49 protein-coding genes and 2 tRNA genes (2 of these 51 running past the window's edge) are annotated in these 57479 nt (G+C 66.4%); 22 read left to right on the top strand and 29 right to left on the bottom strand.

Translation table 11 applies throughout. The annotated features are described in order from the left end of the window. The 5 genes in view from G7Y85_RS05840 to G7Y85_RS05820 are tightly spaced (at most 59 nt apart) and all read right to left on the bottom strand, a layout consistent with a single transcriptional unit that may run on beyond the window. On the bottom strand, positions 1-1105 hold the 5' portion of the coding sequence (locus G7Y85_RS05840; protein WP_166253182.1) for an AMP-binding protein. 596 nt of this gene lie to the left of the window's left edge; the window shows 1105 of its 1701 coding nt (coding positions 1-1105); the start codon lies at positions 1103-1105; its stop codon lies beyond the left edge, outside the window. A gap of 59 nt (positions 1106-1164) precedes the next feature. Then, on the bottom strand, positions 1165-2262 hold the full coding sequence (locus G7Y85_RS05835) for a CaiB/BaiF CoA transferase family protein (protein WP_166253179.1): 1098 nt from the start codon (positions 2260-2262) through the stop codon (positions 1165-1167). A 28-nt stretch (positions 2263-2290) separates the two neighbouring features. Beyond that, positions 2291-3472, bottom strand: a complete 1182-nt coding sequence (locus G7Y85_RS05830) for a lipid-transfer protein (protein WP_166253176.1) — start codon at positions 3470-3472, stop codon at positions 2291-2293. Positions 3473-3498: 26 nt separating this feature from the next. Next, positions 3499-6093 carry a peroxisomal multifunctional enzyme type 2 gene (locus tag G7Y85_RS05825; protein ID WP_166253173.1) on the bottom strand — a complete coding sequence of 865 codons (2595 nt, stop codon included), beginning with the start codon at positions 6091-6093 and terminating at the stop codon, positions 3499-3501. A gap of 16 nt (positions 6094-6109) precedes the next feature. Continuing rightward, positions 6110-7261: an acyl-CoA dehydrogenase family protein gene (locus G7Y85_RS05820; RefSeq protein ID WP_366514918.1), complete on the bottom strand. Its 1152-nt coding sequence runs from the start codon at positions 7259-7261 to the stop codon at positions 6110-6112. A gap of 392 nt (positions 7262-7653) precedes the next feature. Here G7Y85_RS05820 and G7Y85_RS05815 point away from each other — a divergent pair, with 392 nt between their 5' ends. From G7Y85_RS05815 to G7Y85_RS05765, 11 genes are all read left to right on the top strand, one after another. Beyond that, positions 7654-10263: a TonB-dependent receptor gene (locus G7Y85_RS05815; RefSeq protein ID WP_166253167.1), complete on the top strand. Its 2610-nt coding sequence runs from the start codon at positions 7654-7656 to the stop codon at positions 10261-10263. 14 nt (positions 10264-10277) lie between these two features. After that, a complete protein-coding gene (locus G7Y85_RS05810; protein WP_166253164.1) occupies positions 10278-10859 on the top strand; it encodes an NAD(P)H-dependent oxidoreductase in 582 nt (193 codons plus the stop codon). 10 nt (positions 10860-10869) lie between these two features. After that, positions 10870-12060 (top strand): acyl-CoA dehydrogenase family protein, encoded by a 1191-nt coding sequence (locus G7Y85_RS05805; RefSeq protein WP_166253160.1) that lies wholly within the window; start codon positions 10870-10872, stop codon positions 12058-12060. Then, on the top strand, positions 12057-13052 hold the full coding sequence (locus tag G7Y85_RS05800; protein WP_166253157.1) for a phosphotransferase family protein: 996 nt from the start codon (positions 12057-12059) through the stop codon (positions 13050-13052). The genes G7Y85_RS05805 and G7Y85_RS05800 overlap by 4 nt, the downstream gene beginning before the upstream one ends. Next, positions 13049-13429: a DUF6285 domain-containing protein gene (locus G7Y85_RS05795; RefSeq protein ID WP_166253154.1), complete on the top strand. Its 381-nt coding sequence runs from the start codon at positions 13049-13051 to the stop codon at positions 13427-13429. Before G7Y85_RS05800 ends, G7Y85_RS05795 begins: the two co-directional genes overlap by 4 nt. Further along, positions 13426-14607 (top strand): alpha/beta hydrolase family protein, encoded by a 1182-nt coding sequence (locus G7Y85_RS05790; RefSeq protein ID WP_206675507.1) that lies wholly within the window; start codon positions 13426-13428, stop codon positions 14605-14607. Before G7Y85_RS05795 ends, G7Y85_RS05790 begins: the two co-directional genes overlap by 4 nt. Next, positions 14607-15236, top strand: a complete 630-nt coding sequence (locus G7Y85_RS05785; RefSeq protein WP_166253151.1) for a MarR family winged helix-turn-helix transcriptional regulator — start codon at positions 14607-14609, stop codon at positions 15234-15236. Before G7Y85_RS05790 ends, G7Y85_RS05785 begins: the two co-directional genes overlap by 1 nt. A gap of 75 nt (positions 15237-15311) precedes the next feature. After that, positions 15312-15914 (top strand): VOC family protein, encoded by a 603-nt coding sequence (locus tag G7Y85_RS05780; RefSeq protein ID WP_166253148.1) that lies wholly within the window; start codon positions 15312-15314, stop codon positions 15912-15914. A gap of 6 nt (positions 15915-15920) precedes the next feature. After that, a complete protein-coding gene (locus G7Y85_RS05775) occupies positions 15921-16463 on the top strand; it encodes a hypothetical protein (protein ID WP_166253144.1) in 543 nt (180 codons plus the stop codon). Further along, positions 16460-16747 (top strand): hypothetical protein, encoded by a 288-nt coding sequence (locus G7Y85_RS05770; protein WP_166253141.1) that lies wholly within the window; start codon positions 16460-16462, stop codon positions 16745-16747. The genes G7Y85_RS05775 and G7Y85_RS05770 overlap by 4 nt, the downstream gene beginning before the upstream one ends. Then, a complete protein-coding gene (locus tag G7Y85_RS05765; RefSeq protein WP_206675506.1) occupies positions 16744-17091 on the top strand; it encodes a c-type cytochrome in 348 nt (115 codons plus the stop codon). The genes G7Y85_RS05770 and G7Y85_RS05765 overlap by 4 nt, the downstream gene beginning before the upstream one ends. On the opposite strand, the gene G7Y85_RS05760 is transcribed toward G7Y85_RS05765, so the two are convergent. The 3 genes from G7Y85_RS05760 to G7Y85_RS05750 are packed head-to-tail and all read right to left on the bottom strand — an operon-like array spanning position 17088 to position 19971. After that, positions 17088-18518, bottom strand: coding sequence for a LutB/LldF family L-lactate oxidation iron-sulfur protein (locus G7Y85_RS05760; protein WP_166253138.1), 1431 nt, complete (start codon positions 18516-18518; stop codon positions 17088-17090). The genes G7Y85_RS05765 and G7Y85_RS05760 overlap by 4 nt on opposite strands. Beyond that, positions 18515-19213 carry a LutC/YkgG family protein gene (locus G7Y85_RS05755; RefSeq protein ID WP_166253135.1) on the bottom strand — a complete coding sequence of 233 codons (699 nt, stop codon included), beginning with the start codon at positions 19211-19213 and terminating at the stop codon, positions 18515-18517. The genes G7Y85_RS05760 and G7Y85_RS05755 overlap by 4 nt, the downstream gene beginning before the upstream one ends. Further along, a complete protein-coding gene (locus G7Y85_RS05750) occupies positions 19210-19971 on the bottom strand; it encodes a (Fe-S)-binding protein (RefSeq protein WP_166253131.1) in 762 nt (253 codons plus the stop codon). The genes G7Y85_RS05755 and G7Y85_RS05750 overlap by 4 nt, the downstream gene beginning before the upstream one ends. A 410-nt stretch (positions 19972-20381) precedes the next feature. Between G7Y85_RS05750 and G7Y85_RS05745 the strand changes: the two genes are divergently transcribed. The 8 genes from G7Y85_RS05745 to rhaT all read left to right on the top strand — a co-directional run bounded on the left by G7Y85_RS05745 (position 20382) and on the right by rhaT (position 29898). Beyond that, entirely contained in the window at positions 20382-21362 is a 981-nt protein-coding gene (locus G7Y85_RS05745; RefSeq protein WP_166253127.1) for a LysR substrate-binding domain-containing protein, read from the top strand. 1589 nt (positions 21363-22951) lie between these two features. Next, on the top strand, positions 22952-23800 hold the full coding sequence (locus G7Y85_RS05735; protein ID WP_166253124.1) for a fumarylacetoacetate hydrolase family protein: 849 nt from the start codon (positions 22952-22954) through the stop codon (positions 23798-23800). Beyond that, positions 23797-24549, top strand: coding sequence for an SDR family NAD(P)-dependent oxidoreductase (locus G7Y85_RS05730; protein WP_166253121.1), 753 nt, complete (start codon positions 23797-23799; stop codon positions 24547-24549). The genes G7Y85_RS05735 and G7Y85_RS05730 overlap by 4 nt, the downstream gene beginning before the upstream one ends. Before the next feature lie 32 nt (positions 24550-24581). Then, positions 24582-25766: an L-rhamnonate dehydratase gene (rhmD, locus tag G7Y85_RS05725; RefSeq protein WP_166253118.1), complete on the top strand. Its 1185-nt coding sequence runs from the start codon at positions 24582-24584 to the stop codon at positions 25764-25766. A 240-nt stretch (positions 25767-26006) separates the two neighbouring features. Then, on the top strand, positions 26007-26264 hold the full coding sequence (locus tag G7Y85_RS05720; RefSeq protein WP_166253115.1) for a hypothetical protein: 258 nt from the start codon (positions 26007-26009) through the stop codon (positions 26262-26264). Positions 26265-26317: 53 nt separating this feature from the next. Beyond that, positions 26318-27103 carry an L-rhamnose 1-dehydrogenase Lra1 gene (gene lra1 / locus G7Y85_RS05715; protein ID WP_166253112.1) on the top strand — a complete coding sequence of 262 codons (786 nt, stop codon included), beginning with the start codon at positions 26318-26320 and terminating at the stop codon, positions 27101-27103. A gap of 776 nt (positions 27104-27879) precedes the next feature. Further along, entirely contained in the window at positions 27880-28761 is an 882-nt protein-coding gene (locus G7Y85_RS05710; protein ID WP_166253109.1) for an amidohydrolase family protein, read from the top strand. Between the two features lie 78 nt (positions 28762-28839). Beyond that, positions 28840-29898 carry an L-rhamnose/proton symporter RhaT gene (gene rhaT / locus G7Y85_RS05705; RefSeq protein WP_166253106.1) on the top strand — a complete coding sequence of 353 codons (1059 nt, stop codon included), beginning with the start codon at positions 28840-28842 and terminating at the stop codon, positions 29896-29898. A gap of 93 nt (positions 29899-29991) precedes the next feature. Here rhaT and G7Y85_RS05700 read toward each other — a convergent pair whose 3' ends face one another. The 4 genes from G7Y85_RS05700 to G7Y85_RS05685 form a co-directional block, all read right to left on the bottom strand. Then, complete coding sequence (locus G7Y85_RS05700; protein ID WP_166253103.1) at positions 29992-31587, bottom strand: P-loop ATPase, Sll1717 family; 1596 nt, start codon at positions 31585-31587, stop codon at positions 29992-29994. A gap of 111 nt (positions 31588-31698) precedes the next feature. Beyond that, a complete protein-coding gene (locus G7Y85_RS05695; protein WP_366514917.1) occupies positions 31699-35082 on the bottom strand; it encodes a family 78 glycoside hydrolase catalytic domain in 3384 nt (1127 codons plus the stop codon). Positions 35083-35249: 167 nt separating this feature from the next. Continuing rightward, complete coding sequence (locus G7Y85_RS05690; RefSeq protein ID WP_166253100.1) at positions 35250-36155, bottom strand: alpha/beta hydrolase; 906 nt, start codon at positions 36153-36155, stop codon at positions 35250-35252. A 79-nt stretch (positions 36156-36234) separates the two neighbouring features. Further along, complete coding sequence (locus G7Y85_RS05685; protein WP_166253095.1) at positions 36235-38772, bottom strand: TonB-dependent receptor; 2538 nt, start codon at positions 38770-38772, stop codon at positions 36235-36237. Positions 38773-38970: 198 nt separating this feature from the next. Here G7Y85_RS05685 and G7Y85_RS05680 point away from each other — a divergent pair, with 198 nt between their 5' ends. Then, a complete protein-coding gene (locus G7Y85_RS05680; RefSeq protein ID WP_206675505.1) occupies positions 38971-39642 on the top strand; it encodes a TetR/AcrR family transcriptional regulator in 672 nt (223 codons plus the stop codon). Positions 39643-39654: 12 nt separating this feature from the next. Here the strand turns inward: G7Y85_RS05680 and G7Y85_RS05675 are convergent, their stop codons facing one another. Genes G7Y85_RS05675 through G7Y85_RS05665 form a run of 3 tightly spaced genes read right to left on the bottom strand, consistent with a single transcriptional unit; the run spans position 39655 to position 44663 of the window. Further along, the gene (locus G7Y85_RS05675; RefSeq protein ID WP_166253092.1) at positions 39655-41358 is read right to left on the bottom strand and encodes an AMP-binding protein; all 1704 of its coding nucleotides are present in this window, start codon (positions 41356-41358) and stop codon (positions 39655-39657) included. A 47-nt stretch (positions 41359-41405) separates the two neighbouring features. Then, a complete protein-coding gene (locus tag G7Y85_RS05670; protein ID WP_166253089.1) occupies positions 41406-43004 on the bottom strand; it encodes a tannase/feruloyl esterase family alpha/beta hydrolase in 1599 nt (532 codons plus the stop codon). A gap of 33 nt (positions 43005-43037) precedes the next feature. Next, the gene (locus tag G7Y85_RS05665; RefSeq protein WP_166253086.1) at positions 43038-44663 is read right to left on the bottom strand and encodes a carboxylesterase/lipase family protein; all 1626 of its coding nucleotides are present in this window, start codon (positions 44661-44663) and stop codon (positions 43038-43040) included. 134 nt (positions 44664-44797) lie between these two features. Here G7Y85_RS05665 and G7Y85_RS05660 point away from each other — a divergent pair, with 134 nt between their 5' ends. Next, positions 44798-45490 carry a TetR/AcrR family transcriptional regulator gene (locus G7Y85_RS05660; protein WP_166253083.1) on the top strand — a complete coding sequence of 231 codons (693 nt, stop codon included), beginning with the start codon at positions 44798-44800 and terminating at the stop codon, positions 45488-45490. Here the strand turns inward: G7Y85_RS05660 and G7Y85_RS05655 are convergent. After that, a complete protein-coding gene (locus G7Y85_RS05655) occupies positions 45487-46911 on the bottom strand; it encodes an MFS transporter (protein WP_241696013.1) in 1425 nt (474 codons plus the stop codon). The two genes, G7Y85_RS05660 and G7Y85_RS05655, sit on opposite strands and share 4 nt — an antisense overlap. A 97-nt stretch (positions 46912-47008) precedes the next feature. Between G7Y85_RS05655 and G7Y85_RS05650 the strand changes: the two genes are divergently transcribed. After that, positions 47009-48955 (top strand): glycoside hydrolase family 5 protein, encoded by a 1947-nt coding sequence (locus G7Y85_RS05650; RefSeq protein ID WP_166253078.1) that lies wholly within the window; start codon positions 47009-47011, stop codon positions 48953-48955. A gap of 30 nt (positions 48956-48985) precedes the next feature. Here G7Y85_RS05650 and G7Y85_RS05645 read toward each other — a convergent pair. The 13 genes from G7Y85_RS05645 to ruvA form a co-directional block, all read right to left on the bottom strand. Further along, positions 48986-49062: transfer RNA gene (locus tag G7Y85_RS05645), tRNA-Pro, on the bottom strand. 34 nt (positions 49063-49096) lie between these two features. Next, positions 49097-49172: transfer RNA gene (locus G7Y85_RS05640), tRNA-Lys, on the bottom strand. Between the two features lie 52 nt (positions 49173-49224). Then, positions 49225-49902 (bottom strand): 7-cyano-7-deazaguanine synthase QueC, encoded by a 678-nt coding sequence (queC, locus tag G7Y85_RS05635; protein ID WP_166253075.1) that lies wholly within the window; start codon positions 49900-49902, stop codon positions 49225-49227. A gap of 228 nt (positions 49903-50130) precedes the next feature. After that, positions 50131-50799 carry a 7-carboxy-7-deazaguanine synthase QueE gene (queE, locus tag G7Y85_RS05630; protein WP_166253072.1) on the bottom strand — a complete coding sequence of 223 codons (669 nt, stop codon included), beginning with the start codon at positions 50797-50799 and terminating at the stop codon, positions 50131-50133. A gap of 18 nt (positions 50800-50817) precedes the next feature. Beyond that, on the bottom strand, positions 50818-51738 hold the full coding sequence (gene ybgF / locus G7Y85_RS05625; RefSeq protein WP_166253069.1) for a tol-pal system protein YbgF: 921 nt from the start codon (positions 51736-51738) through the stop codon (positions 50818-50820). 40 nt (positions 51739-51778) lie between these two features. Continuing rightward, positions 51779-52297: a peptidoglycan-associated lipoprotein Pal gene (pal, locus tag G7Y85_RS05620; RefSeq protein WP_166253066.1), complete on the bottom strand. Its 519-nt coding sequence runs from the start codon at positions 52295-52297 to the stop codon at positions 51779-51781. Between the two features lie 52 nt (positions 52298-52349). Continuing rightward, on the bottom strand, positions 52350-53639 hold the full coding sequence (gene tolB, locus G7Y85_RS05615; RefSeq protein ID WP_241696012.1) for a Tol-Pal system beta propeller repeat protein TolB: 1290 nt from the start codon (positions 53637-53639) through the stop codon (positions 52350-52352). Between the two features lie 54 nt (positions 53640-53693). After that, a complete protein-coding gene (gene tolA / locus G7Y85_RS05610) occupies positions 53694-54548 on the bottom strand; it encodes a cell envelope integrity protein TolA (RefSeq protein WP_166253060.1) in 855 nt (284 codons plus the stop codon). Beyond that, the gene (locus G7Y85_RS05605; protein ID WP_166253057.1) at positions 54548-54985 is read right to left on the bottom strand and encodes an ExbD/TolR family protein; all 438 of its coding nucleotides are present in this window, start codon (positions 54983-54985) and stop codon (positions 54548-54550) included. Before G7Y85_RS05605 ends, tolA begins: the two co-directional genes overlap by 1 nt. Then, positions 54985-55665 carry a protein TolQ gene (gene tolQ, locus G7Y85_RS05600; protein WP_166253054.1) on the bottom strand — a complete coding sequence of 227 codons (681 nt, stop codon included), beginning with the start codon at positions 55663-55665 and terminating at the stop codon, positions 54985-54987. The genes G7Y85_RS05605 and tolQ overlap by 1 nt, the downstream gene beginning before the upstream one ends. Positions 55666-55758: 93 nt before the next feature. Beyond that, the gene (ybgC, locus tag G7Y85_RS05595; protein WP_166253050.1) at positions 55759-56187 is read right to left on the bottom strand and encodes a tol-pal system-associated acyl-CoA thioesterase; all 429 of its coding nucleotides are present in this window, start codon (positions 56185-56187) and stop codon (positions 55759-55761) included. Then, the gene (gene ruvB, locus G7Y85_RS05590) at positions 56184-57215 is read right to left on the bottom strand and encodes a Holliday junction branch migration DNA helicase RuvB (RefSeq protein ID WP_166253366.1); all 1032 of its coding nucleotides are present in this window, start codon (positions 57213-57215) and stop codon (positions 56184-56186) included. Before ruvB ends, ybgC begins: the two co-directional genes overlap by 4 nt. A gap of 157 nt (positions 57216-57372) precedes the next feature. Continuing rightward, positions 57373-57479, bottom strand: partial view of a Holliday junction branch migration protein RuvA gene (gene ruvA / locus G7Y85_RS05585; protein WP_166253047.1) — the final stretch only. It continues 481 nt past the right edge of the window; 107 of the gene's 588 nt are visible here — the last part of the coding sequence; its start codon lies beyond the right edge, outside the window; the stop codon is at positions 57373-57375.

Raw genomic sequence — 57479 nt, 5'->3', positions numbered from 1 at the left:
CAGCGAGACGGAAACCGGAACCCGGCAAGGGGCGACCGACCGAGCCGGGCCGCGCGGTGTCCGGCAGCTCGATCGCCGCGTACGCGCAGTTTTCGGTCATGCCGTAGCCCTGCAGCACTTTCAGGCCCAGACGCGCGAACCATTCGATCTGCGCCGGCGGCATCGGCGCCGCGCCGCTGCCGAGCGTGTCGACCCGGCGCAGGCCCATCTTGCGACGCAGCGTGCGCTTGAACCAGGTGCCGACCAGCGGCAGGCCGAGCAGGCGGTCGAGCTTGTGCTGCGGCAGCTTGCCAAGGATGCCGGCCTGGATGCGCGAATAGACCAGCGGCACGCCGGAAAAGCGCGTCGGCGACACGCGCGCCAGGGTCTCGGCCAGCGCTTCCGGCCTTTCGAGGAAATGCACTTCGGCGCCGACTGCCAGACTCATCGCCTCGCCGAAGATGCGTTCCATCAGATGCGCGAGCGGCAGGTACGAAAACAGCACCTCGTGCGGCCTGGCTTCCATCGTGTGCGCGAGGATGTTGTCGATCGCGAAGCTCAGGCTGGCGTTGCTGAGCATCACGCCCTTGGGATTGCCGGAGGTGCCGGAGGTGTAGATCAGCATCGCCATCGCGTCGTCCGCCGGCGCCACGTAGTCGCGCAACGGTTCATGGCCGGCGATGAACTCGTTCCAGCCGCGCGTGGTCGCCGGCACGCCGGGATACGGCAGGCCGATGCTGTGCATGCCGGCCGGCAGCTCGGCGACCAGTTCGTCGGCATCGCCGGCCATCAGCGACGGGCCGACGATGATGTGGTGAATGTCGGCGTGTTCGAGGATGTAGCCGAGCGTGGCCTTGCCCTGGCGCGGATACAGGCCGACGGCGACGTGGCCGGCCATGCTGATCGCCAGATCGGCGATCACCCAGTGCGCGGTATTGCGACCGGAAATCGCGATGCGGCTGCCGGGCGGCAGGCCGAGCGCGCGTATCGCCGTGGCCGCGCGCCGGACTTCGTCGGCGGCCTGCGCAAAGCTGTAACGACGCTCGACATCGTCGATCGGCTGACACAGCCAGATACGCTGCGGCTCGCGCCGCTCCCAGTCCAGCAGGCGTTCCACGAGATTCATCGGCCTGGTCTCCTCCGTCCGATCGGCGGCGCGACGTGCTGCCGCTGCCGCCGTCATGCCTATTTCAATCCGGCCAGCACCTGCGCGGTGTCGGCGCCGAGCTTCGGCGCCACGCCCCCGCAGGTCTGTGCATTCGAGAAACGCACCGGGAAATCGAACTGCGGTTTGCCGCCGGCATCGTTCGACCACAGGCCGCGCGCCTGCACCTGCGGATTGTCCAGCGCTTCTTCGAGCGTGTAGATGCCGCTCAAGCAGCAATCGGCTTCGGCGCCGAGTACTTCCCACTGCTCGCGCGTGCGCGTCCTGAACAAATCCGTCAGAGCGTCGTGCAGCGGCTGTCCGCCGGGACCGGGCACCGGCGCGATCTTCATCAGATCGCTGCGTCCGGCGGCCTGCAGGAACTTGTGGAAGAACTTCAGCTCCAGCGCACCGAAGGCGACATGCTTGCCGTCCGCGGTCTCGAACAGGCGGTAGTTCGGCAAGGCGCCGCTGAGCATGTCGCTGCCGCGCGGCAGGCTGGACTTGATCGTGCGTAAGGTGGTCGCGGCCGAGACCTGCAGCGCCAGCGAACCATCGAGCATCGCGCAGTCGACCAGCGTGCCTTCGCCGCTGCTGCGCGCACCGATGACCGCCGCGAGCACGGCCAGTGCGCAGGTCAGGCCGCCACCGGCGAGATCGGCGATCTGCACATTGGAAATCGTCGGCGGTCCGCCCGCCGCACCGGTCTGATCGAGCACGCCGGCATAGCCGAGATAGTTCATGTCATGGCCGGCGCGATCGCGGTACGGGCCGGTCTGGCCGTAGCCGGTCAGCGCCGCGTAGACCAGCCGCGGATTGAGTGCGCGCAGGGTTTCGTAACCGCAGCCGAGCCGGTCCATCACGCCGGGCCGGAACGATTCCACCAGCACGTCGGCGTCACGGACCAGCGCCTTCAGGGTCTCGACATCGTCCGGCTTCTTCAGATCGAGCACCACCGATCGCTTGCCGCGATTGACCAGCGCGAACATTTCCGCGGACAGGCCGCGCGCGTAATCGCCGGCCGGCTCCTCGACCTTGATGACCTCGGCGCCGAGTTGCGCGAGGTACTGCGTGCAGAACGGCGCCGGCAGCAGGCGCGAAAGATCGATGACGCGAAGACCGGCAAGCAGGGAATTCATGGGTTGGTCACGACTTCGGTTGTGGATTTCAGTCGCGACGATACATCGTCACGACGCAGGCGCTGCCCAGACCGAGATTGTGCTGCAGGGCCACGCGCGCGCCGTCGACCTGACGACGCTCGGCCTGACCGCGCAGATGCCAGACCAGCTCGGTGCACTGCGCCAGGCCGGTTGCGCCCAGCGGATGGCCTTTCGACAACAGGCCGCCAGACGGATTGGTGACGACCCTGCCGCCGTAGCTGTTGTCGCCGTCCCAGATGAACTGCTCGGCACCGCCTTCCGGACACAGGCCGAGGGCCTCGTAGGTCAGCAGCTCGTTGGCGGTGAAGCAGTCGTGCAGCTCGACGACATCGACCTCCGCCGGACCGATGCCGGATTTCTCGTAGACCCTGGCGGCAGCGGCCTTGCTGAGATCGTAGCCGACCATCTTGATCATGCTGCGCTCGTCGAAGGTCGACGGAAAATCGGTGGTCATCGCCTGCGCGGCGATGTAGACCGGCCTGGCAAGGCCATGCTTTTTCGCGAACGCATCCGAGCAGAGGATCGCCGCCGCCGCGCCGCAGGTCGGCGGACAGCACTGGAAGCGCGTCAACGGATCGAAGATTTCCTCGGAGGCCATGATCTGCTCGACCGTCAGCGGCTGATCGAACAGGGCATACGGATTCTGCGCCGCATGTCGGCGCGCCTTCTCCGAAATCTTCGCGAAGGTTTCACGCCGGGTGCCGTGCTGCCAGCGATACTCGCGGCCGGCGCCGCCGAACATCTGCGCCGCACCGGGCGCCTGCGTGAAGCCCTGGTTCTCCGACATCAGCGCCGCGTGGCGTTCGAGCGGATTCGGCCGGTCGTTGTATGTTGCTGCGAGCGCCCCTTTCTGCATCTGCTCGAAGCCCAGCGCCAGCACGCATTCGGCCTGCCCGCCTTCGATCGCCTGCCGCGCCAGATACAGCGCGGTCGAGCCGGTCGAGCAGTTGTTGTTGACGTTGATGACCGGGATGCCGGTCAGGCCGACCTCGTAGACCGCACGCTGGCCGCAGGTCGAATCGCCGAACACGTAGCCGACATAGGCCTGCTCGATCTCTCGATAGTCGATGCCGGCGTCGGCGAGCGCCGCGCGTGTCGCCTTGGCAGCCATCACCGGGTAATCCTCGCTGGCACCGGGCTTGGCGAACTTGACCATGCCGACGCCGACGACGTTTGCCTTGCTGTTCATGCTGCGCACCTCGTGAACCGGAGGAATCAGACGAGCTTCTCGAAGAAGGCCAGATGACGGGCGTGACGGACATCGCCGTCGACGCGCAGACGCCCGTGCTGATAGAGCTGCCGCGCGTCGACCTGCCCGCTCGCGAGTTCGGCGAGCGCCGCATCGTCGAGCGTCAGGGTCGTCGCCGCATCCCCGGCAGTGCCCGGCGTCACGGCCGGCGTGTCGCCGGACAGATCGACGGTCCATGCGCCGTCCGGCGCCAGCACCTTGAACTGCAGCTTCGCGGCGATCCCCCTGCCGAGCATGGCGTCGGCGGCAAGCCGCCGCGCGAGCGCATCGAAGATCGCCGGCGCCTGCGGCGCCCTGACCGCGGCGCTGGCCGCAGCGGCCGGCAGCGCAGGCGCACCCGAGCCCAGCCGTTGCTGCATCGCCTCGATCGGCCATTGCGGATCGAGCGTGCCGAGCCTGGCAAGCTTCTGCGACGCCATCGCGTTGCCGCCGATCTTCAGCTGCCCGCCGAAGTACAGCTTCTGCGGATCGGCCTTGCCGGTCGAGATCGCCAGATAGTCGTCGTCCGACAGGCTCATCGTCACATCGGCCTTGTCGGCGACGCCGGGCCGCACGCTGCCCTTGCCGTTTTTCAGGTCGACGATCCAGCTGCTGTCCGGATTCGTCAGCTGCCACTGGAACACCGTGCCGATCTTGTCGATCACCTCGGGGTGCGCGTCGATGTGGCGCGCCAGTGCCGCGAAGTAGTCGGCGCTGACCGGAACGTCCGCCGCCGGCGCCCTGGCTTCGGCCGGCTCGGCGCGCTTCCCGGCGCGCGGCTTCGGCAGCTCGCGATGCAGTTCGACGACACCGCCGCTGAGCGCGAGCTTGTCGCGGCCGCGAACCTTCATCTGGAACACGATGCGGGTTTCGGACTCCTTCCACATTTCCGTCACCAGCGTCTCGCCCGGAAACACGCTGTCGGCAAAACGCACCTTGATGCTCTTGAACAGGCGCGGATCGTTGCCGCAGAACGCCTTGACGACGTGGCGGCCGGCGATGCCGAAAAAGCACAGGCCGTGCAGGATCGGCTTGTCGAAACCGAAAGCCTGCGCGAATTTCGGATCGGCGTGCAGCGGATTCCAGTCGCCGGACAGGCGATACAGCAGCGCGGCATTGGCCGGCGTCGTTTCCTCGATCACCGCATCCGGCTGACGATCCGGCGGCGCTTCCTTCGAAGTCGGCGGTCCGCGATCGCCGCCCCAGCCGCCGGCGCCGCGCACGAAGATCGTGATCTCGTTGTAGGCCAGCTCCTCGCCGTGCTCGTCGGTGGTCGTCACCGATTGCACGACGACCGCGTTCCTGCCCTTGTCGTAGATGTCCTTGATGCGGAACTTGTGGCGGAGACTGGCTTTCGCCGGCAGCGGGCGCCTGATCTCGGTGTACTGCTCGCCGTGCAGCACGCGTTCGAAGCCGTAGTTCAGGCCCGGAATCGTCAGGCCGTCGCGCGCGCGCGCGAGCATCGCGTTCATCGCCGGCATCACCGCATAAGTCGGCAAGGCGCGAAAGCCGCTGCTGTCGAGTTCGTAGACCAGCGGCAGTTCGCTGGCGTCGAGCGGGTCCTGCGCGGCGCCGACGCCGAGCGCGTAGATCGCCAGATCACGCTCGTCATATTCGCTCGTCATCTCGGGAATGTCGGCCGCCAGGGCTTCGTCGACGTCGATGAATTCGTTGCCGCCGCGGCTCGGCTTCTGCACGCCTTCGAGGATCGGCGCGATCGCGCTGGCGCCGGCCGGATGCTCGGCCTGCGTGAAGTCCCCGACCTTGTCCCATTTCGCGGCGAGTTCCTCGACGCTGAACGGTCGCGCCCGGAAATGCTGACCGCGCGTGCGCTCCCAGCGCAGCCTGGCGTGATAGCCGGCGCCGACCTCGTAGATGCCGCCACTGTCCTTGCAGCGTTCGTGACAGAGCCAGGCGACCAGCGGGCTGACGTATTCGGGCTTGAGCGCGGCGATCAGTTCCGGCGGCAGGATGGTTTCCGTCAGCCGCGAGCCGGCGATCGGTGCGATCGTGTTGACGTGTATGCCCTTGCTGCGGCCCTCGATCGCGAGGCTGTTGGCCATGCCGACCAGACCGAGCTTGGCCGCCGAATAATTGGCCTGGCCGAAATTGCCGTACAGGCCGGCCGCCGAGGTCGTCATGACGATGCGGCCGTAGCCCTTGTCGCGCAGGATCGGCCAGGCCGCGTGACTGACGCGGAAGCTGCCGTTGAGATGAATGCGGACGATCAGCTCCCAGTCCTGCACGCTCATCTTCTGGAAACTGACGTCGCGCAGGATGCCGGCATTGTTGACGACGATGTCGACGGTGCCGAAGTGGTCCATCGCGGTCTGCACGATCCTGTCGCCGTCCTCGACCGAGTCGTGGTTGGCGACCGCTTCGCCGCCAAGTGCGCGGATTTCCGCGACGACCTTGTCGGCCGCCGCCGACGACCTGCCATCGCCGTGCATGCCGCCGCCGAGATCGTTGACGACGACCTTCGCACCGCGGCTGCCGAGCAGCAAGGCATGCGAACGGCCGAGACCGTTGCCGGCGCCGGTGACGATCGCGACGCGGCCGTCGAAACGCAGTTCTTCACTCATGTCGGCGACTCCGCGCTCAGAGCGTGCGCGAGATCAGTTCTTTCATGATCTCGTTGGTGCCGCCGTAGATGCGCTGCGCACGCGAATCGCAGTACGCGCGTGCAATCGGGTAATCCATCATGAAGCCGTAGCCACCGTGCAGCTGCACGCACTCGTCGACGATGCGGCCCTGCACGTCCGAGCACCAGTACTTCGCCGCGGCCGCCGCAGCCGGCGACAGCTTGTTCTCCAGCATCAGCTCGATGCAGCGATCGACATAGACCTGCGCGATCTGTCCTTCGGTCTTCATCTCGGCGAGCTTGAAGCGCGTGTTCTGGTAGCTCGCCACCGCGCGCCCGAACACCTGGCGCTGCTTGACGTAGTCGATCGTGGTCTTGAGCACGTACTCGATGCCGCAGACCGCGCCGATCGCGATCTGCAGACGTTCCCAGGCCAGCTCCTTCATCAGCATCGCGAAGCCCATGCCCGGCGCACCGAGGATGTTGGCCTTGGGTACGCGCACGTTCTCGAAGAACAGCTCGCAGGTGTCCTGGCCCTTCATGCCCATCTTCTTCAGCGGCTTGCCTTTCGAGAAGCCCGGACGATCGGCTTCGATCATCACCAGGCTGATGCTCTTGGCGCCGCCGTCGCGGTCGCCGGTCTTGCAGACGACGATCGCCATGTCGCAGTTGTAGCCGTTGGTGATGAAGATCTTCGAGCCGTTGATGATCAGGTCGTCACCGTCGTCCTGCGCCCAGGTCTTGACTGCCTGCAGGTCCGAACCGGTGCCCGGTTCGGTCATCGCGATCGCGGTGATCACCTCGCCGCGCGCCATCGGCGGCAGCCATTTCAGTTTCTGCTCGCGCGTGCCGAAGCTGTTGATGTAGTTGGCGACGATGTCCGAGTGCAGGCCCCAGCCCGGCCCCGACAGTCCGGCGCGTCCCTGCTCCTCCATCAGGATCACGCTGTAGCGCCGATCGACACCCGCGCCGCCGAACTCCTCCGGCATCGTCACGCACAAGAAGCCCAGCTCGCCGGCACGCTGCCACGCGGCCCGATCGACGAACTGCTGTTCCTCCCAGCGCTCGTTCTGCGGCACGCACTCGTCTTCGAGAAAGCGGCGGAAGCTGCTGCGGAAATCCTCGTGCTCGGACGAGAACAGGGTGCGGGGGATCATGTCGAGGCTCATGGCGATTTCACGGTTCGGTTGAAGTGAAAGCGGCGGACAAACGACGCACGACCGCCTGCGGCGAACGCGCCCCGGACCTGGGGGTCGGCACAGGCAACATGGGTTTCTCCTCCAGCTGTTCTTTGCGTTCCGGCGCCTCGGAAAAACGGCGCCGGACGGTGCAGCCCACTATTGCGGAGCGTTCGCAATCTTGTCAAGCAACTTCACATTCATCGCACCACGCGCGACAAGCCTTGTTACCGACGACCCGCTCGCAACGTCGGGTCGCGCCGGGCCATCGCGCGCATTTTGTGAAGATACTTGACAATCTTCCGGCGACTGCGGATAACTAGCGACAGCGGCGCACAGAAGCCGCACGAAGAGGAGTCGCACGCCGGCTCCGGAGGAGAAACATGGTGAAGGCTCATCAGCCCTGCGCGACGCACGCCGTTGCCGTGCCCGGCCGCGGCGCTCGCCCGGGTGTGCCGCGCGCGGCGCCGGCTTTCGGTCTGCTGCTGATCGCTGCGCTCTGGAGTGGCGCGTCGCTCGCGCAGGCGCCGGGCACGGCGGGCGGGGGTGCCGCGACACCGGTTGCCGCGCCGGACGCCGTGCCCGCCGACACCGCCACGTCGAACGACGACGGCGCAGCGCCACGGACCGCAGCAACGGCGGTCGAGGCGGCACCCTTGAAGACGATACCGGTCGGCAAGCCGGAATTGCCGCCGATCCCGCCCGACGGCACCGAGCGCCGACAGATCGCCGAGGTGATCGTCACCGCGCAGAAGACCGCGCAGCGCCTGCAGGACGTACCGATGTCGATCACCGCCGTCACCGGTGACTTCATGCGCGATGTCGGCGCCAACACCATTGCCGACGTGTCGGCCTACATCCCGAACGTCAAGTTCTCGTCGGACACCGATCCGGCGCTCGGGCAGATCAACATCCGCGGTTTCGGTACCAGCCCGCTGAACTCCGGATTCGAGAGTTCGGTCGGCTTCGTCGAGGACGATCTGTTCCTGGCACGCTCGCCGTACATCACCGACGGCATGTTCGACGTCGATCGCGTCGAGGTGCTGCGCGGTCCGCAGGGCACGCTGTTCGGCAAGAACACCACCGCCGGCGTGTTCAGTGTCTACACCAGAAATCCGACGCCGCAGTTCTCGGCCGACCTGAACAGCAGCTACGCCGATCCGCAGGAGCTGCGCGTGGAAGCCGGCGCCGGCGGCATGTTCGCCGACTGGGGCGGCCTGCGCGTGTCGCTGCTCGATGTCGATCACAAGGGCGGCGAACTGCAGAACACCTACAGCGGACACGGTTTCGACGATCTCGAACAGCTTGCCGGCCGCATCAAGCTGCTGCTCAAGCCGTTCGATGGCTTCGAGAGCACGCTGACGCTGCAACAGTCGAAGACCGACGGCGACTACTGGCCGGTGCAGTTGTCCGACCTGGCGGACAGCACGATGACCTTCCTTCGCCACTACGATCCGGATGTCGACGACAACGGCTACAACCACAAGCTGTCGAACAACTTCGACGGCTACGTGCACAAGCAATCGAAGACCGCCGGCCTGGTCAACAAATGGGACATCGGCGATCTCGGTCCTATCCATCGCCTGAACTCGACGCTGATCCTCGGCTACAGCGAGATGGGCGTCGACGCCTCGCCCGATCTCGACAACTCGCCGGCCGACATCGCGACGCTGCGCACCATCTGGAACCACCAGCAGCACAGCGCGGAATGGCGTTTCTCCGGTGACTTCGACAACGGCCTGTTCGGACTCGGCGACAGTCTCAACGTCCTGCTCGGCGGCTTCTACATGGACACCCACTTCCGGCAGAGCACGGTGGCATCGGCCGGTCACGACATCGCCGCCTATCTGGCCACCGGCGACGCCGTGCGCCAGATCAGCGGCAGCACGACGACGCTGCCGCTGCCGGGGCTCGGCGTGCTCGGCGATCTGCTGGCGGGCGTCGTCGCGCCGGTGATCGGCGACGATCACGTCACCCTGCTCTACGACACCCAGGTGCAGACGCGCGCGCTGTTCATGCAGGCGATCTGGCATCTGAGCGAACGCTGGGCGCTGACGCCCGGCGTGCGCTTCAACTGGGAAAGCAAGACCGCCGATCTCAGCGGCCAGTCGACCTGCACGGCGCCGCCGCTGTGCGTGATGAAGATCGCGCTGAGCGCCAAGGATTACGACGTGCGCGGCCTGTCACGCGATGAAACGGACATCTCGCCGAAGGTTTCGCTGCAGTATTTCTGGGGCAAGGACGTGACGCTGTACACCTCGTACGCGCGCGGCTACAAGAGCGGCGGCTTCAACGCCGCGTCGTTCGACGGCACCAATCTCATGTTCGAGCCGGAGAACGTGCAGTCCTGGGAAGCCGGCATCAAGGGCAAGTGGTTCGATCACAGTCTCAACGTCAATCTCGACGTCTTTCACAGCTACTTCGACAATCTGCAGACACTGGCGATCGACGGCGCCTTCATCAATGTCGCCAATGCCGCGACCGCGATCTCGCAGGGCGTGGAAATGGATTTCCGCTGGCTGACGCCGCTGCGCTTCCTCAACATCAGCGGCTCGCTCGGTCTGCTCGACGCGCACTACGATTCGTACCCGGACGGCCAGGCGACCGCGGACATGCCGTCCGGCAGCACGCAGGATCTCAGCGGCAAGACCCTGTCGTTCGCACCCAAGGTCACCGCGTCGCTGACGCCGACGATCACGCTGCCGCTGGGCCCGTACCTGCTGCAGACCGCAGTCGACTGGCTCTATCAGGGCGACCAGTACACCGACATCGATCTCGATCCGCATACCTTCGAGCCGGCGCATTCGACCTATGCGGCGCGCCTGTCGCTCGTCGATCCCAATCACGGCTGGACGCTGACCATCGGCGGCAGCAACCTGCTCGACAAGAACTACGCGACCCAGGTCGTCGATACCGCGTTCTTCCCGGGCGGCTACGGCGTCACGCAGGCCGCAGGCCGCAAGCTGTACGCGGCCTTCGCGCTGAGTTTCTGAGCGCCGCGACGACCGTGGGCAAGAACATCCTGCTGCTGCTCGGCCACCCGCGCGTCGACAGTTACTGCGGCGCGCTGGCCGACGCCTACGCGCAGGGCGCAAGCGCGGCCGGCCACACGGTGCGCCGCTACAACCTCGCCGAGCTGCGCTTCGATGTGGTCGCCGACGGCCGCTGGCAGCAGAACGCGCAGACCCTGGAGCCGGATCTGCTGGAACTGCAGCAGGCGATGCTCTGGGCCCAGCATCTGGTGCTGGTGTACCCGACCTGGTGGGGCGTCATGCCGGCGCTGCTGAAAGGCTTCTTCGACCGCACGCTGCTGCCGGGCTTCGCGTTCCGCTATCGCAAGGGTTCGCCGCTCTGGGATCGCCTGCTCGCCGGCCGCAGCGCACGCGCGCTGGTGACGATGGACACGCCGCCCTGGTATTTCCGCTGGTTCATCCACATGCCCGGTCATCGCCAGCTGCGCCATTCAATCCTCGGCTTCTGCGGCTTCAAGCCAGTGCAGGTGCACTCGATCGGCCCGGTGCGCGGCTCGCGGCGCGAGCAGCGCGAACGATGGCTGCAGCGCGTGCGCCGCATCGCCGCCACCGAATGAGGAGCCCTGCATGAACGCACCCGCAATGACCGTGCTGCGCGAGCGCGTCCTGCGCTTCGTCGAAGACGAGATCTACCCGGCCGAAGCCGCCCTCGACAGCGCGCCACGCGCGCAGCGCAATGTGCTGCTGCAGACGCTGATGCAGCGCGCGAAGGCGCAGGGCCTGTGGGCACTGGGGCATCCGCGCGAGCTCGGCGGCCAGGGCCTGCCGTTCATGGACTACGTGCAGATCAACGAAGTGATCGGCCGTTCGTTCTGGGCGATGCAGGCGCTCGGCACGCTGTCGCTGCAGGACTCGCTGATGGTGCATCGCCACGGCAGCGAACACTGGCATGCGCGCTATCTGCGGCCGATGATCGCCGGCGAGTTCGTGCCGAGCTTCGCGATGACCGAGCCCGGCATCTCCAGCTCCGATCCGACCCAGCTGCAGACACGCGCGCACCTCGAAGGCGGGCACTGGGTCGTCGACGGTCGCAAATGGTTCACGACCGGCGCCGCCGACGCCCGCTACACGACGGTGATGTGCCGCACCGAAGCCGACGCGCCGGCGCATGCCGCGTTCAGCCTGATCGTCGTGCCGACCGACGCACCGGGTTATCGCATCGTCCGCGAGCTGCCGGTGCTCGGCATCAATGGCGGTCACTACGAGATCGAACTCGATCGGCTGCGCGTGCCGGCCGACCATCTGCTCGGCGCGCGCGGCGCCGGTTTCGCGATCGCCCAGGAACGGCTCGGGCCCGGCCGCATCTATCACTGCATGCGCTGGCTCGGCCAGGCGCAGCGCGCCTTCGATCTGATGTGCCGGCGCCTGCAGGCGCGCAGTGCGTTCGGCAGCACGCTCGCCGACAAGCAGCTCTTGCAGGGCTACGTGTTCGACAGCGCCGCCGCGATCCGCGCCGCGCGCCTGCTGACCCTGGACGCGGCGCGCAAGCTCGACGCCGGCCTGCAGGCACGCGACGAGATCGCGATCATCAAGGTGGTCGGCGCCCGCATGCTGCACGACGTCATCGATCGCGCGATCCAGGTGCACGGCGCCGAGGGCCTGAGCGACGACACGCCGCTCGGCCTCATGTACCGCCACGCGCGCGAGGCGCGCATCTACGACGGGCCGGACGAGGTCCACATGCAGTCGGTCGCGCGACGCGTGCTCAAGCAGTATCGCGACGGTGGCGCCGGCATCGATTTCGGCGTCGACACGTGAGCGCGCACGACGAACTTGCGACCAGGCTGCAGGCCGCCTGGCAGCGCCGACACGGCGTGACGGTGCGGATCGGCGCATTGCAGGCGCTGTCGGCCGGCGCGTCGTCGAACAGCTTCGTGTTCGAACTGGAAGGACCTGGGCGCCACGAACGCTGCATCCTGCAGCAGTTCGGCGGCGGCGAATCCTTCGTCAGTGCACTCGGCAAGTCCGAGCAGGCGCGCGCGCAACAGGCCGCGTTCCTCGGCGGCGTATGCACGCCGGAAGTGCTGCTCTGCGTCGACGCGGACGATGGCCTCGTCGACGGCTTCGTGTCGCGCTTCGTCGCCGGCGAAACCCTGGGCAAGCGCATCGTCGGTGACGCACGCTACGGCGACGCGAGACGCGCGCTGCCGCGGCAATGCGCGCAGGCGCTGGCCGGCATTCATGCCCTGGATGCCGAAGCCCTCGCCTTTCTGCCGCTGCGCAACGCCGACACGCAGATCGCCGAACTGGCGGCGCGGCATCGCCACTATGGCGAACCGCTGCCGGTGTTCGAAGCCGCGTTCGCCTGGCTCGCGCAGCATCTGCCGCCGACGCGCCGCCCTGTCGTCATCCACGGCGACTTCCGCACCGGCAATCTGCTGGTCGACGAGACCGGCCTCGCCGGCGTGCTCGACTGGGAACTCGCCCATCGCGGCGATGCGATGGAAGACCTCGGCTGGCTCTGCGTGCGTTCCTGGCGTTTCGGTCGCGACGAGCTGCCGGTCGGCGGCTTCGGCCGGCGCGCCGAGCTGTACGAACACTACGAACAGGCCGCCGGCACTGTCGTCGATGCGGCCGCCGTGCGCTTCTGGGAGCTGCTCGGCACGCTCAAGTGGGGTGTGATCTGCCAGTGGTTCGCGCACCGTCGCCTGCGCGGCGAACTCACGCAGCTGGAGCCGGCCGTGATCGGTCGACGCGTCTCGGAAGTCGAACTGCAGCTGCTCGATCTGCTCGAAGGACGCGGCCCGTGAACGATTTCAGCAATCGCCCGCATCGCCCGGAACTGGCGGCCGCCCTGCGCGACGCTTTGCGCTCGCTGATCGCGCAGCTCGACGGCACGCAGCGCTACGAACTGCGCATCGCGCTCAATGCCTTCGACATCCTCGAACGCGAAGCGGCCGGCGCCGACGCAGCGACCGACGCCGAGCGCGCGCGTCTTTCCGCCCTGCTCGGCCGCCACGACACGCTCGCCGCGCTGCGCGCCGAACTGTGCGCGCGCCTGCGCGACGGTCGGCAGGCGCCGGACGATCCCGCGCTGCTGGCGACGCTGCGCGCCGGCGTGCTCGCGCGCCTGGCCTTCGATCAACCCGATTTCAAACCCCTGCCCCATTCCGGAGACCGGCCGTGAGCGGCGAGCCCTCAGAAAAGATCAGCGTCGAACGCATTCCCTATGTGGTGCTGTTCCAGGAAAAGGCGGCCTACAAGGACACCTACGGCGGTGTCGCCGGCATGGTGCTGCTCAAGGCACATCTGCTGAAGCCGTCGGTGCCGTCGAAGACGGTGATCGTCTTCATGCATCCGATCGGCGGCGGCGAATACCTGCCGATGCCGCATGCACTGGCCAAGGCCGGCCACCACGTCATCTACTGCAACAGCCGCTACCCCGGCGTGGACTACGCGCTGCAGATGGAGAAGGTCGCGATCGATCTCGGCGAATGCATACGCGACGCCAGGAACCGGCTCGGCTACGAACGGGTGGTGCTCGGCGGCTGGAGCGGCGGCGGTTCGCTGTCTGCGTTCTATCAGGCCGAGGCGGAGTCGCCGAGCGTGACCGCGACGCCGGCCGGCGAGCCGCCGGATCTGAGCAAGGCGAAGTTGATACCGGCGGATGCGCTGATGCTGATTGCCGCGCACGTCAGCCGCGCGACGACGCTGACCGAAAGTCTCGACGCCTCGATACTCGACGAGCTCGATCCCGAACGCCGCGATCGCGAACTCGATCTCTACGATCCGCAGAACCCCAACCAGCCGCCGTACAGCGCCGAGTTTCTGGAGCGCTACCGCGCCGCCCAGATCGCCCGCAACCGGCGCATCACCGCCTGGGTCAAGGACAAGCTCGCTGCGCTGCGCGCCGCCGGACGCACGCACGAGGAATTCGGTTTCGTCGTGCACGGCACGATGGCCGATCCGCGCTTCGTCGATCCGGCCGTCGATCCGAACGACCGCCCGCCGGGTCAGTGCTTCCTCGGCGATCCGCAGACCGTCAACATGAGTCCGGTCGGCCTCGCGCGCTTCTGCACGCTGCGCAGCTGGCTGTCGCAATGGAGCTACGACGACAGTCACGCCGACGGCGTGCGCGCACTGGCGCGGATCAAGGTGCCGGTGCTGGTGATCGGCAATTCCGCCGACGACATCTGCACGCCGAGCCACGCGCAAAGACTGTTCGACGCGGTCGCCCACGACGACCGCCAGGTGGCGCAAATCCAGGGTGCCACGCATTATTACCTCGGCCAGAAACAACAACTCATGGAATCCGTGGCCGTCGTCGCCGACTGGCTGCGCAGGCACGGACTCGGAAACGCCTGATGAAAGAAAAAAAGCCGGCTTCGACCTCGCGCTACTTCCTGATGAGCGGCCTGCTGCACGCGTTCTACTGGATGGACGAAGGCCTGCAGAACCACCTGCGCGCCGCCGGCATGCCGGGCCTGTCGCGCACGCAGTCGCTGATCATGACCAACGTCGCCGACGGCGTGACGCGGCCGGCCGAACTGGCGCGGCGCCTCGGCATCAGCCGCCAGGCGGTGCAGCAGCTGCTCGCCGACATGCAGCAGCGCGGCCTGCTCGACCTCGCCGATGACCCCGCCGATGCCCGCGCCAAGATCATCCGCTACAGCAGCCGCGGCGTGCAGATCGGCGAGATCACCGTACGCGCGCTCGAACATCTCGACGACGAAATCGAACGCCGCCTCGGCAGCAAGGCGCTGGGCGATCTGCGCCGCATCCTGCTCGAACGCGACTGGGGCGAACCGGTGACCGCGACGCCGGCCGACGTGCGCCTGCAGAAGCGCCGCAAGGGGCCGTCGCTCGAAGCCGTCGCCAGCCGCAGCCCGGCAGGCAGCGCGGCCAGGCCGGCGGCGAGCGCAGCGAAGCAGCGCGGCGCGAACAGGCCGGCTGCCGCAAGCAAGCGCAGCTCGCCAGCCAGGCGCACGCGTTGACAGCGCCGGACGCGCAAGGTTTAATCGAAACTAGTCCAGTTACTTGACATTATTTCGAACGGGGATGCAGATCGGATGAACAGCGAAAGCGGCACCCCGGACGGCGCTCCGACGGCGAAAGGCATACATCACGCCGCCTATCGCTGCCGTGATGCCGAACAGACCCGCTGGTTCTACGAAGACGTGCTCGGCTTCCCGCTGACGATGACGCTGGTCGCCGACGAAGTGCCGGGCCTGCGCAAGAAGATTCCGTTCATGCATCTGTTCTTCGAACTCGGCAATGGCGAGTACATCGCCTTCTTCGATCAGCCGGACACCGCGCAGCCCGAGCACTTCAGGAACGCCGACAGCTTCGACCGCCACATCGCCTTCGAAGTCGAGGACGAAACCGCGCTGCGCGCGATCCAGCGGCGCATCAACGGCAAGGGCGTGTCCTGCCTCGGGCCGATCGACCACGACTTCGTCAAGTCGGTTTACATGTACGACCCGAACGGCCTGCAGGTCGAGTTCACGACGCGCACCGCGAAGCACGATCACATCATGGCCGAGGAACGCGCCGGCGCGCACCGCGTGATCAGCGAGTGGAGCGCGCGCACGCGCGAAGGCAAGGAAGCCAAGTTCGGCGCCGAGGTGCTCGATCGTCGCAGCCGCCAGAGCGCGCCGGCCGCGAAGGGCTGAACCACGATGCCTGCGGCGATCGACGCGCTGCGCGAGTGGCTGTCGCCATGGTATCTGGAGATCAAGTTCGTGCACCTCGCCGCGGTCATGGCGTGGATCTGGAGCACGTCGGTTGCCTACGTCTACTACCTCGTCCCGGCGTTCCAGGCCTGGCGCCGCCATCCGCACGACGCCGGCGTGATCGCGCAGCGCGACTGGGTGATCGACCGCTTCGATCGCGGCGCCGTGATCGAGCACATCGCCTTTCCCGTCGTCATGATCAGCGGCCCGCTGCTGTACTGGGTCGGCGGCTGGGACAGCTCGGCAACCTGGCTGACGATCAAGCTGCTGATCGTGTTCGGGCTGTTCGTGCCGATCGAATGCTTCGACTATCACCTCTCGCACCTGGGCGGCAACAAGCGCCACGCGCTCGCCCGCGGCGGCCCGGACCATCGCGAGCGCAAGCTGCATCAGCACTGGTGGTTCCTGCTGCTGACGACGCCGCTGATCATCTACTTCACCGGCATCGTCGTGTTTCTCGCCGTCACCAAGATCGGCGTCGGCCCATGAGCGACAACGTCCCGTCTCCGGTGTTTTCCGGATCACCACGCCGATACCGGCGCCTTGCCCTGCTGCTCGGCATCGGCAGTCACGCACTGCTGTACGGCGGCATGGTGCTGATCGAATGGGTCTGGCACGGCCGCGCCTGGATCGTCGGCAGCGGACCGATCGCCTTCACCGCCGTCTCGGCGCTGCTGCTGACACTGCTCGGCTACCACAGCCTGATGTTCGTCGACGCGCAATACCCGCCTGCGGCGCGACGGTCGCGTCACGATCGCGGGCCGTCACCGTGACGCGTCCGCACGGACTGGCGAGCCGGGCGGTCGCCGCAATCCTGCTGCTGGCGCTGTGCGCCTGTCAGGCTCGGCAGGCGGACGAAGCCCCGCCGGCCAGAGCCGCGGCCTGCGGTGCCTGCCATCCGCGCCACGGCGAGATGATGGCCCCGCTGTTTCCCTTGCTCGCCGGACAGAACGCGCCCTATCTCACCGCGCAACTGCGCGCGTTCCGCGATGGCAGCCGCCGCAATCCGGTCATGAACGCGATGGCGCGGAATCTGGACGACGACGAGATCGACGCGCTCTCGCGCTACTACGCCTCGCTGGGCGACGGGGCCGGCGTCGGCCGCGGATCGCGCTAGCGCCGTCGCTGCGCGAGCAGTTCGCGCAGCGACCGCGGCGCCGGTCGCAGCGGCACGCGCCCGCGCGTCCAGCCGCCCTGCCATGCCGGCGTCAGGCGGCGCAGCCGCGTTGCCCACCAACTGAACCAGCGATACAGCCGGGCGCGCGAATACAGCAGTGCCCACGCCGTCCAGACCAGCGTCTCGGCCCGGCTTCGTGCCGCACCCTCGTCGCGCAGCGGCTTGCGCTCGGGAGCCGGCCGACGGCGCGCGGCACCCCGCAGACGCATCAACAGCTCGGGAATCGGAATGCCGACCGGGCAGACCTCGCCGCAGGCGCCGCAGAGGCTCGACGCGGTCGGCAGATCGCGCGTTGCGTCCAGCCCCAGCAGATGCGGCGAGACGATCGCGCCGATCGGGCCGGGATAGGTCGTGCCGTAGCTCAGGCCGCCGACGCGTGTGTACACCGGGCAGTGATTCATGCAGGCACCGCAGCGTATGCATTGCAATGTCGCGCGAAAGCGCTGGTCGCGCCAGGCCTGCGTGCGGCCGTTGTCGAGCAGGATCAGATGCACTTCGCGCGGGCCGTCCTTTTCGCCGGCGCGGCGCGGGCCGGTGACGATGTTGAGATAGGTCGTCACCGCCTGCCCTGTCGCCGAACGCGTCAGCAACGTGTACAGCGGCGGCAGGTGTTCGAGTCTTTCGATCACCTTCTCGATGCCGGTGATCGCGACATGAACCTCGGGCACGCTCGTGCACAGTCGGCCGTTGCCTTCGTTCTCGACCAGCACCAGCGAGCCGGTTTCGGCGACGAGGAAGTTGGCGCCGGTGACGCCGATCGGCGCATCGCGGAAGCGCTCACGCAGGGCCCGACGGCCGATCGCGATCAGTTCGTCGACATCCTCGGTGTGCGCGCTGCCGGGAATCTTCTCGGCGAAGATGCGCGAGACATCGGCCTTGGTCTTGTGGATCGCCGGCATGATGATGTGGCTCGGCCGGTCGCCATCGAGCTGCAGGATGTATTCGCCCATGTCGGTCTCGACACAGTCGATGCCATGGGCCGCCATCTCGCGGTTCAGCTCGATCTCCTCGCTGACCATCGACTTGCCCTTGACCATCGCCTGTGCGCCGTGGCGGGCGGCGATGTCGAGAAAGATGCGGTTGGCGTCGGAAGGCGTTTCCGCCCAGTGCACCTGCACGCCGAGCGCCGTCAGATTCTGCTCCAGTCGTTCCAGCAACTCCGGCAGCTTCGCAAGCGCATGCTCGCGAATCCGTGTACCGAGACTGCGCAGGCGCTCGTAGGCGCCGATGTCGGGAAACTGCGCGGCGCGCTTGTCGACGAGAAAGTCCATTGCGCTGCGAAAGCTCGCGCGCAGCGCCGGGTCGGCGAGCGCCGCGCGGCTCTGCACCTTGAAGTCCTGCGGGCGCGGCTGCCGGTCGCCGCTCATGCCGGAACCCCGGTGCCGTCGCGATCGTCGCGCACGAGCACGATGACGAGCTGTTTCGGGCCGTGCGCGCCGTACACCAGCAGGCGCTGGATGTCGGCGGTCTTCGACGGGCCGGTGACCAGCAGCGCGTTCGTCGGCAGGCCGTCGGCCCAGCGTTCGCGCACCATCATCCGGTACAGCGTCGGATGCAGCGTGCTCGCGCACAGCACGGCGATGTGCAGCGGCGGCACCAGCGACAGCGTGCGCGGCTCGCGGACGTCCGGCCACAGCACGAGGCTGCCGGTTTCGACGACGCCGCCGCGCACGGTCGTGATCCCGGCATCGATCGCGTCGAACAGGCGCGGCTTGAACGCGGCCAGCGGCTCGTCGTACCACCGCAGACGTGCACCAAGCGCTTCCGGAAGACGTGCTGCGAGCTCGGTATCGCGCCCGGCCAGCACACTGCGCAGACCGCGGGCCACGGCCAGGTCGCGCAGCACCGCCGGCCACCGCGTCGGTGTCGTCTCGATCACCTCGGCACGCCAGCCACGGGCGCACGCCGCGAAATCGGCGACCGCGGCATCGCCGGACCCCGCGCCATCGGCGGCGAGACCGGCGGCGACATCGGGCGAAGCCGGCGCCGCGACCGGCGGTGCGGCACGCAGACGCGCAAGGATGGCCGCGCGGGCGCGCATCGATTCGGTGTCCGGTGTCATCGCCGCTGCTCCGCACCGCGCGTTGCGAGCCGCGAGCGCAGGAAGCTGGCGATGTGCAGGCCGCGCAGCGTCGTCGGCCGACGTTCGAGCGCGCCGTTGAGATTGAGCAGGCAGCCGCAGTCGGCGCTGACGAACTGCGCGCAGCCGCTCGCCTGCAGCGCATCGAGCTTGTCTTCGGTCATCGCCGCCGAGATTTCCGGATGCTTGATCGCGAATGTGCCGCCGAAGCCGCAGCATTCGGCTTCGTGTTCGGGCTCGAGCAGTTCGACGCCCGGCAGTTTCGCCAGCAGGCGACGTCCGGCGAGATGGGTCGCCAGCTCTCGCCGCGCCGTGCACGAGGTATGCAGTGCAAGCCTGACCGGCGTGGTGTCGGCCACTTGCGACGCGGCCAGCCGCGTGTCGACGAAATCGCAGAACTCGACGGTCCGCGCCGCCAGCGCTTCGGCCTGCGCGAGTCGCTGCGGATCGTCGGCGAACAAACGCGGCCAGTGATGGCGCAGCATGCCGCCGCAGGAACCCGACGGCACGACGATCGGCCACGGCTGCGGAAACAGGTCGAGCTGCGCGGCGGCGACGCGGCGCGCGTCGTCGGCAAAGCCGGTCGTGTACGCCGGCTGCCCGCAGCAGGTCTGGTCACGCGGGAAGGCCACCGTGACGCCGAGCGCTTCCAGCACTTCGACGGCGTCGAGCCCCGATTGCGGACTGAACAGATCGACGACGCAGGTCGCGAACAGATAGACGTGTGTGTCTGTTTCCATCACGGCTCCGGCGGCGACAGGCGTCCCGCCATGGTTTGGAGAATCGTCGCCGTGCGGCGCGCGCCGTCACGGCGATCAGGCGACGCCGACGAATGCCGCAGCCCCTGCGGGAAGGTCTGAATGACGACCCGCATCATCATTGCGAGGTGCCGAAGGCAACGGCGCGATCCGGCGGCTCCCTGCGCGAACGGGGCATCCGGATCGCCACGGCGACTTTGCAACCTCGCGATGACAGGCTCGTTCAGAGACTCCCTCGGGCGATTCCGTCGGAGTTCGTCCGACAAAGACGACATGCGAACCGAACCACACTCCGGCAACGCCGAATGCAGCGCGACAGCGGATGACTATAATCAGGCGATCGATAACATCCCAATCAAAAAAGGCGATCGACCGATGCGGAAAAGGTATAGATGAGTACCGTCCGAACCACACAGGCGCTGGTCAATCGCCTGCGCTACAAGCACCTGTCGCTGCTGGTTGCGCTGGCCGAGACCGGCAACCTGCATCAGGCGGCGGCGGCCATCAACGTTGCCCAGCCCAGTGCCAGCCGCATGCTCGCCAGCATCGAGGAAGCGTTCGGCTTCCTGTTGTTCGAACGCCGCGCGCGCGGCCTGCACACGACGCCGCTCGGCGAAGTCACGCTGGCGTATGCGCGCCGCGCGCTGGCCGATCTCGAACGCTTCGCCGAAGGCCTCGACGCCAAGCGCAAGGGCGGCCACGGCCAGCTCACGGTCGGCGCGATCATGGGCGCCGCGCCGGATCTGCTGGCGATGGCGGTCGCCGAACTGAAAGCCGAACGGCCGCTGCTCAACGTCCGCGTGCTCGGCGAAACCAGCGACCAGATCGTCGAGCTGCTGCAACGCGGTCAGATCGATTTCGCGCTCGGCCGCTTCACGCATCCGCTGCAGCACAACGATTTCGACTTCGAGCCGATCGCCAACGAGTCGATGCGCCTGATCGTGCGCAGCGGCCATCCGGTCTGCGCGCAGGCGAGCGTCGAACTCGCCGGGCTGGTGACCTTGCCCTGGGTGCTGCAGCCGCTGAGCAGTCCCGCGCGCAAGCTGTTCGAGGAGGAGCTGGCGCAGGCGCGGCTCAGCTCGCCGGCCAACATCGTCGAATGCGGCTCGATCTTCGCGACGCTGCAGCTGGTGCAGAACAGCGATGCCGTCGCGATGCTGCCGGAACCCGTGGTCCGTGATCATGTGCGCGCCGGCCTGCTGACGGCGCTGCCGATCGAGATCGGCCGCAACCTCGAAGGCTTCGGCATTCTCAGCCGCAAGCACGAAGCGCTGGACGAAGCCGCCGAGCGCTTCATCGACCTGCTGCGCCGGCACGCGCAACTGCCGCCGCCAGCCAAGGCTGCGAAAAAGAAGGTCGCGCGAAAACGTTAAACGCCTCGTCGGGGTGCAAAAGCCCCCTCGCTGTTCGCAGAGAGGGAGGACTGGGGAAGGCGTTACCGGATCGCGCACCGCGGCGAGCGTGCGCCCCCTCACCCTGACCCTCTCCCCCATCGCTGCGCGACAAGGGAGAGGGAATTCGACTGGACAGACGCACCGCGGGTGGCGAGCGAGTGAATTCCTCTGGAGAAAAGCGCCGCGCGCGTCCAGCGAGCGAGTTCCTTTTGAAGGACCCCGGGCGCGGCGACGTCGCTGACCTTCCTGCCGGTGCTGGTGTCGACGTTGATCCCGACACCGGCATAAGCGGCGACTGCTGCGGTAGCGGTAGCGGTAGCGGTAGCGGTAGCGGTAGCGGTAGCGGTTGCGGTTGCGGTTGCGGTTGCGGTTGCGGTTGCGGTTGCGGTTGCGGTTGCGGTTGCGGTTGCGGTTGCGGTTGCGGTTGCGGTTGCGGTTGCGGTTGCGGTAGCGGTAGCGGTAGCGGTAGCGGTAGCGGTAGCGGTAGCGGTAGCGGTAGCGGTAGCGGTAGCGGTAGCGGTTGCGGTAGCGGTTGCGGTTGCGGTTGCGGTAGCGGTTGCGGTTGCGGTTGCGGTTGCGGCGGCCATCGCTCGCATGGCGAGAACCGAAGCAACCGTCGCGCAAACGCCGGCGCCGGAAGCGCACAAAAAACTCCCTCGCCCCTCGCAGAGGGGAGAGGGTTGGGGTGAGGGGTTACCGGATCGAGCGCCGCGGCGGGCGGGCGCTCCTCACCCTGACCCCCTACCCCATCGCTGCGTGACGGAGGAGAGGGAATTCGTCCGGAAAGACGCACCGCGCGTGATCAGCGAGGCAATTCATCGGGAGAAACCTGCTGCACGCGTCGCGCGAGGGGACTTCGCCTTGAAAGATGCCGAGCGCGACAACCTGGTTGAACTTCCTGTCGATCCCGGTCTTCGCGTCTGGGGCGATGCCAGCATCGGTACACACAGCAGCGACGGCAGCAGCGACAAAGGTTCTACGGAGGTTGCGGTGACAACAGCCGCCATCGCTCGCATCGGCCCGAACCGAAGCAGCCATCGCGCAAACGCCGGCGCCGGAAGCGCACAAAAAAACCCTCGCCCCTCGCAGAGGGGAGAGGGTTGGGGTGAGGGGTTGCCGGATCGAGCGCCGCGGCGGGCGGGCGCCCCTCACCCTGACCCTCTCTCCCATCACTGCGTGACGGAGGAGAGGGAATTCGTCTGGAAAGTCGCACCGCGCGTGATGAGAGAAGTCATTCATATCGAGCGATGCACCACCCGCGATGAGCGAGGCAATCCGGCTGGAGAAACGGACTGCGCGAGACGAGCGAGAACATCGGCTGGCAGAACCGCGCCACGAGCGCCGAGCGAGATGGCCGAATTCGATGAACACTCGCCAGCGGCGAGCGAGCGAACTCATGCAGACGCGCTCCGTCTGCTCATGCGGGGTCAGTCCTGCCGGCGCCGACATGGCCGATCGCATTCGGCTATCGAAACTCGCTGATTTTCGATTGGATCACGATCGATCGCTCGGCGATCATGCGGCGGCGGCCATGACAACGACCAGACGCCGCGCAGGAGATATGCATCATGAAACTCGCCCGCTACGGCGAACCCGGCCATGAACGGCCGGCGCTGATCGACGCCGAAGGCAAGCTGCGCGAGCTGTCGGCGCACATCGCGGACATTGCCTGCTCGACGCTGCTGCCGGACACACTGTCCCGGTTGCGCGCGCTCGATCCGGACAGTCTGCCGCGCGTGCCGGGCACGCCGCGTTACGGTCCCTGCGTCGGCCGGGTCGGCAAGATCGTCTGCGTCGGCCTGAACTATCGCGACCACGCCGCCGAGTCGAACATGCCGGTGCCGACCGAACCGGTGCTGTTCCTCAAGCCGTCGAGCGCGATCTGCGGGCCGGACGACGACATCGAAATTCCGCCCGGTTCGGAAAAGACCGACTGGGAAATCGAGCTTGGCGTGGTGATCGGCAAACCCGCGAAATACGTGAAACCGGAACAGGCGCTGGACCACGTCGCCGGTTACTGCGTCGTCAACGACGTGTCCGAGCGCGCCTACCAGCTCGAACGCAACGGCCAGTGGGACAAGGGCAAGGGCTGCGACACCTTCGCGCCGATCGGCCCGTGGCTGGTGACGCGCGACGAGATCGACGACGTGCAGAACCTCGACATGTTTCTCGACATCGACGGCAAGCGCTACCAGACCGGCAACACGCGGACGATGGTGTTCGACGTGCCGACGCTGGTCTCGTACATCAGCCAGTTCATGAGCCTGCAGCCGGGCGACATCATTTCGACCGGCACGCCGCCCGGCGTCGGCTTCGGCATGAAGCCGCCGCAGTATCTGAAGGCCGGCCAGACCCTGCGCCTCGGCATCGCCGGTCTCGGCGTGCAGCAGCAGCGCACCGTGCAGGTCGCGCCGTGAACCTGCTCGATCTGAAGAACCGCGTCGCCGTCATCACCGGCGGCGCGCGCGGCATCGGCTATGCCGCGGCCGAACGCATGCTCGCCTCGGGCGCGTCGGTCGCGCTCTGGGACATCGACGCCGGGCGTCTCGCGCAGGCGCAGGAAACGCTCGCCGAGCCGCAGCGCGTCTCGATTCACACCGTCGAGCTGACCGACGAGGCCTCGGTGCAGGCGGCGGCGCAGCAGACGCAGCAGCGTTTCGGAAAGATCGACATCCTCGTCAACAACGCCGGCATCACCGGCGGCAACGGCCCGACCTGGGAACTCGATCCGGCGATGTGGCGCCGCGTGCTCGACGTCAACCTGATGGGTCCGGTGCTCACCGTGCGCGCCGTCGTGCCGATGATGCTGACGCAGGGTTACGGCCGCATCGTCAACATCGCGTCGGTCGCCGGCAAGGAAGGCAATCCGAACGCCTCGCACTACAGCGCGTCGAAAGCCGGCCTGATCTGCCTGACCAAGTCGCTCGGCAAGGAACTGGCGACGAAGAACATCCTCGTCAACTGCATCACGCCGGCGACCGCCAACACCGAAATCCTCGCGCAGATGAAACCCGAGCACGTCGAGTACATGCGCTCGCGCATTCCGATGGGCCGGCTCGGCGAACCCGAGGAAACCGCGGCGATGATCTGCTGGCTGGCGAGCGACGACTGCTCGTTCACGACCGGCGGCACCTTCGACATTTCCGGCGGCCGCACCACCTACTGATCTCCGCTCCACTTTCCTGGATTCGATACTCGATGAGTGTTCCGACCATCAAGCACCTGCGCGCCTTCGTCGTCCGCGGCGGCGGCGCCGACTACCACGACCAGGGCGGCGGCCACTGGATCGACGATCACATCGCCACGCCGATGGCGCGCTATCCCGAATACCGGCAGAGCCGGCAGAGCTTCGGCATCAACGTGCTCGGCACGCTGGTCGTCGAACTCGAAGCCAGCGACGGCACGACCGGCTTCGCGGTGACGACCGGCGGCGAGCCGGCCGCGTACATCGTCGAAAAGCATCTCGCGCGCTTCGTCGAGGGCGCGAAGCTCACCGACATCGAGAAGATCTGGGACCAGATGTATTTCGCCACGCAGTACTACGGACGCAAGGGCCTGGTCGTCAACGCGCTGTCCGGCGTCGACCTCGCGCTCTGGGACCTGCTCGGCAAATGGCGCAGGGAGCCGGTCCATCATCTGCTCGGCGGCGCCGTGCGGCCGGAACTGCAGTTCTACGCGACGAGCTCGCGCCCGGACCTGTCGAAGAAGCTCGGCTTCATCGGCGGCAAGATGCCGCTGCACCACGGACCGGCCGAAGGCGAGGAAGGCCTGCAGAAGAACATCGCCGAGCTTGCCGAGATGCGTGCGCGGGTCGGCAGCGACTTCTGGCTGATGTTCGACTGCTGGATGAGCCTGGAACTGAACTACGCGATCAAGCTCGCGCAGCGCGCGCACGAGCACGGCCTGAAGTGGATCGAGGAGGCGCTGTCGCCGGACGACTACTGGGGCTACGCCGAGCTGAAGAAGCAGGCGCCGCGCGGCATGCTGGTGACGACCGGCGAGCACGAGGCGACCCGCTGGGGCTTCCGCATGCTGCTGGAGATGGACTGCTGCGACATCATCCAGCCGGACGTCGGCTGGTGCGGCGGCATGACGGAGCTGATCAAGATCTCGGCGCTCGCCGACGCGCGCGGCGCGCTGGTGATTCCGCACGGCTCGTCGGTCTACAGCTACCACTTCGTCATCACGCGGCACAATTCGCCGTTCGCCGAATTCCTGATGATGGCGCCGAAGGCCGACGAGGTCGTGCCGATGTTCAATCCGCTGCTGCTCGACGAGCCGGTGCCGGTTCAGGGCAGACTCGGGGTCGGCGCGCTCGACAAGCCCGGCTTCGGCGTGCGCCTGAACCCGGCCTGCACGCTGCATCGGCCGTATACGCACTAATGCAATGACGCAGATGGCTTGCCGCTGCGAGGCCGTTCGCCCCGAGTGCCGCACGCGCCGCGTGCGGTGTATCGAGGGGCTTGCGGCCAGCAGGCGTGGCGGTCCCTCGATACATTCCGGCTCGCGCCGGAACACTCGGGACGAACGGCACGCAGCGGTGTGCGGCGCGGGCTGCGCAGTGGAATAGCGACAGTGCAAAGGCGTGACCGACACAGAAGCGGCGCGCCGAGGAGAAGAGACGTGAAGCTGCTCGAAGGCAAGATCCTGATCGTCACCGGCGGTTCCCGCGGCATCGGCCGTATAGGCACTAGTGCAATGCCGCAGATGGCTTGCCGCTGCGAGACCGTTCGCCCCGAGTGCCGCACGCGCCGCGCGCGGTGTATCGAGGGGCTTGCGGCCAGCAGGCATGGCGGTCCCTCGATACATTCCGGCTCGCGCCGGAACACTCGGGACGAACGGCACGCAGCGGTGTGCGGCGCGGGCTGCGCAGTGGAATAGCGACAGTGCAAAGGCGTGACCGACACAGAAGCGGCGCGCCGAGGAGAAGAGACGTGAAGCTGCTAGAAGGCAAGGTCCTGATCGTCACCGGCGGTTCGCGCGGCATCGGCCGCGCGATCGCCGTCGAGGCCGCGCGTCACGGCGCCGACGTGCTGATCAACTACTACCGCGATAACGATGCCGGCTACGGCCGCAAGACGGCGATCGACGAAGTCGTCGGCGAGATCGAGGCGCTCGGCCGCCGTGTCGTCGCGCTCGAAGGCAATGTCGCCGATCCGCAGACCGGCCTGCGCCTCGTCGACGCCGCCGTGCAGGCCTTCGGCAAGGTCGACGTGCTCGCCGCCAACGCCGGCATCTGCCCGTTCCACGCCTTTCTCGACATTCCGCTCGAAGACTTCCGGCGGACGATGGAAGTGAACCTGCACGGCGCGTTCTACGTCACGCAGGCGGTCGCGCGGCAGATGAAGGCGCAGGGCCACGGCGGCGCGATCGTCGCGACCAGCTCGATCAGCGCCCTCGTCGGCGGCGGCCAGCAGGCGCACTACACGCCGACCAAGGCCGGCGTGCATTCGCTGATGCAGTCCTGCGCCGTCGCGCTCGGTCCGTACGGCATCCGCTGCAACTCGGTGATGCCCGGCACGATCGCGACCGACCTCAACGCCGAAGACCTCGCCTCGCCCGAGAAGCTCGCCTACATGAAGGGCCGCGTGCCGCTCGGCCGGCTCGGCGAGCCGGTCGACGTCGCCAACTGCGTCGTGTTCCTCGCTTCCGATCTGGCGCGCTACGTCAACGGCGCGGCGCTGCTCGTCGACGGCGGCCTGTTCGTGAACCTGCAGTGATCGTCGATACGATCAAGCAGCGACCCGCCCGCGAACCGTTCGTCCCGAGCGTTCCGCCGCAAGCCGAAATGTATCGAGGGACCGCCGCACTCGCAGGGCGTCCGCAATGATCACCGATCCGTCAAAGCAGCCACCCAGCCGCGAACCGTTCGTCCCGAGTGTTTCGGTGCAAGCCGAAATGTATCGAGGCACCGCCGCACTCGCAGGGCACCCGCAATGATCACCGATCCGTCAAAGCAGCCACCCGCCCGCGAACCGTTCGTCCCGAGTGTTTCGGCGCAAGCCGAAATGTATCGAGGGACCGCCGCACTCGCAGGGCACCCGCAATGATCACCGATACGCCGAGGCGGCTACCCAGCCGCGAACCGTTCGTCCCGAGTGTTTCGGCGCAAGCCGAAATGTATCGAGGGACCGACATGCTCGCAGGGCACCCGCGATGATCACCGATGCGCCGAAGCAGCTACCCGCCTGCGACCCGTTCGTCCCGAGCGTTCCGCCGCAAGCCGAAATGTATCGAGGGACCGCCGTACTCGCAGGGCACCCGCAATGATCCCCGATACGCCGAAGCCGCGACCCAGCCGCGAACCGTTCGTCCCGAGCGTTCCGCCGCAAGCCGAAATGTATCGAGGGACCGCCGCACTCGCAGGGCAGAGACCCCTCGATACACCTGTCCTGAGTGCTGCGAAGCAGCGTATCGAGGGGCCGTACGCTGCGCGCGCGGCACTCGGGGCGAACGGACCTATGAGTGCGGTTCATCGCAGTGAGCGGAATCACCGATGAAAGTCGTCGACCCGCACGTCCATCTCTGGGACCTCGATGCCGTCGCCCTGCCCTGGCTGATGCCGGCCGGCGAGGCGTATTCGGGCGACAACCGCAGGCTGCCGCGCCGCTTCCTGCCGGCCGACCTGATCGCGCAGGCGCGCGCCGACGACATCGAGCTGCTCAAGCTCGTCAACGTCGAGGCCAACCCGGCCGACCCGCTCGCGGAAACGCGCTGGCTGCAGACGCTGGCCGACGACGGCGGCTTTCCACAGGCGATCGTCGCGGCCATCGACTTCTCGCAGCCGGACGCCGCGGCACGGCTCGCCGCGCACGCGCAGTCCGCGAACCTGCGCGGCGTCCGCCAGATCCTCAACGTGCATGCCGATCCGCGCTACGACTACGTCGGCCGCCACTACATGACGGAAAGCGCGTGGCGCACGCAGTTCGGCACGCTCGCGCTGCTGAACTTGTCGTTCGATCTGCAGATCTATCCCTCCCAGGCGCCGCTCGCCGCGGAACTCGCCGCGAGGCATCCGCAGATCGCGTTCATCGTCAATCACGCCGGCATGTGCGTCGACCGCGACGCGCGCGGCCGGCGCGAATGGCGCGACGGCCTGCGCGCGCTCGCGGCCTGCGCCAACGTCAGCATCAAGATCAGCGGCCTGGCGATGTTCGACCACGACTGGACGGTCGACAGCCTGCGCCCCTACGTGCTCGAAACGATCGATGCGTTCGGTGCGGCGCGCTGCATGTTCGCGTCGAACTTCCCGATCGACGGCCTGCATTCGAGCTGCGGCGCGCTCTGGCACGCGTACGCCGACATCGTCGCCGGTGCATCGAGCGCCGAACGCCACGCCCTGTTCGTCGGCAATGCCGAGCGCTGCTACCGGATCTGAACCGAACCCACACGCGGCCGAGCGGGCCGCATCACCGACCGGACGCGCCACGGCGCATCACGGCAAAGCGAGTACAGCATGACCGTCCTGATTGGCGTGTTCTTCCACTTCGTCGGCGGCTTCGCGTCCGGCAGCTTCTACCTGCCGTACAAGAAGGTGCGCGGCTGGTCCTGGGAAAGCTACTGGATCGTCGGCGGCCTATTCTCGTGGCTGCTGGTGCCGTGGCTCGCCGCCGCGCTGACCGTCGATCACTTCCTGCAGATCATCGCCGCGACGCCGACGGCGACACTGTTCTGGACCTACCTGCTCGGCCTGCTGTGGGGCATCGGCGGCCTGACCTTCGGCCTGTCGATGCGCTATCTCGGCCTGTCGCTCGGCATGTCGGTCGCGCTCGGCTTCTGCTCGGCATTCGGTGCGCTGATCCCGCCGATCTACCGCGACGTGATGGGCGTGTCCGGCGAATCGCTGAGCTCGATGCTGCACAGCGCCGGCGGACTCTGGGTGCTCGCCGGCGTCGCGATCTGCCTCGCCGGCATCGCCATCTGCGGCAAGGCCGGCATGATGAAGGAAGCCTCTCAGCCGGAAGCCGACAAGAAAGCCAGCATCAGCGAATTCAACCTGCCGCTCGGCCTCGCCGTCGCAACCATCTCCGGCATCCTCAGCGCCTGCTTCAACTTCGGGCTAGAAGCCGGCCAGAGCATGGCGCAGGCCGCCGTGCGCGAGGGCAGCAACCCGCTGTTCCAGAACAACGTCGTTTTCGTCGTCGTGCTCTGGGGCGGCCTGACCACCAACCTGATCTGGTGCCTGATCCTCAACGCCCGCAACCGCAGCTTCGGCGACTACACGAAGCGCAGCACGCCGCTGCTCGCCAACTACCTGTTCTCCGCGCTCGCCGGCACCATCTGGTTCCTGCAGTTCTTCTTCTACGGCATGGGCGCCAGCAAACTCAGCAACGGCGCCAGCTCGTGGATCCTGCACATGGCGTTCATCATCCTCGTCGCCAACGCCTGGGGGCTGCTGCTGAAGGAGTGGAAAGGCGTCGACCGGCGGACGTTCACGGCGATCGCACTCGGCATCGCGACGATTTTGTTGTCGGTGCTGGTGGTGGGGTATGGGAATGCGCTGCTGGCCCGGTGAGCGCAGGCAGGCAGACGACGGCCAATCTGCAGCTACGGCTCGTAGCCGTCCGGAATTTACTTCGGCTGCTTTTCTCTTATTACACGAGCGGCACTACGCATCCGCTCGCCCTTGTACAAGGTCAAGTGCTCCCCGGTAAAGGAAAGGAACCCAGAATGTTTGGGATTCCCCGGATACTCGCCGCTCGAAAAAACCGATCTCTACAAGCCGCTTGGCTACTTCGACCGTGGTGGCTTCATCCTCACGCCAAATCTGAGACAGAGTTGTGATCGTATGCTCGCACTTCCCTCCTTGTAGGGCCTGAAGGTAGTCCTTCACATCATGGTATTCAGCTAGGAGAGTCTGTTCGTACCTGACTTTAGAAACCACAGGAAGCGCCTCCTTCAAGGAAGCCCGATCCACAAGTTGGGTCCCGTCTGGTTCATCGCCTCCACGTTCAAGCTTTTTTATTTGTATATTCTTAGCCGATTCAAGCAAGTGGATAATCTCTCTTGGCACTGGCTGACCGTTAGCATCTGTAGTGCGAGACACAATCCAATCGAAGGTATCGGGATTCTTTCCAGTATCAACTTTGTCTGGAAGCAACATATAAAAAAGTTCGCGTTGCTTCTCATAGCTCGAGCGCACCTCGTCCGGATCAATTCCGAGATAGTCAACCAATGCCGGACTGTTCAGGAGGCGCAAAACGAGAAGATTCAACAGCCCCTCTGGCGACCAGGCGATGTCAATCGCCTTAACGATGTGGCTTGCCTCGGTGAATCCCCCTTCTGTAATGCGGCTCCAAATGTCGTTACGGACAAATATCTTCAATGAAAGGTTCCTTAAGCCCTTCATGTCGTTATAGGCTCGAAACAGCGCCCTCAGTGCATTCCTCTCCAGATCAGGAGATCCAGCAAAGGCAATGTCTAAGCGATCAAATAGTATCCATAGCCGAAGTCCCGACAGCTCCAGTGCACGGTTGGCGATCTCAAAGAGTTCGTCGACTGGTATGTCTCCAAGATTTTGCGCTTCCGTTTCTTTGTTAAATTCCGTTTTCCTAGTTAGGGCAGGTATCCCCGTATTTGGGTCTACAGAAAGTCCATATTCAACAGAGGCCACGTCGCGGTTAATCCAGTTACGGAGGTAGTTGGATACAGCTCGAAAGAAAGTCGACAGTGAACCTTTCGCCGGCAACAATCCTGCCCTCTCGAGTGCATCGACTAACGCGCGACTCTCTTCCTTTGCAATTCCATATTCTCGCAGTGTCCGTCCGGCTAGGGCCAAACAATAAAGCTTCCAAAGGTATATGAACGACAGTTCAGTCGGTGGAGGATCAATTACGATTGCCCGAAATACCGTGGCGCCCATGACATTTTCAGCCGGGGCTATTAAAACGCCCTCATCAAAAAGTGCTGTTTCCTTTCTAGTCAGTAAGGTGTAAAGAGCACTTTTACCCGATCCCTTTGGACCGTACACGACGTCAATTTCGCCGGCATACATCTGTTGCCACTGATCTGTCTCTACGAAGTAGTTTTCGAGGTGATCTGCTTCATCTTCCGCAACGCGTTCCCCAATCTCAAGCTTCTTCAGCACTTCAAGTTTCTGAGACATTGTTGCTCCAGAGATGGAGAATTTCGCCTCACAAGTATGCATGACCAGGGCCTGTGACGTCTTTTGACGAGGCTCTTCATGCAACGCTGCCGAAATCATATGATCTCCTTGGCGCTTTGAAGATTTATGGTTGAAAGCGTGCCGAAAGGGGGCTCCGCAATTTGCGCCTGATCAAATCAGTCGATGCTTGCTCCCGCATAGCACGCAGATTCAGTCTACCGCTTCAAAATGGTAGTCCCCGGACGCAACCCGATAGACCGACCGATCGCCCTCGCGCCGCAGGAAGTGCGCGCTTGAAGGAACCGCCGTCGGCTTGCCCTTCGGACTCGGTACCCAGACCTCCGCCTCGGCGCCGCGCGGGATCGTTACGTTGAGCGTGAAGCGGCCGTTCTCGTGGCGCCAGCTGGAGACGACGGTGCCCTGCTCGGTTTCGAGCGTCGCGTGTACGGACTGTAGCCCCGTCGGCGGCACCGGCTTGATCGTCAGCTTCGTGTAGCCGGGCGCGGCGGGTCGGATGCCGGCGAGCGACTGGTAGAAGTACGAGCTGATCGACGCCCAGTAGTGGTGGTCCCAGGACCGTGAGCTCAGCTCCCAGCCTTCGGCCATCGTCGACAGGCCGTTCTCGATCCAGAAGCCCCAGCTCGGATAGTCGGTGCTTGTGGCGACCTTGAACGCGGTGTCGGCGTAACCGTAGTCGGACAGCAGGGTCATGACGTAGCGGCCGGCGTAGACGCCGATGGTCAGGTGGTGGTCGTGCGCGACGATGTCGTCGTTGACCTGGCGCATCACCTCGGCGGCCATGCCGTCCGGCACGATACCGAACGCGACCGGCAGCACGTTCTGCGTCTGCGCGTAGGCGCGCGGCTTGCCGTCGTAGCCGACGGAGCCGTAGCGCTTCTCGTCGGCGTTCCAGTAGCGCGCGTTGTAGGCGGCGCGGACCTTGTCGGCGAGCGCGCGGTATTTGGCGGCGTCTTCGGGTTTGCCGAGCAGCGCGGCGCTGCGCGCCTGCAGGTCGAGCATGTGGAAGTAGTAGGCGCTCGCGGTCGCATCGACCGGGCCGGCCGGCATCAGGCGGATCGCCGCCATCAGGCCGCCGGGCGGCATCGCCGAGGCGTATTCGCCGAGGAAGGGATTGTTCGGATTGGCGTACTTGTACTCGCTGCTGAAGAACGTGCCGGTGTAGTCGACGAGGCGCTTCTGTGTGTCGTACATCCGTTCGAGGATGCGACGGTCGCCGCTGCGCTCGTACAGCTCCCACGGCAGCACGAAGGTCGCCGCGTCCCACGACGGCAGCGGCCCCCAGACCATGTTCCAGCCCGGCGTGTTCTCGTAGCCGTAGTACGGCGTCGACGGCACGATCTCGGGAATCTCGCCCTTGTCCGACTGCGAGTCGCGGAAGTCGGCGAGCCACTTGGTCCAGACGCGCGCGACGTCGAAGTTCAGCGCCGACGCCAGCGACGAGGCCTGCGCATCGCCGGTCCAGCCGTTCTTCTCGTAGGTCGGCGTGTCGGTCTGGTTGCCGTGCATGTTGTTGAGGATCGTGTTGCGCGCGGCCTGCTGGATCTTGTTCAGCAGTTCGTTCGAGCTTTCGAAGCTGCCGGCGGACGCGACCGCCGAATGCACGATCTCGCCTTGCAGCGTGTCCAGCGTCGGCGTGCCGGGGAAGCCTTCGAGCTGCACATAGCGGAAGCCCTTGTAGCCGAAGCGCGGCGTCCAGCTTTCATCGCCGTCGCCGGCCAGCGTGTACTGGTCGGTCTGCAACTGCGCGTCGACGAGGCCGGAGACGATCGCCACGGTGCCGTCGTCGTTGAGCTTCTCGGTCTGCGTCATGCGCAGCGTCGTGCCGCGCGGACCGCTGACGTGCAGCCGCAGACGGCCGGCGAAGATGCGGCCGAAGTCGTAGACGAACACGCCGGGCTTGGGCTCGCTGATCGACTGCGGCGCGATTTCGCCGACCGCGGCGATCGGCTCCTGCGTCGCCGCGCGCAACGCGCCTTTCGGCCCGTCGACGAGATTCGCCGCCTGCCAGCCGCTGTCGTCGAAGCCGGCGCCGCGCCAGCCGGGCTGCGCGAGGCGCGCGTCGTAACGCTCGCCGCCGTAGACCGAATCGTGGCGGGTCGGGCCGTCTGTCGCGCGCCAGCTGTCGTCGCTGACGATGCGCTGCGTGCGGCCGTCCGCGAAGCGCAGTTCGAGCTGCGCGCGCAGCGTTGGCGCGGCGTGCCACGGCGCCATGTGCCAGTACCACTCGTTCGGCTCGGTGACGCCATACCAGCCACGGCCGAGTTCGGCGGCGATGACATTGTCGCCGGCGTGCAGCGCGTCGCCGACGTCGAAGCTGCGATACAGCACGCGCTTGTCGTAGTCGGTGTAGCCGTCCTGCAGCGAATGGCCGATGCGCTGGCCGTTGAGGCTCAGATCGGCGAAGCCGCCGACCGCGACGTAGAGGCGCGCCGACACCGGCCGCTCGGCGAGCGCGAACGCGCGGCGCAGCAAGGGCGCCGGTGCGCCGATCGGCAGCACGAGGTCCTTGTCCGGCACGCCGGCCGCGACCTGCAGGCCGCCGGCAACGAGGCTGCCGCCGGTGAACGGATTGATGCCGTCGCTGAAGTCGGTCTTGAAATCGCCGTCGGCGCTGTCGATCGACACCGCGTGGATGATCGCGGCGTTCGGTTCATTGGCGATGAAGCCGATCGTGCCGGAGGTTTCGGCGTCGTCCTCGACGCTGCCAATGCGCACGCCGTCGAGCGTCGTCGTCAGGGTCTTGCCGTGCGCGTCGATCACCAGCTGATGCGCACGCGTCGCCCAGTCCTTGCCGGTGACGATGGGCTGCGAATGCAGGGTTGCAACCGCGACGTTCGAGCTGCTGCCGCCGGGATAGCGGCGCACCTGCTGGACCAGCTGCATCGCGCCGCCGACTTTCATGATCCGCCACAGATACGCTTCGCCGTAGGTCTTGCCGACCGGCCGCGCGCGGAACAGGAAGCCGACGCTGCTGCCGGTCAGCGTGAAGTCGAAGCGGATGCGCGCGTCGTGCCAGTCGTGATCGAGCGTCGTGCGGCCGGAGATCCACTGCGCGGACCAGTCGTCGGGCTCGAGCAGACCCATCTCCCACCACGACGGCGCGCTCCAGCCGGACGCATGGCCGCGCCCGTCCCAGGTCTGTACCTGCCACCAGTAGCGCGTGCGCGATTGCAGCGCCGGCCCTTCGTAGACGATCTGCGCGGTGTCGCCGCTTTCACGACGACCGCTGTCCCACAGGCTGCCGCCTTCGAGTGTCTGCGCCGAAGTCGCGACGCGAATCCGGTACGCGCGCTGGCGACCGTCGCCGGCGCCGTCCGGCAGCCGCCACGAGAAACGCGGCTGCGGCTCGTCGAGGCCGAGCGGCTCGCGCGCGTATTCGGTCTTCAGATCGAACGGCAGCAGCGACACCGGACCGTCATGCGGCGACGCGGCGGGCGCCGAGACGGCGCAAGCGCTCAAGCCCTGCAGCGCGGCCGACGCGCCGATCAGCATGGCGAACGTGGCGACACGGAAGTGGCGCCCCCGCTCGACCGTTCGTGTCGAACCGCGGGCGGAGCCGGCGTATGGGAACACTCGCGGCCTTGTGCTGCGGCCCCTCGATACCCCGCGCTGCGCGCGGCACTCGGGGCGAACGGCTGGCGACGTGCCGAAACGCAGGAATCGCCGTACCAGCACCGCCAGCCACTTCACAGATCGCATGCCCGTCTTCCTCCGGCATCAGGTCGCGCGCGCGACGAGGGCTACTTGCCCTTCTTGAGAACACCCTGGGCATCGAGCCAGGCGGTGAACGCGCTCATCCACAGGTCGGCATCGACGCCCTGCTGCTTCATGCCGAAGCCGTGGCCGCCCTTTTCGTAGAAATGCGTTTCGACCGGATGACCGGCGTCCTTCCAGGCCTGCGCCTGCGGTTCGGCCGCGAGCGGCGTCAGCGCGTCGTCCTTGGCGGCGGCCACGAACAGCGGCGGTGCATCGGCCGGCACCTTGTCGATGGTCCACGGCCCCGGATAGATCAGACCGGCGAAGTCCGGACGATCGCTCTTGTCGTGATCGAGCAGCACGCCGAGTGTGGCGACGCCGCCGGCCGAAAAGCCGAGCAGGCCGATGCGATCCGGCGCGAGCTTCCATTCCTTCGCGCGGCTGCGCACCAGCTTCATCGCCTGACCGGCGTCGGCGATCGCCGCCGGGCCCCATTTCTTCATCTCGTCGTAGATGCCGGGGCCGAACAGCGGCCCGAGCAGCTCGCCGAGCTGCGCGGCGAAGTCGGCATCCGACGGCGGCGTCGGCATCATGCGGTAGCGCAGGATGAACGCGGCGACGCCCTTGGCGTTGAGCGCATCGGCGACCTGCGTGCCCTCGTTGTCGACGCTGACAAAGCGGAAGCCGCCGCCCGGCGCAATGATGATCGCCGCGCCGTTGGCGATTTTCGGATCGGCAAGGTGCACTTCCAGCGTCGGCCTGGTGACGTTGCGGACGATGGTTTCGTTCCACGGCGCCATCGTCTCCTGGCCGGTATTGCCGGCGTCGCCGGTGACACCGGGAATCGCGCCGGGCCAGATCGGAATCAGCTGCGGCCCGTCAGCCGCGTGCGCGGCACCGAATGCAAGGCTTGTCGCCATCAGCGGCAGTACCAGCCAGGTCTTCTTCATTTTCGTTTCCTCCTGGGTCCATCTTGCAGTGCGGTGGCGGTGATGGACAGTGTTGGGCGCGGATCGGCGCGGCGTGGGGTCAGAACTCGTAGTCGAGCGTGAGGCCGATGAAGCGGAACGACTCGGTGCTCAGGGCCTGGCCGGTGGCATCGATGCCCGGCGCGCTGGCGTTCGACAGCAGGTACGGCGCGAACTTGAATTGCGCGTAGCGCTCGTCGAACAGGTTGCGCACGAACAGCGACAGCGTCCAGCCCTGTTCCGGCTGACGCAGACCGATGCGCGCGCCGACGATGGTATGCGCACCGGAATTGGTGCGTGTGTCGCGTTGTGCCATGAAGCGGATGTTGGAACGATAGACGGCGTCCATGCCGACGAAGCCGGACATGCCCCAGAACAGCGGATGCTCGTAGTCGGTGGCCAGCGTGTACTTCCACCTCGGCGCCAGCGTCAGCTGCTGCCCCTTGATGTTCTCGACGTTGTCTTCGGTCGGCTCGGTGTTCGGGTTGTCGCCGCACTGCGGGCCGTCCTGCGTGCAGCTCACGTAGTAGTTCGGATAGACGGCCGGGTTGTAGAGGAAGCCGCCGTTGATCGTGAAGCCGGTGAACGGCTTGCCGAAGAAATCGAGCTCGACGCCCTTGGTGACGATGCTCGGAATGTTGTTCGGCGTCGCCGTGCCCTGCGCGTTGAAGACCTGCGACTGGAAGTCTTCGATCTTCGTGTAGAACAGGTTGAGGTTGGCGTAGAAGCCACCCCACAGCAGCGTCTTGAAGCCGATCTCGTAGTCCATCGGATATTCCGGCTTGACGATGGAGATCGACGCCGGCGTCGGCAGCTTGCTGTTGAGGCCGTCGATCGTCGGGATGATGCCCGGCGGGTTGAAGACGATCTGCGGTCCCTTGTAGCCGTGCGATACCGTCAGGTAGGCCATCGAGACCGGCGTGACGTCGTACTGCAGGCCGAGCTTCCACGAGAAGTTGTCGACCGTGTCGTTGCCGGTCAGCGGTGCGTTCATCGGCACCTGTATCGGCGTCGCCGAATTCAGCAGCTTGACGCCGAGATAGGAGGTCGAGGTCATCTCGACTTCGTCGCGCGTCTCGCGGGCACCGACGATGAAACGCCAGTCGTCGAAGAAGCGCATGGTCGCCTGGCCGAAGGCCGCGTAGCTGTGCAGGTCGGCGATGTAGGTGTTGGGATTCTGCAGCTGCGCGACATCGCCGTTCAGGCAGATCTGCAGCGTCGCGCACAGCGTGATCGGCACGGTGCCGGTCAGCAGCGAGGCGAGCATGTCGTCGCCGATGTTCTGCTGCAGATAGTTCGGCACATGCGCCTTCGAGGCATACAGGCCGGCCACGTATTCGAGCCAGTTGCCGGTCGGCGATGCGATGCGCAGTTCCTGCGAGTAGACGCGGTTGTCGAACTTGTTGCCGTTGTCGTAATACATGCCCGGCAGGCCGTCGACGTCGAGCGTGCCGTCCTGCAGATAGCGGCGGAACGAGCTGATCGAGGTGATGGTGTGGTCGCCGAGCGTCCAGTCGATCTGGCCGGAGAATCCCCAGGCTTCGTTGGTGTTGTTGGACGGATCGCCATTGCAGGAGATGCGCATGCTGTCGGTGGCGTAGGCGCCGCCGCAGCCGGTGATCGGTTGCGGCTCGCCGGTCTTGCTGTCGACATAGCGGCTGAACAGCAGGTACAGCTGTTCGCTGACGTACGACTTCTCGTAGTCGGCGATCAGATTGACGCGCAGATCCGGCGTCACGTCCCAGAGATAGCGCGCGCGTGCGCCCTTGATGTCGGTCTTGCTGTCCTTGTTGGTGACGTTGTTGTGGATGAAGCCGCTCTGGTAGGTCTGACCGGCGGCAATGCGCAGTGCCGAGTTGTCGCTGACCGGCACGTTGATCATGCCCTGCAGCAGGCGGTAGTCGTATTCGTCGCTGAGGTCGGCATGCAGCTTGGCCGCGAATTCGCCCGGGTCCGGTTTGTTGGTGGTGACGTTGATGACGCCGGCCGACGAGTTCTTGCCGAACAGCGTGCCCTGCGGGCCGCGCAGCACTTCGACCTGGGCGATGTCGAACAGACTCACCGAGGGCGCGCGGCCGAGCACCACGCCGTCGGCGACGAACGACACCGCCTGCTCCGAGGTGACGCTGAACGATTGCGTGGAAATGCCGCGAATGCTCAGGTGCGTGTCCGGGTTGCCGGGCTCGCCGTTGACTTCGACCGCCGGTGCCGCACGCGCGAGATCGCCCGTCGTGCTGATGTTCTGCTTCTCGAGCTGCTTCTTGCCGATCACCGTGATCGCCAGCGGCACGTCCTGCAGGCGCTCCTCGCGCTTCTGCGCGGTGACGATGACTTCGGCGATCGACGTGTCGTCCTGCTTGTCCGCCTTCGGCGGCGCCGGCGCCTTGCCGGCCGGCAGGGGGATCGTCGGCAGCGGCGCCGGCGTGTTCGAGCTGCCGTCCGCCACGGCGGCGGGCGCCGCTGCGTCGGCCGGCGTTGCAGCAGCATCCGCCGGATCGTCGGCGGTGCCCGGGTCCGCGGCATGCGCGGCGACGCCGATCAGACCGATCAGCAGGCTTGCCGCAAACCGCAGCGCTGGTATGCCCTTCAACTTCGGCATCGGTTCTCCCCCGATTGCAGTGCGCGGCGACCTGTCGTCGTCCGGCTCGTGTTTTCAGTCATGCTAGGCTTGCATAAACATACTGGCAAGCCGGTTTTTTTGTTGTTGTGATTTTTCTATCGAGGGATGTCCAAACGCATTCGACGCCGACGCGCGCCCGCGCTGGCTAGAATGCCGGTGACCCGTAAGGAGCGAGCGGTGCCCAAGTCCACACCTGTCGCGGCCGCGAAAAGCGGCAAGCCTGCCCGCCACCGCCGCCCGCGTCGCACCAATGCGGAACGCAGCTCGGAAATGCGCCGCAAGCTGTTCGACGCGTCGATTTCCTGCCTGCACGAGCACGGCTACTCGGCGACGACGACGGCCATGGTGGCCGAGCGCGCCGGCGTCAGCCGTGGCGCGATGGCGCATCACTTCTCCACCAAGACCGAGCTGATGGTGGCGGTGGTCGAGGACGTGTTCGAGCGTGACCTGCAGTTCTATCGCACGCATCTCGAACCCGAGGCGGTGCGCGACCACATGGCGAGATTGATCGATCTCGCCTGGAAAGCGATCAGCGGCGAAGGCGGCCAGGCGGTGCTGCACATCATGCTGGCGATGCAGGGCGATCCCGAACTGCGCAGCCGACTGCCGCCGGTGATCGAGCGCATGAGCACGTACGGGCGCGAGCTGATCCGCGCGATGGCCAGGGCGACCGGCCTGAAGAATCGCGCGATGATCGATGCCAGCGTGACCCTGCATCTGGCGGCGCTGCGCGGACTGGCGATCGAAGCCATCATCGGCACCGACCGGCGCAGCATCCAGGGTGCGCTCAAGCTGCTGCACACTTACCTCGCGCATCTGCAGAACATCCTGGCAGCCGGCGAGCACTGAGCGTCCGCCGCTTCAGCGGCTGCCGAGTTCGCGCTGCATGGCCTCGCGGATCAGGAATTTCTGCACCTTGCCGGTCACCGTCATCGGAAACGCGTCGACGAAGCGCCAGTAGCGCGGGATCTTGAACTTCGAGATCTGGCCGTTGCAGAACGCCAGCATCTCGGCCTCGCAGAGCGTCTCGCCCTCGCGGACGCGCACCCAGGCACACAGTTCCTCGCCGTACTTCGCGTCCGGCACGCCGACCACCTGCACGTCCTGCACCTTGGGATGGCCGTACAGGAATTCCTCGATCTCGCGCGGATACAGGTTCTCGCCGCCGCGGATCACCATGTCCTTGATGCGGCCGACGATGCGGCAGTAACCCTCGTCGTCGATCGTCGCCAGATCGCCGGTGTGCATCCAGCCGTCGGCATCGATCGCCTCGGCGGTCTTTTCCGGATCGTTCCAGTAACCGAGCATCACCGAGTAGCCGCGCGTGCACAGCTCGCCGGTTTCGCCGCGCGCGACGATGTGGCCGTCGGCATCGACGATCTTGCATTGCAGGTGCGGCTGCACGCGGCCGACCGTGGAGACGCGGCGTTCGATCGGCTCGTCGGTGGAACTCTGGAAGCTGACCGGACTGGTCTCGGTCATGCCGTAGGCGATCGTCACCTCGCTCATGTACATGCGCTCGAGCACGCGCCGCATCACCTCGGTCGGACAGGGCGCACCGGACATGATGCCGGTGCGCAGCGACGACAGGTCGAAGTGCTCGAACTGCGGATGCGCGAGCTGGGCGATGAACATGGTCGGCACGCCGTGCAGCGCCGTGCAGGCTTCGGCCTGGATGGTCTGCAGCGTTGCCAGCGGGTCGAAGATCGGCGCCGGGTAGACCATCGTCGCGCCATGCGTGACGCACGCCAGATTGCCGAGCACCATGCCGAAGCAGTGATAGAGCGGGACCGGAATGCAGAGGCGGTCGCCTTCGCGCAGGCGCATGCTGGCGCCGATGAAATAACCGTTGTTGAGGATGTTCCGGTGCGACAGCGTCGCGCCTTTCGGCAAACCGGTCGTGCCGCTGGTGAACTGGATGTTGATCGGATCGTGGCGATCGAGCGTGGCCGCCAGTGCCGCCAGCGCGCGCAGCTGCTCGGCGCCGGCCTGCCGGGCGAGCGTGTCGAAGTCGAGCCAGCCGGCTCGCGGCTGACCGCCGATCTTGATCAGCGCCCGCAGCGACGGCAGCGCCGCATTCTGCAATTGCCCCGGTTCGCTGCCGGCGAGATCCGGCAGCAGGGTTTCGACCATGCCGACGTAGTCGCTGCTGCGGAACGATTCGGCGGCGATCAGCGCCTTCACGCCGACTTTCTCCAGCGTGTAACGCAATTCCGAGAGCCGGTACGACGGATTGATGTTGACGAGCACGAGGCCGGCCTTGGCCGTCGCGAACTGGGTCAGTGTCCACTCCGCGCAATTGGTCGCCCAGATGCCGACGCGATCGCCGCGCGTCAGGCCGATCGACAGCAGGCCCGCCGCCAGCGCATCGACCCGCGCCGCGAATTCGGCGTAGCTCCAGCGCAGCTGCTGGTGCGCGACGACCAGAGCCTCGCGCTGAGGCCAGCGCCGCGCGGCACGGTCCAGCGCGACGCCTATCGTGTCCTCGATCAACGGCGGCGAGCTGGCGCCCTGTACCAGACTGAGATGCGCGTCGTGCTCGACTTGATGCTGGACTGCATTCATGTGGCCTCCCGTCGGTCCGCGCGCGGCCGCGCCGGCGCGAACTCGCGCTACTGCCTGCGGCAGATGAAGTTGTCGGCTTCGTCGGCGGAGCCGCCGCCCTTGTAATGCGCGGTCTGCGGATACGCACACAGCGGGCGCGTGCGCTGCGGCTCGCCTTTCGGCAGGCCCAGCAGATCGGCGTACTCGGTCTCGTACTTCGCGGCCACCAGACGCTCCGGCGCCTGTCCGCTGTCGACCCAGTGATCGAGCGCGTCGAGCGTGTCGAAGTCGTTCGGGCCGGGCCCGCCGAGGCAGTGCGCCATGCCGGGCACGAGGAAGAAGCGCACGGCGCTGTCGGTCCGGGCCGCACCGATCTTCTGCCGCACGGCCTCGTAGTAGTTGATCGTGGCCTGTGGCGGAATCGCCGCGTCGGCCCAGCCCTGATACAGCAGCAGGTGACCGCCGCGTTTGGCAAAGGCGGCAATGTCCGGATCATTGGAATCGAGCGCCGGGCCGGCCACCGCTCGGGCCTTGTCGACGTCGTGGTCGAAGTCCAGCGACGACAGCTGCCAGTCCGGATCGCTGAACACCATGTTGCGGTAGAAGCTGGTGGCGAACGCGCTCTGGTCGGTCGCCGGGCCCGTGATCCACTGCCCCCACTGCACGGCTTCGGAGCCGACGGCGAAGCCCGGAAACAGGGACGCGCCGGTGCGCGGGTTGATCGGCCCGCCGTAGATCTTGCGCGCGGTCTCGACCTGCGCCGCATTCAGGCAGCTGTCGCCATCGGCGCCGTTCGGGCACTCGACGCTGGCCGGATCGAACTTGCACTGGCGCGGATCTTCGAGCACGCCGTCACTCACGCCGTCGAGCAGATCGCATTGCTTGAGCGCGGCGCTCTGCAGGATCGCCAGCTTGCCGGTGGTCAGCGCGCCTTCCGGCGACTTGTGCGCGGCCAGCGTGTTCCATGCGAAGCCGGTCGCCAGACCGACCCAGTCGGCGGCCGGCGCGCCGGCGATGATGCCTTCGTAGTCGTCCGGGAAGCGCCGTGCTTCCATCAGCGCCTCGCGGCCGCCATTGGAGCAGCCCTGGAAGTAGGCGTGTTTCGGTGCGTGCCGGTAATAGGCCTGCACCAGGGCCTTGCCGGCGATCGCGGTCAGGTGCTCGGCGCGATAGCCGTAGTCCTTGATCTTCTCCGGCTGGTGCAGCGCCCAGTCGGCCGACGGCGGCTCGCCCATGCGGTTGCCGACATGCCCGGTGTCCGTGCCGGCGGCCGCATAACCCTTGGCCACGGCGCTGCGCATGAACAGGTAGGGCGACGTGAAATTGCCGGCGAAGCCGGCGTTGCCGGTACCGACGAACTTGCCGTTCCAGGCATCGGCCGGCGGCAGCCAGACTTCGATACGGATGTTCGAAGCCGGCGTCGGCGTCAGATGCGCCTGCACGCGACAGAAGCCCGCGGTGACGGGCAACGGCGGCAGGCCCTGGAAGCCGATGTCGAAGGTCGCCGGCGGCGCCAGCACCTCGACGGCATCGACCGCCCCGCCCTGCAGCTTGTAATGCTTGAGCGCCGCGCAGGCGTCATCCGCCGCCTGCGCCGCCTGCGGCAGGCAGCAGAACAGCAGGGCCGCCAGTGCCAGCGATCCGCTCGCCGTCATTCTGTTGTTCATCTGTTTCTCCTCGCTGCCGGCGTCTTGCGCGCCTCAGGAACGGGTGCCGAAATGCTGCGTGATCGCCTTGAGTCCCGGCAGGTCGGCCGATATCGGCTTCAGACCGTCGGCAGAAAATTCGTTGAGCTGATTGGCCTTCTCCGTATACGGCACCCAGGTGGTCGTGCCCGCCTTCGGCACACCGTTGCGCGCGAACGCCACCAGGTAATCGCCCCAGAGCCGCGCCTGATCGCGGTCGACATCGGCAATCGTGTCGCCGGTCGCCATCAGATTGCCGAAGCTGTACGGCACGTCCGTGGCGTGCGCCGCGCCCTGCCCCTTGTCGTTGGCCTTGGTCACGTAGGCGAAGCGCAGCAGATAGGTCGGCTGCACGCGCGAGGCGGCGGCCGCCAGAAAATGCGAAGGCTCGACGAAGGTCAGATCGCTCGCGAAATGATCCTCGAACGCATCCTTGGAACCGTAGGCCGCGATCATCGGATCGACGTCGAACTTGAACTGCTCGGCCATCTTCTTGCTCGCGATGTGCAGCATGAAACCCGGCAGGAAGCCCAGTTCGTTGCTGTTGGTGCCATTGATGTAGGGCACGCGCGCCTGCTTGCCGGCAGCGAAGCCGTCGGCGACCGCCATCGTCACCAGCGCGCCGTCGATCATCGGGCCACTGAACGAGCCGTTCTCGTTGTTGATCATGTTGACCGAACCGAGCACCTTGTCGGCCGGCAGCGCGCGCAGCGCCGCGAGATCGTCATCCTTGATCTTGAACTTGTCGGCGAACTTGCGGCCGGCGGTCTCCGCCGACGGCCGGTCCGGCAGATCATCGGCCAGCATCGGCCACGGCGTACGACCGCCGCCGGATTGCGAGTACGCCTTGGCGAACAGGCCGCGCGCCTGATCGGCGAGCATCAGGTAATTCACCGACTCGCCACCGGCCGACTCGCCGAAGATCGTCACGTTCGACGGGTCACCGCCGAATGCGGCGATATTGCGTTGCACCCACTTGAGCGCGGCGATCTGATCCATCAGCCCGTAGTTGCCGAGCAGGCCGTGGCCCGGCTCGTGACTGAGCGCCGGATGCGCGAAGAACCCGAAGCGCCCGACGCGGTAGTTGAAGCTGACCAGCACCACGCCGCGCGCGGCGAGCCTGGCGCCATCGGTGACGGGCGCGGTTGCCGAGCCGGAGACGAAGCCGCCGCCGTAGATCCAGACCATGACCGGCAGCTTGCCGCCGGCGGCCGCGCTCGCCGGCTTCCAGACGTTGAGATAAAGGCAGTCCTCGCTGACCGGCTGCGGCGAGGCCGTCTTGTCCCAGGACATGCGGTTCTGCATGCAGTCGTTGCCGTAACGCGTCGCGTCACGCACACCGGTCCAGGACGCCGGCGGCATCGGCGCGTGCCAGCGCAGGTTGCCGACCGGCGGCGCCGCGTACGGAATGTTCTTGTAGGCAACGACGTCGCCGTCGACGGCGCCCTGCAGCGCGCCACTGTCGATCTTCAACACGGCACCGGCGGTCGACGGGCTCGCCGCCACGGGCGCGGCAGGCTGTTCGGGCGGTGCCGCGCAAGCGCTGCCCAGCAGCAGGCTGGCGCAGGCGATACTGCGCAGCAGGCACGACGACACGCGCCGCATGTAGGGGTGGGCGATCCGCGCAGCGGCGACAACCATGATGTTCTCCTGCCATGTGATGCGCCTGCATGGGCCTGCCAGACCCACACGACGCTTTTGATTATGCAACTGTATAATGAATGGACCGGCAGCGAAAGCGCAGTCCGCCACCGATAGCGAATCTGAATCACGCCATGACGACATCGAGTCCCAAGCGTCCCGCCGCCCGCCACGCCGGCAAAAGTGTCCCGGCGGCGAAATCGCTCGGCGGTCCGAACCTGCGTGAGCAGCAGAAGGAGGCGACGCGCGCGGCGATTCTGCAGGCTGCGCTGCTGATCTTTTCCGAGCACGGTTACAACGGTGCGTCGACGCGCGATATCGCCGCTCAGGCCGGCGTCCACCACGCACTGATCAAGTACTACTACCAGAGCAAGGATCTGCTCTGGCGCGCCGCCGTCAGCTTCCTGTTCGAACGGCAGACGCGCGAGCTGATGCTCCAGGCACCGACCGGGCCGATGACGCGCGCAGCGCGCCGCGAGGCCGCACGCGCGGCGCTGCGCCGCTATGTCCTGTATTGCGCGCGGCACCCGGAGCACGCGCGCCTGATGGTCCAGGAAAGCGTGCGTGACAGCGCGCGCCTGCAGTGGGCGACCGAGCATTTCATCAGCCGCGCATCACACGCCGCCGAAGCCTTCGTCCGCGCACTGCAGAAGGATGGCCTGCTGCCGCCGGCTTCGTCGCCGGCGCTGGTCTACATCATCGTCGGCGCGGCGCAGTCGTTCTATACCCTGGCGCCGGAAGTACGACGCGTCTGGAATCTCGATCCGGGCGACGAGACGGTGATGAACGCACATATCGATGCCCTGCTGGCGGTATTCATCCGCTAGGTGTTGACCGGCGTGCCCAGCGCGCTGTTGAGCGTTTCCGGCGAAGCCGCCAGCCTGCGCGCGGCAATCTCCTCGACAATGCGCGCGTGCTCCTTGAGCCCCAGCGGATAGAACGCGATCAACGCCACCGACACGACCCAGCCGCCAAGCGGGAACCAGAACATCATCGCCTTGATGCCGGCGATCGTCTCCGGCGTCTGCTCGGCATTGGCGACATAGCCGACATGCGCCAGCGCGATGCCGAGGAAGCCGGCACCGAGACCGAGCGCGAACTTCTGGCCGAGCACGCCGAGCCCGAACACCAGCGATTCGGTACGCACGCCGCTCTTCCACTCGCCGTACTCGACGGTGTCCGGCAGCATCGACCAGAAGCAGACGACATAGGCCGCCGTGCCGAACGCGTAAAGGCCGAGCGCGGTGAACAGCAAAGGCAGCGAGCTTCCGTCCTGGCCGAGCCGCCACAGCAGCATGCCGATCAGGGAGGGCACCGAACCGATCAGCCAGGTCGCGCGTTTGCCACGCGTGCGGGCGATCCACGCGAACAGCGGCACCAGCACCGCCGCGCCGAGGGCCACCAGCGCCATCGCCGCGCTCGCCAGTTCCGCACGGCCGACGATGTATTTGAAGTAGTACAGCAGGTTCTTGCCGAACAACGTATTGGCGAAAGACGACACCATCACGGCGCCCAGCACGATCAACAACGCGCGGTTCGCCAGCAGCGAGCGCAGCATCGCCTGCAGGTCGCGCCTGGGCGCGGGCTGCACTTCGAAGTCGTCGTAACCGCGCGCCGCCCAGGCAACGACCAGCAGCAGCAGCGACGCGACAACGCCGAACGCGAGCCCCAATATCGTCCAGCCGAGACGCGGCGCCTCGGGCGTCGAGAACGCCTTGACGAACGGCAGCGTGCCGCCGGCGACGATCAGCGCGCCGAGAGTCGCGCAAACCATGCGGAAGCCCGCCAGCTCGGCGCGCACGCGCGCGTCCTGGGTCACGCGCGCGAACAGTGCCGAATACGGGATCGAGATCGCCGCGTAGAGCGTGCGGAAGGCGACGTGCAGTGTGGCGGTCACGGCAATCGCGAACACGCTGTCGCCGGTGGGAGCGAGAAAGCTCGCCGCGAAGATCAGGCCCAGCGGCACGCCACCGAACAGCAGATACGGCCGATAGCGACCAAGACGGCTGCGCGTGCGGTCGACCACCGAACCGATCAGCGGGTCGAGCACGGCATCCCAGATCAGCGCGAGCATGTAGATCGCACCGGCGATCGACGGCGGCAGACCGAGCACGTCGGTGTAGAAGAACAACAGATACAGCGACGCCGTCTGCCAGTACAGATTGAATCCGAAGTCGCCGGCGCCGAGTGCCAGCTTGCGGCCAAAGCCCATGGGCCTCGCGGCAGCCACCGTCCTGGTCTGCGTCATCTCCCCTCCCTGTTTTCGGCTGGTGATGCGAACACGGTTCGCATTTCATTAACCGACTGTATAATGAATGACGTCAGAATGATCGGTCACAAAAAAAATGTCAAAGCTTTGGGTGGGCATCGAGGGGACCCGCTTCGTCGATCGGCACGGCCGCCAGGCCATCCTGCGCGGCGTCAATCTCGGTGGCGACAGCAAGCTGCCGTATCCCGACGGCGGCACCGACCGGCCCGGCGACTTCGCCGACCATGCCACGCTCAGCTTTGTCGGGCGCCCGTTTCCGGCCGATGAAACCGATGAACATCTCGGCCGCATCGCCGGCTGGGGTTTCAACACCTTGCGTCTGCTCGTCACCTGGGAAGCTGTCGAGCATGCCGGCCCCGGTCAGTACGATCTGGCATTCATCGATTCCATCGCGGCAATCTGCGAACGCGCCGTGGACTTCGGAATGCTGGTGTTCATCGACTTCCATCAGGACGTATGGAGTCGCATGAGCGGCGGCAGCGGCGCACCGTGCTGGCTGTTCGACAAGCTGGGCCTCGACTATCGCCGCTTCGGCGAGGCCGACGCCGCGCACGTCATGCAGTACCGCTACGATTACGCCGATCCGCGTCGTCGTCAGGAAGATCGCTATCCGACGATGAGCTGGCCGGTGAATTACCGGATGCCGGTCAACGGCATCATGTGGACCGCGTTCTTTGCCGGCCGTGCCTATACGCCGGACTGGCTCGTCGACGGCTGCAACGTGCAGGACTTCCTGCAGTCGCATTACTTCGGGGCTGTGCGCGCCGTCGCCGAACGTGTCCGCGAACTGCCGAACGTGATCGGCTTCGACACGCTCAACGAGCCGGGCATGGGCTGGATCGGACAGCCGATGACGACACGGCGCACGGCGCCGAATGCCGACGACCGCACGCCGGTCCATCACGGCCCGGCATGGACACCGCTGGACGGCCTGATGGCGGCACGCGGCGTCAGCGTCAGCGTGCCGTACATGCGCAAGACCGAACAGCCCGGCACGGTGGCCCCGGCGCAGGAACTCGTCTTCAATCGCAATCGCGTGCCGATCTGGCGTGACGGCGTGGTCGACCCATTCGAGCAGGCAGGCGCCTGGCGCCTCGAAGACGGCGCGGCAACGGCGGTGGACGAGGATTTCTTCCGTTTGCGCAACGGTCGGCGTGTCGATGTCGAGCGTGATTTCCTGCAGCCGTTCTTCGCGAAAATGGCGGCGAGCATCCGCACCGTGCGCGAAGACTGGCTGCTGTTCGCCGAGATCAATCCGCACGTCATCGTCGGTGGCCGCAGTTTTCCGGCCGACATGCCCGCCAACAGCGTCAACGCCAGCCACTGGTATGACGTCGCGCTGCTGCTCAGCAAGCAGTTCGACAGCGGACTCGATGCAGCCGGCAAGGCGCGTCTGAAGAACCGCTACGGACTGGAGCTTGCGTACATCAAAAACATCGGCGAGCGCATGAAGATGCCGACACTGATCGGCGAATTCGGCACGCCCTACGATCTCGAAGACGGCGACTCGTTCACGCGCTGGAGTCGGGGTGAGCGCGGCGACGCCGTCTGGCGTGCGCAGGCCGACGCTCTGGAACTGATGTACGAGGCGATGGATCTGTTGCAGTTGTCATCGACACAGTGGAATTACAGCGCCGGCAATCGCAACGACCTGCGCGTCGGCGACGGCTGGAACCAGGAAGATCTGTCGATCTTTTCGCGTGACCAGCAGACCGAAGCCGGCAGCGACGGCGGGCGTGGCGTCAGCGGCTTCTGCCGGCCATACGTGCGTTATGCGCAGGGCGTGCTCAGGGCCATGCAATACGTTCGCGCCGAAGCGCACTTCACCGCGAGCATCGAGGTCGACGCCGGGATCGATGCGCCAAGCGAGATTTTCCTGCCGAAGCCGTTCGATGCTGGGCGCGCACGCATTGCCGTCACGGGGGTCGCAGCCAGCTGGGAATACCGCCGGGAACGGCAATGCCTGCTGGTCACGGCGCAGGCCAGCGGCCGCCTGCAGATCACGATCGACGGCGTGTCGTGAAACCTGCGGAAATATGGCGTCTGGCAGGAATGGTCGGGGAGACAGGATTCGAACCTGCGGCCCTCTGCTCCCAAAGCAGATGCTCTACCAAGCTGAGCTACTCCCCGACGGGAGACATGCGTGTGGAGTCGAAGGCGGGAATGGTGGGTCGTGATGGATTCGAACCATCGACCAATTGGTTAAAAGCCAACTGCTCTACCGACTGAGCTAACGACCCGTATCCGGCAGGACGGCCACGAGGCCGCGCATGATAAACGAATGCGTCGCGGCTAGCGATACGGCGTCGGATCGGCGACCCCGGCGTCGGCAAAACCGGCACGGCGCAAACGGCAGGAGTCGCAGCGACCGCAGGCGCGACCCTGTTCGTCGGCCTGGTAGCAGGACACGGTCAGCGCGTAGTCGACATCGAGGCGCACGCCTTCGCGAATGATGTCGGCCTTGGTCATCGTCAGCAACGGCGCGTGGACGCGAAAACCGCGACCTTCGACACCGGCCTTGGTTGCCACCTGGGCCAGCGCCTCGAACGCGCGGATGAATTCGGGGCGGCAATCCGGATAGCCGGAATAGTCGACGGCATTGACGCCGATGAACAGATCCTGCGCGCCCAGCACTTCGGCCCAGCCCAGCGCCAGCGACAGGAACAGGGTGTTGCGCGCCGGCACATAGGTGACGGGAATGCCGCCCGCAGCGGCTTCCGTTTCCGGCACGGCGATGTTGCGATCGGTCAGCGCCGAACCGCCGACCGCATCGAGATTGACGTGCATGGTCTGCAGGCGCGCGGCGCCGAGCGCATCGGCCACCCGCTGCGCCGCCGCCAGCTCGGCGACATGGCGCTGGCCGTAGGACACGGCGAGCGCGTAACACTCGTAGCCCTGCGACCGCGCCAGCGCCAGCACGGTCGCCGAATCGAGCCCACCGGACAGCAGGATGACGGCCTTTTTATCCATTCAATCGATCTGCGAAAGGAAACTTCGGCCAAGCGTAGCGAGCGAAGGCGGTTTGCGCGAGGACGGAGCGGAGGATGTTCGGCCCTCGAGCCGGACTGACTCCATGTCGGACCGGCTTTGGCCGAACATCAGCGTACTTCAGTACCTGGGATGAGCAGGCGCCTGCCTTGCTCGCGAGGCGAGCAGACATGCGCAAACCGCCGAGCGCAGTGCCTGGTCGGAGCTTCCTCAGCGGCCGGGCGCATTGCCCCACAGCACCTTGTGCAATTGCAGCTGGAAGCGCACCGGCACACGGTCGGCGAGTATCCAGTCGACCAGTTGCGCCGGTTCGATCTGGCCCTGGCTCGGCGAAAACAGCACCGCACAGCGATCGACCAGCCCGTGTTCGGCAAGGCAGGCACGCGCCCATTCGTAGTCGGCACGGTCGCAGAGCACGAACTTGATCTCGTCGTGCGGCTGCAGCAACTCGAGGTTCGACCAGAGGTTGCGTGACACCTCGCCCGAGGCCGGTGTCTTGATGTCGAGCACGCGCACCACGCGCGGATCGACGCCGGCGATGTCGATTGCCCCGCTGGTTTCCAGCGACACGCGGTGCCCGGCGTCGCACAGGCGCGTCAGCAGCGGCAGACAGTTCTTCTGCGCCAGCGGCTCGCCGCCGGTCACGCAAACGTGGCGAGCGCCAAGCCGCCCGACTTCGGCCACGATCTCGTCCAGTGACATCCACTGGCCGCCATGGAAGGCGTACGCCGTGTCGCAATAGTGGCAGCGCAGCGGGCAGCCGGTCAGGCGCACGAATACCGTCGGCCAGCCGACCGACGAGGATTCACCCTGGACCGACAGGAAAATTTCGGTGATTTTGAGCCGCGACGCGGTCGCAGCGGGGACACGGACTGACAACGAGACTCCGCGGTCCGCTTACTTCTTGCCGGGCTGCAAGCGCTGCTGCGCCAGATTGGCCGCGTTCGACCCCGGATAGGTCTTGATCACGCGCTGCAGGGTCGCACGACCCTCGGCGTCCTGATTGAGATCCATCTGCACCAGACCCGACTTCAGCATCGCGTCCGGGCTTTTTGCGCTGCGCGGGAAACGCTGCAGCACGGCCTGGAACGCCGCCAGGGCCGACTTGTAGTCGCCCTTGATGTAATACGCCTCGCCACTCCAGTAGAGGGCATTGTCGGCATACTGGCCTTGCGGCCACTTTTCGAGCTGGCTGCGGAAACCCTTCAGCGCCTCGTCGTTCTTGCCGTTCTTCAGCGCATCGAACGCGCTGAGATAGGCCGCTTCCTCTTCCGGCGACGCCGCACCGTTCTGCGAAAGCGTCACGCTGGCCGGCGCCGACACGGTTGGCGTCTGCGCCGGTGTGACGACCGGGATGCTGTTGTCCGCTGCCGCTGCTGCGGCAGGTGCCGCACTGTAGGTCGCCGGCGGCGCAGCCGATGTCGCCGGTGCGGCATAGGCGGCATTCGGTGCCGTGGCCGGCGCCGCGCCATAGCCCTGCGGCTGCGGCGCCGCGGCGGTGCCGCCTTCCAGACGCTGCAGGCGCGCTTCGATCGCCTGATCGCGCTGCTGCAACTGGTCGACGTCATAACGCAATTTCTCGACATCACCGCGCAGGCTGCGCATGTCATCGCGCGTGTGCTGGTTCTGTTCGTCCATGCCCGTGAGATTCACGGCATCGACACGGCGCTGCAGGACGGCGAGACGGCTTTCCACCGCCTGCAGACGCCGTTCCTCCGGAGACAGCACGTCCTTGCCCGAGATACTGCCGCCATAGTCGGACGCACAGGCCGCGAAACTGGCTGCGAATGCAACGATGACGAGACGGGTATGACGCATGAAGCTGCTCCGGAGGAACGCGGTCGGTCAGACCGCCGGTTTACTGACGGATGATCTGCGCGCGGCGGTTCTGCGACCAGGCGGCTTCGTCATGACCTTCGGCGGCCGGGCGCTCTTCGCCGTAGCTGATCACCGAGATCTGGGCGGCCGAGACGCCATCGGTCAGCAGCGCATCCTTGACCGAATTGGCGCGACGCTCGCCGAGCGCGACGTTGTACTCGCGCGAACCGCGCTCGTCGGTGTGGCCTTCGATGCGGACCTTGGCGACCGGATTGGCGACCAGGTACTTGGCGTAGGCGTCGACGATCGAGCTGTATTCCGGCTTCACGGCGCTGGAGTCGTAGTCGAAGTAGACGATGTTGTTGGTCAGTGCACGCTCGGCGGCGGCGCGCGCGTCTTCGTCACCCAGCTGCGTGCCCTGGCCAGCGGTGCTGTTGTAGGCCGAGCTGTCGTTCGACGGCGGCGGGGTGCTGGCGGTCTTGTCGCCCTTCGATGCACAGGCGCCGAGCGCGAGCATGGAAACGGCAACGAGCGACAGCAGGACTTTGTTCTTCATCATGGTGAACTCCCTTACGGAGGGCTAGCGGTTTTGGAATTGAGGGCACATCGAACTATCGCAACAAGGGGGACCAGGCAGGTTCCTGCACATCGCCACCGGCCTGCCGCATCGTCAGGCGGACACGCCCATCGACCGAAACCGTTGCGAGTTGCCGGCCTTTCGGGCCTTGCGACGAATAGATTATCACGGCGCCGCCTGGCGCAAACGCCGGACCCTCGTCAAGCGGGCCGTCGCTGAGGATGCGCATCTGGCCTGTCGCCAGGTCCTGCATGGCGATGCGCTGACCGCCGTCGGTGTTGACGAACACGATCGATTTGCCGTCCGGCGAATAGCTCGGCCGCTGGTTCTGCGAGCCCTGGAACGTCAGGCGCCTGGGTTCGCCGCCACTCGAGCTCATCTCGTAGACCTGCGGTTTGCCGCCACGATCCGAGGTGAACACGATCTTGCTGCCGTCCGGCGACCATGCCGGCTCGGTGTCGATGCCGTAGTGGTCGGTCAGACGCGTCCGCTTGCGGGTCGCCATGTCCATCACGTAGATGTCCGGGTTGGTTTCGAACGACAGCACGAAGGCCAGCTTGCTGCCATCCGGCGACCAGGCCGGCGAGCCGTTGATGCCCTTTTCGCTGATCAGCTTGGTGACCTTGCCGGTCTCGGTCGAATACAGGTAGATCGCCGAGCGGCCGTGCTCGTAGGCGACCAGCGCAATCTGCTTGCGATCCGGCGACCACGCCGGCGACATGATGGTTTCGCGCGAGTTGATCGGATACTGCGGGTTCTCGCCGTCGGAATCGGTGATCACCAGCTGGTAGGTGCGCTGGAAGCCGAGGCCCTTGCCGACCACGTAGGCGATCTTGGTGTTGAAGTAGCCCGGCACGCCGAGCAGCTGCTCGTAGATCTTGTCGGCGATCCAGTGCGCGGCGTAGCGCGACTGCGACAGATCGCGGATCGGATAGTCGTACGCGATGATCTGCTTGCCGCTCAGCGAGTCGACGAGGAAGAAGCGCGCGACGAAGCCGCCCTTGCCGTCATCCCAGACCTTGCCGATCACGACATTGTCGATGTTCTGCGCGCGCCACGGCGTCGGGTCGAAGGCCGCCATCTCGCTCGGCCGCTGCTTCATCTGATCGCGCGGCAAGGCGCGGAAGCGGCCGCTGCGAACCAGATCGTTCTCGATCACCTGGGCGATATCGGTGCTCATCGCTGAAGTCTGTGCAAACGGCACGATCGCGATCGGCAGGGCGCCGACGTCGCCGCCGGACACGGTGATTTCGAGCTGTGCCTGTGCCGGCACGGACGCCATGCCGCACAAGGCGGCCAGCACGATCAGGATTCGTTTGAGCATGGTCATGAGCACGGTAGAGGATGAGACGGCCGTATGAGCCTACGATGAATGTGTTTAGCCGGCATGCGGCGTGAAGTTGACCGTGACGTTCGGCACGAACGCCTTCGGGTCCGGCGGCAGCGGCATCGGACTGGCCTTGATGACCGCAGCCTCGACCGATCGGTCAAGCTGCGGATCGCCGCAACTGCTGACCACCTTGGCCGACTGCACCTGACCGTCCGGCATCAACTGCATTGCCACGGTGCACGAGAAGTCGTTCGGCGCGGTCGGCGAGCGGATCCAGAACTTGCGGATGCGCGCCGCCATCACCTGGCCCCAGTCGGCCTGCGCCGCCTGGATGCGGGCGGCCTGTTCGGCCGCCAGGGCCGCGTCCATCGCCGCCTTGCGGCGCGCCGCCTCGGCCGCCTCGGCCTCGCGCTTGATGCGCTCCTGCTCGGCGGCAATTTCCTTCTGGCGCTGCTCTTCCTCCTGCTTCTGGCGCAGTTCTTCCTGGCGCTTCTGCTCGGCCTCGGCCTTTCTCTGCTGTTCTTCCTGCTTCTTGCGCTCGGCGTCGGCCTTGATCTCGGCCTCCTTCTCCTTGCGCGCGGTCTCGGCCTGGCGCTTCTGCTCTTCGAGCGCCTCCTTCTTTTTCTGCTGTTCGAGCTTCTGCGCTTCGGTCGGTTCCGGCTTCGGCGGCGGCGGCACCGGCTTCGGCGGTTCCGGCGGCGTCTGCTCAACCGGCGGCTGTGGCGGCTCGGGCTGCGGCGGTGTCGGGCGCGGCGCCAGGGCGGGCCGAGAATCGGCGATCAGCACCGCTTCGATCGGCGCAGGCGCGACGATCTTGCGATGGAAGAACGCACTCGCGAACATCAGCGCGAAAATGACGACGTGCAGGCCGATGGCCGCGACGAGATAGCGACGCTCGATCATCAGCGTTTCGGCGTTTTCGCCTCGCCCGGTTCAGTGACGAAGCCGATCTTGTTGGCGCCGGCACTGTGCAGAATCGCCATGCCCTGCGCGACGAACTGGTACGGCACCTTGGCATCGCCGTTGACGAGGAACATCTGATCCGGCTTGTCGGCCACCAGTGCCTGCACCTTGGCGCCGAGCGCGGACTCGTCGACGATCTCGCCGTTGAGCTTGTAGCTGCCGTCGGCCAGAATCTGCAGCGTCGGCGGATCTTCCGGCACGGTCAGCGATTCGGCCTGCGCGTCCGGCAGGTCGACATCGACGCCCTGCGTCATCAGCGGCGCGGTGATCATGAAGATGATCAGCAGCACCAGCATCACGTCGATGTACGGCACGACGTTGATGTCGGCGTTCATCCGCCGCTTGCGACCGCGGCCGCTCTGGACCGGCGCGCCCATCAGACTTTTCCGCTGCGCAGACCGCGCTCGATGATGCCGGTCAGCTCATCGGAGAACACCTGGAAGCGCGAATCGAGCTGGTCGACGCCGCGCGTGAAGAAGTTGTAGGCGATGACCGCCGGAATGGCGGCGACCAGGCCCATCGCGGTCGCGATCAGCGCTTCGGCAATGCCCGGCGCCACGGTGGCGAGTGCGGCCTGCTTGACGTTACCGATCGAAATGAACGCGCTCATGATGCCCCAGACGGTACCGAACAGGCCGACGTAGGGGCTGGTCGAACCGACCGTCGCCAGAAACGCGAGGCCGCCTTCGAGACGTTCGGTCTCGCGTGTCTGCGACACGCGCATCTGCCGCTGCACGGCGGCGAGCACGTCATCGGGATCGGCCTTGCCGTGGGTCTGCTGGCGCACGAATTCCTCGTAGCCGGCGAGGAAGATCGCCGCGACGCCGGTCGCCTTCTCGCCGCGACGCACGTTCTCGTAGAGATCGGCAAGATTGCCGCCGCTCCAGAAGCGTTCCTCGAACTGCGCAGCTTCCTTGAAGGTCCGCGACAGCAGTGCACGCTTGCCGAAGATCACCGCCCACGACACGACCGACGCGACGACGAGCAGAAAAAGCACGATCTGCGCAAGCGCACTGGCCTGCAGGATCAGGTGGGTCAGCGAAAGATTGGCATTCATGGAAAGCGTGGGCCCCGGCAAGCAAAGACGGAAAATAGCCGATCAACCTTAACATTCCCGGTATTGTCGTTCACGCGGGAAGCTGCGCGGCCGCTAAATATTTTTCGCTTGCATTCCGCCTTGGACGGCGCTCCGCAGCGCCTCGGGCAGCGCCATCGGCCGGAACCGGTCGCTGTCGACGCACGCGACGCGCACCCGGGCCTGGGCCAGCGACGGTCCGCCCCCGCCGCTGCGCAGGAGGCGCTGCTCGAAAACCATGCTGGCGCGCTTGATCACGGGCACTTCGGTGTGCACTTCAAGCAGGTCGTCGAGCCGCGCCGGCAGCCGGTAGTCGATCTCCAGACCGGCGACCGTGAAGGCGACACCGAGCTCGCGCATCAGCTGGTCCTGGCCCAGGCCGAGGGCACGCAGCCATTCGGTGCGTGCGCGCTCGAAATAGCGCAGGTAATTGGCGTGATAGACGACACCGCTGACGTCGGTGTCCTCGTAATAGATGCGCAGCGGAAAAACCGAAACGCTCATTCGGAAAACAGGTCCGGTGTCGCCAGGCGTTCCGGGACCTTCAGTCCGTAATGTTGATAGGCGAGCCGGCCGGCGATGCGGCCGCGCGGCGTACGCATCAGATAGCCCTGCTGGATCAGATACGGTTCGAGCACGTCCTCGATGGTCTCGCGTGCCTCGCCAATGGCCGCGGCGAGATTGTCGAGACCGGCCGGCCCGCCGTCGAAACGCTCGATCAGCGCCATCAGCAGTTTGCGGTCCATCAGGTCGAAGCCGTTGCTGTCGACCGCCAGCAGCTTCATCGCCTCGGCCGCCAGCGGTGCGGAAATCCTGCCGTCGCCGCGCACTTCCGCGTAGTCGCGTGCACGTCGCAGCAGGCGGTTGGCGATGCGCGGCGTGCCGCGCGAGCGTCGCGCGATCTCCGCGGCGCCGGGCGCGTCGATCGGCGCGCCGAGGATGCTGGCCGAGCGCGTGACGATGCGGGTCAGCTCATCGACCGAATAGAACTCCAGACGCTGCACGAGGCCGAAGCGGTCACGCAGCGGCGAGGTCAGGCTGCCGGCGCGCGTCGTCGCGCCGACCAGCGTGAACGGCGGCAGGTCGAGGCGGATCGAACGTGCCGCCGGCCCTTCGCCGATGACGATGTCGAGCTGGTAGTCCTCCATCGCCGGATACAGCACTTCCTCGACGACCGGCGACAGACGATGGATTTCATCGACGAACAGCAGATCGCGCGGTTCCAGATTGGTCAGCAGCGCGGCCAGATCGCCGGGCCGTTCGAGCACCGGCCCCGAGGTCTGGCGCAGGTTGACGCCCATTTCCTCGGCGAGGATGTGCGCGAGCGTGGTCTTGCCGAGGCCGGGCGGTCCGAAGATCAGCACATGGTCGAGGGCATCGCCGCGCCGTCGCGAGGCCTCGATGGCAATGCCCATCTGCTCACGCACCGCCGCCTGGCCGACATAGTCGGCGAGACGATGCGGACGGATCGCGCGTTCGACGCGGTCCTCGTCGCCGCCGACGCTCGCGGATACGATGCGATCGTCCGTCATTGCCCGGGCCTCAAAGCGCCATTCGTCGATCGGAATGACGTGCGGGAAGCCAAACGCCACGGCGCAATCCCGACAGGCCCGACCGGTGCGGCAGGGCGACCGGACAGCGTCGTCGCCGCGCACTTCGCAATCACCGGCTGTCGGGAAACCCTGGTGTTCATTTCACCGCGCGCTTGAGCGCTTCCTGGATGATCTGCTCGGTGCTCATGCCGTCCTTATACACGGCTTCGGTGAAGCGCTGGATCTCGGCCGGCTTGTAACCCA

Origin of the sequence: Solimonas terrae (assembly GCF_011067135.1) — a bacterium.
GTDB lineage: Bacteria > Pseudomonadota > Gammaproteobacteria > Nevskiales > Nevskiaceae > Solimonas > Solimonas terrae.
Note: the sequence above shows the minus strand (reverse complement) of the source record. Positions and strands in the feature narration are given on the sequence as shown.

Bases quoted from the DNA above. Each gene is read 5' to 3' on its own strand.
- ybgF (WP_166253069.1), bottom strand. From the start codon at position 51,738: ATGCGTCATACCCGTCTCGTCATCGTTGCATTCGCAGCCAGTTTCGCG.
- G7Y85_RS05755 (WP_166253135.1), bottom strand. From the start codon at position 19,213: ATGACACCGGACACCGAATCGATGCGCGCCCGCGCGGCCATCCTTGCG.
- rhaT (WP_166253106.1), top strand. From the start codon at position 28,840: ATGACCGTCCTGATTGGCGTGTTCTTCCACTTCGTCGGCGGCTTCGCG.
- G7Y85_RS05830 (WP_166253176.1), bottom strand. From the start codon at position 3,472: ATGAACAGCAAGGCAAACGTCGTCGGCGTCGGCATGGTCAAGTTCGCC.
- G7Y85_RS05745 (WP_166253127.1), top strand. From the start codon at position 20,382: ATGAGTACCGTCCGAACCACACAGGCGCTGGTCAATCGCCTGCGCTAC.
- G7Y85_RS05825 (WP_166253173.1), bottom strand. From the start codon at position 6,093: ATGAGTGAAGAACTGCGTTTCGACGGCCGCGTCGCGATCGTCACCGGC.
- G7Y85_RS05685 (WP_166253095.1), bottom strand. From the start codon at position 38,772: ATGCCGAAGTTGAAGGGCATACCAGCGCTGCGGTTTGCGGCAAGCCTG.
- G7Y85_RS05710 (WP_166253109.1), top strand. From the start codon at position 27,880: ATGAAAGTCGTCGACCCGCACGTCCATCTCTGGGACCTCGATGCCGTC.
- G7Y85_RS05805 (WP_166253160.1), top strand. From the start codon at position 10,870: ATGAACGCACCCGCAATGACCGTGCTGCGCGAGCGCGTCCTGCGCTTC.
- pal (WP_166253066.1), bottom strand. From the start codon at position 52,297: ATGATGAAGAACAAAGTCCTGCTGTCGCTCGTTGCCGTTTCCATGCTC.
- ruvB (WP_166253366.1), bottom strand. From the start codon at position 57,215: ATGACGGACGATCGCATCGTATCCGCGAGCGTCGGCGGCGACGAGGAC.
- tolQ (WP_166253054.1), bottom strand. From the start codon at position 55,665: ATGAATGCCAATCTTTCGCTGACCCACCTGATCCTGCAGGCCAGTGCG.
- G7Y85_RS05650 (WP_166253078.1), top strand. From the start codon at position 47,009: ATGTCAAAGCTTTGGGTGGGCATCGAGGGGACCCGCTTCGTCGATCGG.
- queC (WP_166253075.1), bottom strand. From the start codon at position 49,902: ATGGATAAAAAGGCCGTCATCCTGCTGTCCGGTGGGCTCGATTCGGCG.
- G7Y85_RS05735 (WP_166253124.1), top strand. From the start codon at position 22,952: ATGAAACTCGCCCGCTACGGCGAACCCGGCCATGAACGGCCGGCGCTG.
- G7Y85_RS05785 (WP_166253151.1), top strand. From the start codon at position 14,607: ATGAAAGAAAAAAAGCCGGCTTCGACCTCGCGCTACTTCCTGATGAGC.
- G7Y85_RS05815 (WP_166253167.1), top strand. From the start codon at position 7,654: ATGGTGAAGGCTCATCAGCCCTGCGCGACGCACGCCGTTGCCGTGCCC.
- G7Y85_RS05750 (WP_166253131.1), bottom strand. From the start codon at position 19,971: ATGGAAACAGACACACACGTCTATCTGTTCGCGACCTGCGTCGTCGAT.
- G7Y85_RS05675 (WP_166253092.1), bottom strand. From the start codon at position 41,358: ATGAATGCAGTCCAGCATCAAGTCGAGCACGACGCGCATCTCAGTCTG.
- G7Y85_RS05605 (WP_166253057.1), bottom strand. From the start codon at position 54,985: ATGGGCGCGCCGGTCCAGAGCGGCCGCGGTCGCAAGCGGCGGATGAAC.
- G7Y85_RS05835 (WP_166253179.1), bottom strand. From the start codon at position 2,262: ATGAATTCCCTGCTTGCCGGTCTTCGCGTCATCGATCTTTCGCGCCTG.
- G7Y85_RS05655 (WP_241696013.1), bottom strand. From the start codon at position 46,911: ATGACGCAGACCAGGACGGTGGCTGCCGCGAGGCCCATGGGCTTTGGC.
- ybgC (WP_166253050.1), bottom strand. From the start codon at position 56,187: ATGAGCGTTTCGGTTTTTCCGCTGCGCATCTATTACGAGGACACCGAC.
- tolA (WP_166253060.1), bottom strand. From the start codon at position 54,548: ATGATCGAGCGTCGCTATCTCGTCGCGGCCATCGGCCTGCACGTCGTC.
- tolB (WP_241696012.1), bottom strand. From the start codon at position 53,639: ATGCTCAAACGAATCCTGATCGTGCTGGCCGCCTTGTGCGGCATGGCG.
- G7Y85_RS05770 (WP_166253141.1), top strand. From the start codon at position 16,460: ATGAGCGACAACGTCCCGTCTCCGGTGTTTTCCGGATCACCACGCCGA.
- G7Y85_RS05700 (WP_166253103.1), bottom strand. From the start codon at position 31,587: ATGATTTCGGCAGCGTTGCATGAAGAGCCTCGTCAAAAGACGTCACAG.
- G7Y85_RS05665 (WP_166253086.1), bottom strand. From the start codon at position 44,663: ATGGTTGTCGCCGCTGCGCGGATCGCCCACCCCTACATGCGGCGCGTG.
- G7Y85_RS05660 (WP_166253083.1), top strand. From the start codon at position 44,798: ATGACGACATCGAGTCCCAAGCGTCCCGCCGCCCGCCACGCCGGCAAA.
- G7Y85_RS05670 (WP_166253089.1), bottom strand. From the start codon at position 43,004: ATGAACAACAGAATGACGGCGAGCGGATCGCTGGCACTGGCGGCCCTG.
- G7Y85_RS05780 (WP_166253148.1), top strand. From the start codon at position 15,312: ATGAACAGCGAAAGCGGCACCCCGGACGGCGCTCCGACGGCGAAAGGC.
- G7Y85_RS05760 (WP_166253138.1), bottom strand. From the start codon at position 18,518: ATGAGCGGCGACCGGCAGCCGCGCCCGCAGGACTTCAAGGTGCAGAGC.
- G7Y85_RS05820 (WP_366514918.1), bottom strand. From the start codon at position 7,261: ATGAGCCTCGACATGATCCCCCGCACCCTGTTCTCGTCCGAGCACGAG.
- G7Y85_RS05690 (WP_166253100.1), bottom strand. From the start codon at position 36,155: ATGAAGAAGACCTGGCTGGTACTGCCGCTGATGGCGACAAGCCTTGCA.
- G7Y85_RS05775 (WP_166253144.1), top strand. From the start codon at position 15,921: ATGCCTGCGGCGATCGACGCGCTGCGCGAGTGGCTGTCGCCATGGTAT.
- rhmD (WP_166253118.1), top strand. From the start codon at position 24,582: ATGAGTGTTCCGACCATCAAGCACCTGCGCGCCTTCGTCGTCCGCGGC.